The organism is Natranaerobius thermophilus JW/NM-WN-LF (assembly GCF_000020005.1).
Classification (GTDB): domain Bacteria; phylum Bacillota; class Natranaerobiia; order Natranaerobiales; family Natranaerobiaceae; genus Natranaerobius; species Natranaerobius thermophilus.
In genome coordinates this window covers 2,514,385-2,572,055 of the sequence record NC_010718.1, presented here as the reverse complement: position 1 = coordinate 2,572,055, position 57,671 = coordinate 2,514,385, and the positions used below count along the sequence as shown (strand labels likewise).

Sequence of the window (57,671 nt, the reverse complement as noted above, 5' to 3'; positions counted from 1 at the left end):
TAGATACTGTAGAAGATAATATCTGTGAAGACCGTTATGAAAAAGCATTGGAGATAATTGGAACAGCAGTCTTGGATGTTATTAATTAACAATATAAACGTATATTAGATATTTTCTAAGATACTGTGAAAGCCAGCGGAAAACTGCCGCTGGCTTTGTTTTTTAAAGATTCTGAGCTTTTTTGTACTTACATGGCAGATTTTACTGTTTTGGATGAGGAATGTTGTATTGACAATTTCTTTGTGAAACTTGTAGAATAAAAGAAGGTTTAATACCCAAGTAACGCCCTTTACTTTAAAAGGCAAAAGGATTACAGAAAATTAGAAAGATTGAGGGGGTGAGAAGGCCGACTGCAGGATGTTTGGGCGCTTTAAATTACAAAAGCGTTAAAATCGAAACAAGGAGGGGACAATAGTGAAAAAATTTAACAAAAAGCCATTTTGGCTAGCAATTGTGCTATCTGGTCTTTTGGTGTTCACCTTGACAGGCTGTGGAGAGCCTGATGTTGAGGACGAAGCCGAAGCACCAGAAGGAGAAGAAGAGGAAGAAATGGAAGAACGACTTGAAGAAGATCACTTGGTAGTTGCCCAGGGGGCAGATGCACCAACACTAGATCCTATTGGTGAAAACGATCAACCTTCTGCAAGAATTACAGAGCAAATTTTTGACACTCTTGTGGAGCAGGACGAGAATATGGAGGTTCAGCCAGGACTGGCTGAAGACTGGGAACAGATCGATGATACTACTTACGAATTCTATCTTCGCGAAGGCGTTAAATTTCACAATGGTGAAGAGCTAACAGCTGAAGATGTTAAATATTCATATCAAAGATTGTTAGATGAAGACGAAGCTTCCCCGGGAGCTTTTATTTTAGAAATGGTTGATGTTGATAATATTGAAATTGTAGATGATTATACCGTGCAAATTCCTCTAGAAGAACCTTTTGCACCAATTCTTTATCATCTTGGTCACTCAGTAACTGCCATTGTCAATGAAGATGCAGTTGAAGAACATGGCGATGACTTTGGACAGAATCCTGTAGGAACTGGGCCATTTAAATTTGACGATTGGGATATTGGAAACAGAATTGACCTAGTTAGTTTTGATGACCACTGGAGAGGAGAAGCTGGTGTAGAGCAGCTTTCTTTCAGAAACATTGAAGAGGACACAAACAGAACTATTGAATTAGAAACAGGTGGTGCTGATATTATTTACGATGTAGCACCAACAGATCTTGAAAGAGTAGAAGATCATGAAGAATTAACTCTTTTAAGAGAACCTAACTTGTCAACTGAGTATATTGGCTTTAATATTGACAAAGAACCCTTTGATGATGAAAGGGTACGACAAGCAATTAACTATGCATTAGATATGGAACCAATTGTCGAAGGAGTATATTATGGACTGGGAGAACCTGCTAGAAGTCCCCTTGCTCCAGCAGTAGTGCACAATAATCAAGATGTAAAATCTTATGAGCAGGATATGGAGAGAGCTGAAGAACTACTGGCTGAAGCTGGCTATGAAGACGGATTTGAAGCAGAAATCTGGACTAATGACCAGCAGCAGCGTCAGGACATCGCTGAAATGGTACAAGGCCAGTTGTCTCAACTGGGTATTGACCTAAACATCAGCATTCGCGAGTGGGGAACTTATCTTGAAGAAACTGCCCAAGGAGAGCATGATATGTTCATACTTGGCTGGGTTTCAGTAACCGGTGATGCCGATTACGGATTATACTCCCTATTCCATGGTGATGAGCATGGAGCAGCCGGAAACAGAACTTTCTATGATAATGACAGAGTAGACGAACTTCTAGACGAAGGTCGTAGAACTTTCGATGAAGATGAGCGTGCTGAGATCTATGCGGAAATTCAAGAAATAGTTACTGAAGAAGCTCCTTGGATCTTTACTCAAGTGGGTGAAGAAGCAGTTGGTACTAGAGATTTTGTAGAGAACTTTACTATTAATCCTGCAGGCCACCATGACCTGTTTGAGGTAACTATTGCAGATTAATCTGATTGCGTTCTTTTCTGACTAAGGAATTTGTAGGCCATGGATCGTCTCCATGGCCTATTTATAGAAAACATGAAGTATAACAGTTTAAAATAGCATAAAAGCAAAAGCATTACAAAGCTTTAAAATAGTATGTAGTTTTATTTATTTGTTCTATAGGTCTTATTAAAGGGAGGGAAAACTTGTATGCATAAGTATATATTTAATCGACTCCTCCAGTTAATCCCTGTCCTTCTAGGAGTAGTTTTCATAGTTTTCACGATTATGTATATAACTCCTGGAGACCCGGCACTGATTTTGCTGGGTGAACAAGCTCCAGAACATCAGGTAAAACAACTGCGACGGGAAATGGGTCTACATTTACCATTCTTTCAACAGTTTTTGAATTACTTGACGGATGTTATACAGGGAGATTTTGGCTACTCCTTGACAACTGGTAGACCGGTATTGGTTGAGATTATGGCACGGTTTCCAAACACATTAGTTTTATCAACTGGTGCTATCTTTTTGGCAGTAATAATTGGCATCCCTGCAGGGATAATTTCTGCAGTGCGCCAGAACTCTGCTATTGATAACGTGACTATGGTGGGAGCCCTCTTAGGTGTGTCACTTCCTAACTTTTGGCAGGGTATGATGGCAATTCTATTATTTTCAGTGTTGTTTCCCATATTTCCGTCATCAGGATTTGATACCTGGCAGCATGCCGTGCTTCCAATAGTCACTCTTGGGACGAGCAGTGCTGGTCTTATTACTCGTATGACCCGTTCATCCATGCTGGAAGTACTGCGTCAGGATTATATCCGTACTGCCAAGGCTAAGGGGCTAAATGAGCGTACAGTAATTGTAAAGCACGCTCTAAAAAATGCCTTAATACCGGTAGTAACTGTCATTGGACTTCAGTTCGGGTTCCTACTGGGAGGAGCAGTATTGACGGAAACTATTTTCTCTATTCCCGGTTTGGGAAGGCTGATAGTGGACAGTATTCGCGAACAGAACTTTACAGTAGTACAGGGTGGAGTACTGTTCATCGCTATTGTGTTTTCACTAGTCAATTTGTTGGTAGACATTTTCTATGCTTTCTTAGACCCACGTATCAAGGCCCAGTATCAGTAAGAGAAGCAGTTTGACAAGGTCTCTTAACTTTTGTTTTTAAGGAGGTAGATGAGGCATGGCAGAATCAGAAACCCAAAAAAATACCTCTGTCACGGAAAGTACAGATCAACAGAAAACTGAACAGGTTGGTCGTAGTCAATGGGCTGAGGCCTGGCGACGCCTGAAGAGGAATAAATCGGCCATGGTAGGATTGTTTCTCGTGGCCCTACTCTTTGTAACGGCTATTTTTGCCGATGTAATTGCTCCTTATGATTACGCTGAACAAAATTACGATGCAGTGAGGGAATCGCCTTCTTCTGAATTTCTACTAGGTACTGACCACTTGGGTAGATGTATCTTGAGTAGAATTATTCACGGTACTCGCCTGTCTATTCAGGTTGGTTTCATAGCTATAGCTATTTCTCTAGTATCGGGAAGTCTTTTAGGTGCTATAGCGGGTTATTTTGGCCATTTGGTGGACAATGTTGTCATGAGAGTTGTGGATATAATTTTATCTATTCCACCTATTTTGTTGGCCATTGCCATTGTTAGTGCCATTGGCCCCTCGCTGACTAATTTATTTATTGCAGTAGGAATAGGGTTTATACCCCAATTTGCCCGGATCGTCCGGGGTTCTGTACTAACCTTGAAAGAGGAAGAATTCGTAGAAGCTGCCCAGGCCCTGGGAGCTAAAAATAGCAGGATAATAGTTAAGCATATCATCCCCAATGCTCTAGCTCCTATCATTGTACAGGCTACCCTGGGTGTAGCTATGGCTATATTATCAGCTGCAGGACTGTCCTTCATCGGTCTGGGTGCACAGCCGCCGGCTCCTGAATGGGGAGCAATGCTTTCCGATGGTATGAGATTTATCAGGGATTCCTGGTGGATTTCTACATTCCCGGGACTAGCCATTGCCCTAACTATACTGGGGCTAAACCTATTTGGAGACGGCTTGAGAGATGCCTTGGACCCAAGGTTGAAGGACTAATTTGCTAAATTGGTATTGATATTAAGACAGTGAGATCTCTTAATAAACCGAAAAATTTACGTGAAATAGAACCAGCGCGATTAGATTCGCATAGGAGGGAGATGGATGAGCGAAAAGCTCCTGGAAGTAAAAGATCTCAGCATTCACTACGTCACAGAAGATGGTCGCATTAAGGCCTGTGACGGGGTAAATTTTTGGCTGGAAGAAGGAGAAACCCTGGGTCTGGTTGGAGAAACCGGAGCAGGTAAGACAACTACAGCCCTGGGTATTATGAACTTGGTACCTGATCCGCCGGGTGTAATTGAAGGTGGAGAGGTTTATTTTCAAGGAGAGGATCTACTGAAGAAAAAAGAATCCCAGTTGCAAAAAATTCGTGGTAACTCTATTTCTATGATCTTTCAGGATCCTATGACATCCTTAAACCCAGTAATTACAATCGGTGAACAGATTGCCGAGGGAATTCAATTGCATCAGAAACTAAACCGTTCAGATGCTATTGAAAAAGCCAAGGAAATGCTAGAAGTTGTTGGCCTTCCCAAATCAAGGATAGATGATTATCCCCATCAGTTTAGTGGGGGTATGAAACAGCGTGTGGTAATCGCCATTGCCCTGGCCTGTAATCCTCACTTGTTAATTGCCGATGAGCCTACTACGGCTCTTGATGTGACTATTCAGGCCCAGGTTCTTGAAGTTATGAATAATTTAAAACATGAATTTAAGACGGCTATGCTTATGATAACACACGACCTGGGAATTGTAGCTGATGCCTGTGATAAAGTGGCCATTATGTATACAGGTAAAATTGTAGAGTTTGCCGACAAAAAGACACTGTTTACCAATCCCAAGCATCCTTATACTGACGGGTTATTTGGGTCTATTCCCAGCCTGGATGAAGATGAGGACAGATTGACTCCTATTAAAGGTTTAATGCCAGAACCCACAGAGCTTCCGGAAGGTTGTCCTTTCCACCCCAGATGTCCAAAAGCTATAGACATCTGCCGAGAGGAACATCCCGAGGAAATCATCAGCAAAGACGAACAAGGTAAAGAGCACCGGGTTCTCTGTCACATTTATGACAGCAGGTATGAGCACAAATTTTCCGATTCCGCGGTCAAAAGCTAGGAGGGTCATTCATGGCTGAAAAATTGCTGGAAGTAAATGGCTTGAAAAAGTACTTCGATACTAAAGACGGCCAGCTTCATGCCGTAGATGATATTTATTTTAATGTAAACAAGGGAGAAACCCTGGGCCTTGTCGGAGAGTCGGGCTGTGGAAAATCAACTACAGGTCGACTGGTCCTGAGATTGGTCCCCAGAACAGACGGTGAAATTATTTTTGACGGTCAAGACATTAAGAATTTTGATGGTAAGCAAATGCAAGCTTTCCGTCGTGACGCTCAAATTGTGTTTCAGGATCCTTTTTCTTCCTTGAATCCCAGGATGAATGTCAAAAGTATTTTATCCGAGCCCTTTGAGATTCACGGCATTAAAAAAGATAAAAAGAAAAGGATTAGAGAGCTCATGGAAACTGTGGGCTTATCCAGCAGATTGTTAAATGCTTATCCCCACGAGCTGGACGGGGGAAGACGCCAACGTGTCGGAATAGCAAGAGCTCTTGCTTTGAATCCAAAATTCGTAGTTCTTGACGAGCCGGTTTCATCTCTGGACGTGTCTATTCAGGCACAGATTTTAAATCTATTGGATGATCTACAGGATGAGCTGGACTTGACTTATCTCTTTATTGCCCATGACTTGTCCGTTGTTAAGCATATTAGTGACAAGGTGGCAGTAATGTACGTTGGAAAGTTAGTTGAGATGACAGATTACAACAGTATTTTTAGAAATCCCAAACACCCCTATACCAGGGCTTTGATTTCTGCAATTCCTATTCCATCAATTGAAGCTCAGCAGCGTCGAATTATCTTGGAAGGGGATGTACCAAGCCCTGTAAACCCAGGAAAAGGTTGCCGTTTTTACGGTCGTTGTTTCGAGCGCGATGATATTTGCAAGGAACAAGAGCCAGAATTGAAAGAAGTTGAAGGTCACGGATTGGTGGCCTGTCATATGGTGAAGGAATAGTTTATTATATCATCAATATATAGCCTTAAAATAGTTACTGTGACTGGCTATATATTGATATTGTTTCATGAAACAATATTTAGTTAAAATACTAGGCCTATAACGAGCTGTCCCTAAATGTAAAACTGCTACACATTTTAGGGGCAGTTTTTTATGGCTTAATGACAAATTTATCTTGACTCCCTTCATATTTATAATAAAATAATAGTAAATATAGTAATGTTTTAATACTTTAACTGAGAGGAGGAAAATGATGGCTGAAGGTAAAGGAATCTTACGCAAGTATTTTGAAATCCCCTTCATCCAGAGAATGGGGGTAGCCTTTGTACTTGGTATTATCGTAGGCCTAATAGTTGGAGAACCCATAAAAGTAATTGAACCTCTAGGAGATCTATTTCTCAGATTATTGATGATGGTTGTTATTCCAATTATTGTTTTTACTTTAATTACAGCAATGAAGAAATTGACACCATCGCAATTGGGGCGAGTGGGTGGTCAAACTGTCGGAATTTATATTTTAACTACTATTGTAGCAATTATTATCGGTTTAACAATGGCTAATTTGTTCAACCCTGGACTAGGTTTAGAGTTGCCCGGTGAGTACGATATGGATCCAGAAGAAGCACCGAGTATGATTGATGTATTTCTGAATTTATTCCCAGAAAACGTGGTTGAGGCTATGGCCGAGGCCGAAGTTCTTCAGGTATTGATATTTGCAATTATCTTCGGTATAGCTTTGGCTTTTGTCAGGGAATCCAGTGATAATGAAGAAGTAAAAAATGGTGTAGACATAATTTTTAACATTACAGAAACAGCTTCTGAAGCCATGTTCAAAATTGTCAGGGGTGTAATGGAATACGGTGTTATTGGTGTATTTGCATTATTAGCAGTTACTTTTGGGGAAGCTGGCCCCGAAGCCCTGGTGGAATTTGGCCTGGTAATATTAACTTTCGTGTTGGCTGTGGGAATCCACATGTTGATAATTTATGGTGTTATTTTAAATGGAGTTATATTGAGAAAATCGCCTTTGAGATTTATTAAAGGTACTAAAGAAATACTGTTAACAGCTTTTGCAACCAGGTCCAGTGCTGGTGTACTACCTATTTCCATGCGAACTGCCAATGAAAACTTGAAAATCGATGAGAAAATATATTCATTTACTCTTCCTTTAGGAGCCACAATTAATATGGATGGAACTGCCATGTATCAGGGTGTTGCCGCTATTTTTGCAGCTAACCTGGTTGGGGAATCACTGACTCTGGTGGAACAGATTACTATTGTTACTACTACGGTACTGGCCAGTATTGGTACAGCAGGAGTACCTGGTTCAGGTATGATAATGTTGTCTATGGTATTGACTCAGTTGGGCTTACCCCTGGGAGTAGTCGCCTTTGTAGCGGGTGTTGATCCAATATTAGATGCTTTCAGAACCATGAACAATGTCGCCGGTGACTTGTCAGTAACCAGTGTTGTTGCTAAGTACAATGATGGTATTGACCTGAATTCAGGAGCGTGGGTTGACTTTCAAGATGAAGGTGAAAGTACAGACTCTGGAACAAGTTCTGATAGTTAAGAACTAAATAATAATAAAATCAAATATTTAATTAGAAATAAATACTTTAGTAATTACTTGGGGATGCCTTTGGTGTCCCCTTTTTTTGATTTGGTATTTTTTGGTGAACTTATAGAAGGAAGCTATTATCTCAACATAGAAGTATAATATAAGAAGAACGAGTCAGGGGAACGAGTCTAGGGAATAATGAATCTTTTCAGGAGGTGTATTACGTATTGAATAACGAGGAAATGAAGAAACTTGCACTTGAACTACATCAACGATCTCCAGGGAAGCTTGAGGTCAAAAGTAAAGTCACTATTAAGAACAAGGAAGACCTCTCCCTGGCATATAGTCCAGGTGTTGCTGAACCCTGTCGTGAGATCGCTGCAAACTCTGAGAAAGTATGGCAATATACAAATCGAGGGAATAATGTGGCAGTTGTGACAGACGGCTCTGCTGTCCTGGGTTTAGGCAATATCGGTGCCCAAGCTGCCATGCCTGTTATGGAAGGAAAAGCTGTTTTATTCAAGGAATTTGCCAATATAGATGCTTTTCCCTTGTGTGTAAACACGCAAAATGTGGACGAAATTGTCAGGATAGTTAAGGGAACTGAGGCTACCTGGGGTGGTATTAACCTAGAGGATATAAGCTCTCCCAGGTGTATTGAAATTGAGCGTCGGTTAAAAGAAGAAACAGATATACCCATATTCCACGATGACCAACACGGAACAGCCATTGTAGCCACTGCTGCCTTAATCAATTCTTTAAAACTTGTTAATAAGAAAATTGAAGATGTACGAATTGTAGTCAATGGTTCGGGGGCAGGAGGGATTGCCACGGCCAAGCTTCTCATGGATATGAACTGTGGAGATTTAATTTTGTGTGATTCCAGGGGGATTATTCATAAGGGACGCAGACAAGGTATGAATTGGATTAAGGAAGAAATGGCGGAGAGGACTAATCAAGACAATATTACCGGAGATTTAGCCCGAGCCATGGAAGGTGCCGATGTCTTCTTAGGATTGTCTGTTCCTGACAGTGTGACTAAAGAGATGGTAGTGAGCATGAATAGGGATCCGATTATTTTTGCCCTGGCAAATCCAGTTCCGGAGATTTATCCTCATCTAGCTCAGGAGGCAGGTGCTAAAGTAGTAGGAACGGGGCGGAGTGATTTCCCAAATCAAATCAATAATGTTTTGGCTTTTCCCGGGATACTGCGGGGAGCCCTGGATGTGCAAGCAAAAGATATCAACGAGGATATGAAAATTGCAGCTTCGCAAGCTATTGCAGAGTTAATCCCTCCTGCCAATTTAAGACAAGATTATGTGATACCTGATGCCATAGACAAAAAAATTGCCAAAACTGTAGCCAGGGCTGTGGCAAAGGCTGCAATAGATTCTGGGCTAAATCGAAAGGATATCAATTCAATATAGTTCATGCTATTATAAGCCATAAAGCAAACATAAGCTAAGGAGGAATCTCTTTGCGTAAAATCCATGTTTCCGAGATTACCAGGAGTGTAAAAGAGATGTTTATTGAAGCCAATCAGTTCCTGGGTGAAGATGTGTCCCAGGCTTTAAAAGATGGTCTGGCAGGGGAAGAATCTCCTGTAGGTCAAGAAGTATTAAAACAACTTCTTAAAAATGCGGAAATAGCCAAGGAACAAGAGGTTCCGATCTGTCAGGACACTGGTACCAGTGTGGTTTTTATGGATATCGGCCAGGATGTACACTTTACAGGAGGTGAACTAACCGAAGCAGTTAATCAAGGAGTTAGAGAAGCTTATCTGAGAGCTTATTTGAGAACCTCTATGGTAAAGGATCCTTTAAATAGAGAAAACACTGGTGATAATACTCCGGCAATTATTCATACCAGAATTGTTCCTGGAGATAAAGTGAAGCTAGATGTGGCGCCCAAGGGCGGTGGCAGTGAAAATATGAGCACTTTGAAAATGCTGACACCTTCCCAGGGAAAAGAGGGGATTATTGACTTTGTGGTTAGAAGTGTGGAGCAAGCTGGACCCAATGCATGTCCACCTTTTATTATTGGTGTTGGCCTTGGCGGAAACTTTGAAAAAGTGGCTTATCTATCGAAAAAAGCATTGCTCAGGCCTGTGGGCAGTCGTCATCCTGAAGATCAGTATGCCCAGCTGGAGGAAGAACTGTTAGAACAGATTAATAACCTGGGAATTGGTCCTCAAGGCTTTGGAGGCAGGACTACTGCTCTGGATGTGCATATAGAAAAATATCCTGTTCATCTAACAAGCATTCCTGTGGCTGTTAATATAAGTTGTCATGCCACCAGGCATGCTCATAGGGAGATCTAGTATCATAGAAAGAGGTGATGTGATGGATTAAAACTTGTCGATATTTTTATTCTTACATTGCGTTCAACAAAACTAAATAGAGAAGAGGAGAGATTAAGTGGATTAGCAGACTAAAAAAGATTGAAATTTCACAATTGGGAGGAAAATAAAATAATGCGTGATCAGTTTTATAAAAAACTTTCAGCTCCTCTTGCTGAGGAAGAGGTTCAAGAACTCAAGGTGGGAGATCAGGTGCTGCTTTCAGGGTCAGTCTTGACTGCCAGGGATGCATCCCACAAGAGGTTAATAGAGCTGAAGAAAGCCGGGATTGAACTACCAGTATCTTTAGAAGGTGAAATTATTTATTATGTGGGTCCCACTCCTGCCAAACCGGGGCATGTCATAGGTTCGGCTGGTCCAACTACCAGCAGCAGGATGGATAGATATACTACCCAAATGTTGGAACTAGGAGCCAAAGCATTCATAGGCAAGGGTTATCGCTCTCAAACAGTTAAAAATGCGCTGCAAAAACACAAAGGGGTATACTTAGCTGCCGTCGGTGGGGCGGGAGCACTTATAAAGGAAAGTATAGTGGACTATCAAGTGATAGCCTTCGAAGACCTGGGGCCTGAGGCTATCAGGCGTTTAGAAGTTAAAAATTTCCCGGTATTAGTTGCTAATGATATCTATGGCAATGACCTGTACCAACAGGGCAAGAATAGGTATGCCAAGTAGCATGGTTTCATATTTATCACGATAGTGGGAGGTTTGGGATATGAAATTATATGAATATATGGCTAAGAAATTGATGAATCAATGTGGTATTTCCGTACCCAGGGGAGAAGCAGCATTTTCCGCTCAAGAGGTGGAACAAAAATTTACTGGTTTGGACTCTCCTGCGGTAATAAAAAGTCAGGTCCTTGTGGGTGGACGTGGCAAGGCAGGGGGGATTAAATTTGCGGATACCCCCCAGGAAGCCAGAAAAGTTAGTAAGGAATTATTTAATATGCAAATAAAGGGAGAGCAGGTAACAGGAGTTTTAGTGGAAGAACAGCTAGATATATCCAGTGAACTTTATCTTAGTATTACTGTGGATACGGGAACTAAAAAACCACTAATTATGGCTTCTACCCAGGGTGGTGTAGATATTGAAGAGGTCTCTGATGATTTGATTGTAAAGCGTCATATTGAGCCAGACTGGGGCGTCCTTCCTTATCTTTGTAGAGAAATTACAGATCAACTTAATTTACCAGGGGAAGCTAGCAAACAAGTTTCTGCCATCATTTCAAAACTCTATGACACCTTTAAAACTTACGACGCAGAACTGGTTGAAATCAATCCCTTGGTGATTACTGAGGATAATCGTGTAATAGCAGCTGATGGAAAAATGACTATAGATGATGACGCCATGTACAGACAAGATGAATTGCCTCGGGTGTCAGAAAAGACATCCCTAGAACAGCAAGTTGAGAAAATCGGGCTATCCTTTGTAGAACTGGAAGGAGATATAGCGATTATGGCTAATGGCGCTGGAATGGCCATGGCTACAGTAGACGTGATAGAACAGTACGGTGGGAAAGCTGCCAACTTCCTAGATGCCGGGGGAGGAGCCAGTGTAGAACCGACAAAAAAAGCTCTGGAGTTACTTCTCAATACGGATCCCCGGGCTGTAATAATTAATATTTTTGGTGGTATTACCAGATGTGATGATGTGGCCAATGCCCTGGTCCAGGTAAAACAAGATATGGGCATTAAAGTACCCTTGGTAATTCGTTTGATAGGGACTAAAGACGAGGAAGCTGTCAAAATTTTAGGACAACACGGTATTTCCGCCTATCAAGATATGGGAGAGGCGGCCAAAAAAGCTGTTGAATTAGCTGCTGAGGGAGGAGTTGGTGTATAATGGCTATTTTACTGGATAAAAATAGTAAAATTTTGGTGCAGGGCATCACCGGATATCAGGGACGGTTTCACACCAGGCAGATGCTAGAATACGGAAGTAATGTAGTGGCGGGAGTTTCTCCCGGAAAAGGTGGCCAGGAAGTTGAGGGAGTACCAGTTTATAATAGTGCGGCTTCAGCAGTGAGAGAAACTGATGCTAATGTATCAGCTGTAATGGTACCGGCTTCCTTTGGAAAAGATGCAGTTTTTGAGGCTATTGATGCAGGCATGGATTTAGTTGCCATAATCACGGAACATATACCCGTTCAAGATGCCATGGAAATCATGGCCTTTGCCAGGGAAAGAGGGACAACTATTATCGGTCCCAACACTTTTGGGATTATCACTCCAGGTCAAAGTAAGTTGGGGATAATGCCTAACGAAAGTTATCAACCGGGTAGAACTGGTTTGGTTGCCAGAAGCGGTACACTGAGCTATCAAATAGCAGAAGGATTGAGTCGTGTGGGAGTAGGTCAGAGCACGGCAATAGGATTAGGTGGTGACCGAGTTGTAGGTTCAGAATTTATTGATATGTTAGAACATTTTGAACAAGATCCTGGAACTGATCAGGTTGTCATGGTCGGTGAAATTGGGGGTACTGCAGAAGAAGAAGCGGCTGAATTTATAGCAAATAAAATGACCAAACCTGTATATGCTTACATAGCAGGCAAAAGTGCTCCACCGGGAAAACGCATGGGCCATGCTGGAGCTATAATTGAACGTGGAAAAGGGACTTTTGACTCAAAGGTGCAAGCTTTAAGGTCAGCTGGAGTAGAAGTTGCCAGTCTTCCCTGGGAATTAGTTGAAATTTTAAAAAAGAGTGGTGTACAATAAACGAAAGTTAACACGAAAATGGGAATGTTAACTGATTGTTAACTGATAGGGGGAGTGCTAATTGGCAAAAACACTTGCAGAAGTGATTATTAGAGAAATGACCTTGAATGATCACGAAGAGGCGGTAACTATTTGGGAAAATGCCGAAGGCATTTCTGTTACCAAGTCGGATTCCCGAGACAATATATTTCGGTTTTTACAGAGAAACCCTGGTTTGAGCCTGGTGGCTGAAAAGGAAGGCCGGGTCCTCGGCACAGTCATGGGTGGTCATGACGGTCGCAGAGGTTATTTACATCACCTGGCTGTGATACCTGAATTTCGAGGTACTGGCCTGGCCAAATGGTTGGTAGATGAATGTCTGGAAAGATTGAGAGAAGAGGGTATTGAAAAGTGTCATCTGTTCGTTGTCAAAGAAAATGACAGGGCCATGCGATTTTGGAATAAATCTGGTTGGACCAGGCGTGATGAACTAGAGATGTTTTCAAAAGAACTTTGAACCAGTCCGTCACACATTCTCGTGACTTGTCATGAGAGATGCACAATTAAAGTAGATATAAGCGTTGAGATCCGAAAGAGTGAGGAGTGAAGATAATTATGATTGATTTTGAGCTTTATAAGATTTTACAAAATAAGAATGTAGCTAGAGCTTTAAAGTTCATTGAAAAAGATGCTAAAAGAACTTTAGAAGAACAGACACAACTTTGTGAGATACCTGCACCAACTTTTGAAGAAGAAAAACGCGGTAAATATTATTATCAGCTTATGTCCCAGTTAGGCTTAGACGAAGTTAAAATAGACGAATATAATAATGTGATTGGAATTTTAAAAGGAAGACAGGAACAACCTGGAATTATAACTATGGCTCACTTAGACACGGTTTTTCCCCAGGAAACTGATGTATCAGTCAAAAATATAGATGGAATTTTGTATGCTCCAGGAATCTCAGATAATTGTAGAAACCTGGCAGCCCAGTTATCAATTATCAGGGCTTTTAAAGAAGCAGGTATCAGGCCGGAAACAGATATCATATTTGTGGGAAATGTTTGTGAAGAAGGATTAGGAGATTTAAAGGGTTCAAAAGTTATCATGGAATCATATCCCCAGGTCCAGGGTGTGGTGGCCCTAGATGGAACTGGCATGGGTACTGGCAGTATAGTCTATGGAGCCACTGGAAGTAAAAGATATGAGGTGACTTTTATGGGACCTGGGGGGCACAGTTTTGGTGCATTTGGAGAACCTAGTGCCATTCATGCCCTGGGTAGGGCTATTTCAAAAATTTCAAGCTTGGAGGTTCCCCAAGAGCCTAAGACCACTTTTAATGTGGGGACTATCTCAGGTGGCACCTCAGTGAATACTATCGCAGCAGAAGCTTCCATGCTGGTAGATTTGCGGTCCAATGGGGAACAAGAACTGGCCGATTTAGAACGAGAGGTCTTGGAAATAATTCAAAAATCCAAAGAAGAAGAAAATGCCCGCATTAAAAAGGATGACCAAGAAAACCAGTTGAAAGTGGAAAACAAATTGGTCGGTGACCGCCCTGCTGGGATGCAAGATCCCAACATTCTCATTGTTCGAGCAGCTGTGGCGGCAACTAGCGCTCTGGAAATAGAACCACGTCTTACTGGAGCGGGTAGTACTGATGCCAATATTCCAATAAGCATGGGTATCCCCGCTGTTTGTCTTTCAGGAGGCGGACAGGGTGGGAGTGCTCACACCCTGGAAGAGTGGTTTGATCCCACAAATGCTCATATAGGCGTACAGAGGGTATTTTTGCTATTGGTTTATTTGAGTAATGCCACCTAAATGATAATTGTGAAGACAATTCAAAACTGCTAGGTAAATTAATACGAGACGCAAATTGAGAGTTGGGATATATAAAACAACTGGGCTGCCAGAGTGGTTCTAACCACTTCACTGGCGCCCAATTCATTTAGTTTATGATAATCTATAATAATCTTGATAAGTCAATAGTGGATAGCAGATCGAGTTTAGCACAATTTGAAGTTGACTCTCAAGTACTAGGCTTCTGCTAGGTTTTTGCTAGGCGTCTGCGTGAATGCAGGCAGCATAATGACCCTCTCCATCTTGGTTTTCTCCTACCTTAACTAGTTCAGGTTCCCTTTCATGGCACTGATCTTCTGAGTCCGGGCACCGGGGCACGAACCTACAGCCTTGGGGTAAGTTGATTTGATCTGGAATCTCACCTTTGATTTTAGTGCCTTCCCGTTCAATATCAGGATCGGGAATAGGCACTGATGAAATTAAAGCCTGGGTATATGGGTGAACAGATTTATCAATAACTTTTTCTGTAGGGCCGATCTCGACAGCTTTACCAAGATACATGATCATAGTCCTGTCACAAATGTATTTCATGGTGGACAAGTCATGGGAAATATACAACATGGACAGTCCCAGTTCATCTCTAAAATCTTTTAGAAGATTTAAAATCCCTGCCCTGATAGAAACATCTAACATGGATACCGGTTCATCGGCTACTAGAATCCGTGGATCTAACACGATTCCTCGAGCAATGGCTACTCTCTGGCGCTGACCTCCCGATAGTTCATGGGGAAATCTGTTCATATATGCTTCTGGAGGGCGAAGCTCAGCTCTGTAAAGAGCTTCTTTGACTTTATTAAGCCGGGCACTGTCGCTTTTCCAACCATTTATAAGTAAAGGTTCTTCGATGGTTCGTTTAATAGTAAAACGTGGGTTTAAAGTTTCATAGGGGTCCTGGAAAATCATTTGGCAGTATTTTCTGAATTCCTTCAATTCTTTGGGCCCTAATTTGTGTAAACTATTACCTTGATAGATTATGTCTCCCTCCGTGGGATCTTGAAGCTGAGTAATCAGCTCTCCTGTAGTGGTTTTTCCTGAACCGCTTTCCCCGGCAAGTCCTAGGATTTCGCCTTCTTTTAAAGAAAAGGAAATGTTATCTACAGCTTTGACAGACTTTTTTTCTCTTTTTAATAAGGTATCAATTAATCCAGTAGGGAGGGGGAAATATTTTTTTAAATTTTTCACCTCTATAGCTGGTATTTCATTGCTACCAGCAGTTGATTGGTTGATATCAGTTTTGGCTTCTTGTTTCATCAATATACCACCTCACCTTCTATCATCCTCTCTTTAACTTTTTCCCAGGTACTGCGGTGCTTTGCTATATCTCGGAACTGTTGATATTTTTCGGGGAAGTGACAGCTGAGATAATGGTCATCTGTGATGGCTGTGATTCCCGGGTCCTGTTCTAAACAAATATTTTCCATAAAGGGGCAACGCTCTGCAAATCTACAGCCAGTAGGTGGATCCATCAGATCAGGTGGATAACCTGGTATTGAAATCAGTTCCATCTGAGACAAATTAACACTGGGAAATGCATTTCTTAAACCCATGGTATATGGATGACGAGAATCTTTGAAAATAGTTCTGGTAGGCCCGTATTCCATAACTTTACCTGCATACATGACACATACATAATCACAGGTTTCGGCAACTACAGATATATCGTGGGTTATAAAAACCATAGAACTCTTAAGCTCTGCTTGAATTTCGATTATTTTGGCGAGAATTTTATCTTGAACTACCACGTCCAAGGCAGTTGTAGGCTCGTCGGCTAGTATCAGACCTGGATCCAAGGCTAGAGCCATGGCTATAATTGCGCGTTGGCGCATTCCGCCACTCATTTCATGGGGATAAGCTTCTAACCTTTTCTTTTCTAGACCTACTATATCGAAGAGCTCTGCTGCTCTGTTCTTGGCATTTTTCTTACTGATATTTTCATGGGCTCTAATAGCTTCTACGATTTGATCTCCCACACGATAAACCGGGTTTAGGGCATTCATGGCACTCTGGGTAATCAGAGAGATTTCTTGCCAGCGCCATTTACGAATTTCATTTTCATTTAATTGAGCTAGATCCGTCCCCTTATATTTAATTTTTCCTTGGGCAATTCGCCCGTTTTCCGGAAGGAGATTGACTATAGACTTGGCTGCGGTAGTTTTACCACAACCGCTTTCACCGACTAGACCCAAGTTACTTCCCTCGGGAATATTAAATGAAACGTCATCGACGGCACGTAATTCACCATTTTTAAGCTGGTAACTGATGGTCAGATTTTCAATTTCTAATAGTGCCATCTAACTATCGCCTCCTTAATTGAGGATTAGCTACAAATTCCAGGGCTCTGGAACTAAAGAATACCGATACTACTACTATGGCAATAGCTAATCCTGGTGGAATTACCCACCACCAAGCTTCCCGCATAGCTCCAGCGATAAAGCCTTCCTGTAAAATTCTACCCCAGCTAATTACATCCGGGTCTCCGAAACCCAAAAAGCTTACCGTTGATTCTGCAACAATGGCTTGAGCCATTCTTAGTGACATTTCCAGCAAAGCCAGAGGAAGGACATTAGGAAGAATATATAGGAAAATTATCCTGGCATTGCTTGCACCAGCTACTTTAGCCGCTTTCACATAGGGACGTTCTTTTACTGACAACACTTGAGCCCTTAAAACCCTGGCTATTGTCCTCCATGTAAGGACCACAATGGCTAAAATTATATTCCAAATACTAGGTCTTAATAATGTGACCAGGATTATTGTAAAAGGGATAAAAGGTATGGCATAACTGATGTCGACGATTCTCATGAATAGATTATCTATCCAACCACCATAATAACCTGAAATCAATCCTATATTTGAGCCAATTATAGTTACTAGTAGAGCTGCCAGGGCGCCTACCAATAGGGCAACTCTGCTTCCCATAATCACCTGGCTAAAGACACAGCGTCCCCTATTAGTTGTCCCAAAGGGAAATTCGCTAGATGGGGGTTCAGTCCGTACAATCTCCCCATCTCTGCGATGTATTTCCATAGGGTCATGGGGTGCTAGAGTTGGAGCCATGAGGGCGACTATGATAAACAGGATAAAAATAATGGTCCCGATCAAGGCCATTTTGTCCTGACTGAAAATTTCTTTAATGAAATAGGCCAATGAAGATACTTTACTTTTAAAACTAGGAGCATCATGTTCCTGTAATTGAGATTCAATTTCTTTATTCATTAAATTTGAAACCCCCTTTATTCATAGGTGATCCTGGGATCTAGATAGCCATAGAGTATATCTACTAACAGATTCAGTACCATTACTTTAGCTGCTAACATTAGAAAACAAGCCTGGGCTAGGGGATAATCCCTGAGTTGTGCAGCCCTGACCATTTCACGGCCGAGGCCTGGCCATCCAAAAACGTATTCAACGGCTACTGCTGCTCCAATGGCCATTCCCAGGAAGAGAGCTAAATTAGTTATTACAGGTAAAATTGCATTCCTGGCTGCATGAAGGTAGATTACCCGAGATTGTCTGAGCCCCTTGGCTCTTGCTAGTTCAACAAAATCGGCTCCTCTCAATTCCAGCATATTATTTCTCATAATCAGAGTGGGACGAGCTAGATAATATAAACTCGACATGGCTACTGGCAGAATCAAATGATAGAGGAAGTCTAAATTTAAATAAGTTTCTACAAAACCCACTGGATTAGCTCCAGGGGACCTCATACCAGAATGGGGGAGTAATTCAAAATAAAAGCTAAAAACCATTATTCCCACCATTCCCAAGAAAAAAGGTGGTAAAGACCGACAGAATAGTACACCACCACTCAAGAAAGTTTCTAGTCTTGATCCGCGATACCAGGACATTAACCCACCTATTAGGACTCCTCCAATGTAGGCAACTGCAATAGCTGAAAACATTAGCCAAAGGGTGTTCAGAATGTAAGTACCTATAACTTGGCTAACGGGTAGTCTGTAGTGAAAGGATATACCAAAGTCCCCTTGAAGCAAGTTAACCATATATGCTAAATACTGTTCATGAAGAGGGCGGTCAAGACCAAATCTTTCCCGAATCATTTCTTGGGCTTCTGAGGACATTTCGGGCTGCATCATGGCTGCTGTCGGGTCACCGGGTAATAATCGAAAGAGAAAAAATACAATGGTGGCAACAATGAATAAGCTGATGATTACTTGACCGATTCTACGCAAGACAAATCGCCTAAAGCCCAAATTTTTCACCATCCTTTCTCACAACTTACGGTCTAGATAAAAATAAATAAATCATCCTTTTAAAAGTATTAGCAGCTTAAATGGATTGATTATATTGATTAACAGGATAAGAGGGCCAAGTTTGCCCCCTTACCCTGTTATGCTCATGTTTTACTCATGTTGTGCCCATGTTTAGTCTTCGGGATAATAGAGATCTCCATCGTAAAATTCATAACCTGCGTCTTCTAAAATTTCTACTGCTCGGTCTGGGTCAAAGGGGTATTCTGGCACATCGGGATTTCTCCAAAACTCGACTGATGGTGAAATTACTCTACCTGCACCACCGGGTTCTCCGTAACCTCCGTGGACAATATCCAGTAGTTCTTCGGCATCTATTAAGTGGGCAGCTGCTTCTCTAAAGGCGTGGTCTTCAAAAGGTGGTTCGCTGAGATCGAAGGATAAATAGTGGAAACCGATGGATGTGTGTCCGGAATATTCCACATGCTCCATTTCTTCAACTCTATCCACGTAATCGGACATGTAAGCATCTCCTACCAGGTCAATTTCTTCGTGTTCAAGGCCGCCCATAACACCTTCTTCGTGTCCGTAAATTATATAGGAAATCCTTTCTACATCTATTTCATCGGCATCATAGTAATCGGGATGGTCAAAGTAATTTTCATTGCGAACAAGGCTGATTTCTTCACCTCGGTTCCAGTAGTCCAGTTCATAAGGTCCACTTCCGATGGCTTCTTCATTTTCATATTCATCGGGGTGGGATAATCCTTCGCTTTGACTGGGATCATCCATCATTTCTCCCCAAACATGATCCTCTTCTGGTTCAACTAAGTCTCCCCAAATGTGTTTTGGTAAGATGACAATTTGGGTTAAAGTATTTGTCAAGAAGGTTGCATTGGGTTCTTCCAAGTGGAAGCGAATTGTTTCGTCTTCAAGTAGTTCCACTTCGTCTAGAGGATCTAAGAAACCGGCAAAATAACCTACTCCCCAGTCTGTCATGTAATCAAAGGTAAATTTAACGTCTCTTGGTGTAACAGGTTCACCGTCATGAAACTCTAAACCGTCCCGAAGTTCCACATCTATGGTTTGTTCGTCTACGACCTCGTGATCTTCAGCCATCCAGGGCCTCAATTCCATATCAGGGCCAACTCGGAACAATTTGTCGTAATTTAGTCGTAGTAATTTCCACTCAAAAACTGTGGTAGCTGCTAGTGGGTTAAATGTATCCAAATCCTGGGTATAGCCGATTCTAAAATGATCATCATCAGTTAATGGTTCAGCGTAATAGGGGAACCATTCACTGTATTTTCCTTCAGGAGTTTGTATTACATTGTCCCAGCGTTCCACGTTTTGAGCTTGATGTTCAGCCTCGTTGTACAATACAATCATGGGAATATCTTCAGCTAATTTTTCTTGCATTTCATAGACCAGTTCCTGTCTTTCATCTTCATCGAAGGCCATCCTGGCCTGTTCTGCTAGCTCGTCATATTCATCACTTTCATAATTATGATAGTTGTTTCCACCGTCGTAAGCTTGATCGGAATGGAACAAGGTGTGAGTGAACATGTCAGGGTCGGCTCTCTCTATCCGCCCAGACCAACCTAGAGTGATGGCTTGCCATTCAGATTCACCAGGATCCCGACGAGCTGAGTCTACTAAAGTTGTAAACTCTCTAGGTTGAACTTCCACATCAACGCCTAGTTCAGTTTCAAAAGTATCTCCTACCCACCTGGCGACTTCATTTCTAGCCGGGTCGTAATCCATAGTGGTAGTGTTGATTACAATTTCTTCAACTTTTCTGTCGGGGTCAGGAGCTTCTTCTGGTTCTTCTTCGGCAGGATCGGCATCATCGGGGCCACAGCCAGTAAACACTAAGGTAAAACTTAAGACTAACACAGTCACAAAGGTCCACCAATAACCTTTCAAATTAAACCCCCCTGTAAAAATTTGATTAAACTTGTCTTTTGTCTCGGTAATACTTTTTGAAATCCCCCCCCCTTAATAAATTTGATTACTTAAAACTTTACTATTTGTAATATATACATTATTAACTAGTCACCGAAATTAGAAGTTTATCTATCATTAAATTAAATCTGAAAATTAAGAATATTCTGTGTTCTTAGATGGTTCAATATAGAGATAGTTAATACCTGCTAAAAAAATTAATATTTAACAATACATTGATTTAATTTGTTTATTGTGTGATAACTGAAACTTAAATTGTTTACGATAAACAGCAGCAAAAGCCCATGCTTCAGCTGTGGGAGTATCTCAAAGGAGCCGTAATCAAGTTTTAAAGGTTTCTCCGTTTTATTTGATGGTGCTTTATGGTATAATTTAGCTATAAAATTGTCGAATTTAATAGAAAATTAAAAATGGAGGAGTACATATGTCAAAAAAACTTGCCTTAATAATTACTGTTACTGTATTAGGAGCTTTACTTTTGGGACAAGCTGTGTGGGCTGGCGCGGTCAATGTCTCGGAGCCTGGCTCTAAGGATGACCCTCTAGTAACCGAGAGTTATGTGGAAGAAGTATTAAAAGATGAGTTAAAATACGACTTGCAAGATGAATTACTAGAAGAGGTTGATAAAAAGTTACAAGATCAGCTAGCTCAACTAAACGACCTGGAAGACTTGGACATGCCTCAGGGCAATTTAGATAAGTTTGAAGTGGTGCAAGTTGAAGCAGGAGACACTATCATGGCTGGGGATGGTACGGAAATGATCCTGAGAGCTGGCCGTGGTAATGCTATTACTTCTCCTCAAGGAGGAATAGCTGATCTGACCGCTGGTAATGATATCGATGCAGATGAAGATATCCCTAGGAACCATCACTTACTCTTTCCCAGGGACGATGGTCGGGGGATGAGTATTAGGCATAAAGCGTACATAATGGTAAGAGGAGATTACGAGATTCAGCCGGGCAACTAATGCTCCGGCTTTTTTTTTGCCAAAACCGTATAATTCGTTCAATTAAAATAATTTTTGACCCCTCAGGGAATAATATTCTAACTCCAATACATTTTTAAATCCATATAAAGCTATTATTCACCTATGAATCAGGGGGATCGGGATGTGATACAAGTTTCAGATTTAAGCCATACCTTTCCTGTTGGGAATAATACTGGTTTTACAGTCCTCAATAATATCAACTTCGAAATAGAACAGGGGAAAATAGCTGCTATTATGGGTAAAAGTGGCTCGGGTAAATCTACTCTCCTTAATCTTTTATCAGGTTATCTCAAACCCAGAACAGGTAGGATTGTATTAAATGACAAAGATGTCACGGGCTTCAATGAAAATGAATGGGCCAAGTTTAGATTAAATAATTTGGGCTTTGTTTTCCAAAGCTATCAGCTAATTTCATCCATGACAGTCTTTGAAAACGTTCAAATGCCCTTAATGGTTAAAGGCATTTCACCAGGACGACGTACAGAATTGGTCTTTGAAATGTTGGAAAAAGTGGGTTTATATAGCCATACCGAATTCTACCCTGATCAGCTCTCGGGAGGGCAGCAGCAGCGGACTAGTGTGGCCAGAGCTTTAATCAACAATCCGGAAATTTTATTAGCTGATGAGCCCACAGGCAGTTTGGATTCTTATAATGAGAAACTGCTTTTGGAGTTAATTTATCAGCTGAACGATGAACTAGGAATTACAGTCCTTTTGGTCACCCATGATAAAGAAGTAGCTGAAAAGTCCCATGAAATTATTCGGGTGAAAGATGGTCACATTATAGAACAGGATGATGACCGTGACTTTTAGGGATATGAACAATCTGGTCTACAGAAATCTCAAAAATAATAAATCAAGAACTGTCATGACTATCATAGCTGTCGCCATTGCCTGTGGGTATTTAATTCTTCTAGCTTCCTTTGGTTTTGGTATTCAAAAAACTGTGATTCAGGGATTACTCGCCCAGTCTGAATTAAATCAAATTGCAGTTTATGGTGTAACAGGGGATAATACAGAACTCAACAGAGAGCATATCCAAGAGATCGAAGCAATGGAAGACGTGAAGGTTGTCACCCGCAGTGCCCGCCTGGGTCAACTCCCCAAGTTTGAGATAAATTCTCACAGAACAGACTTGTCTGTGGGAATTGTAGATTTTGCTTCTGAAATAAAGGCCGGCCGTGAACTATATCGGGGGAGGATTCCTGAAAATGATCAGGAAGTGGTATTAGATCGGAAGTTCGCCCAGTTGTCTGATCTAGAAACAGAGGCCCAGGAGCTTTTGGGCCGTGAAATTGATATGATCATTCGCCGTGGTGTGGGTGATGCTCAGGTGGAGGAAAATTTTAATTTAGAGGTCGTAGGAATATTTGATTCTTCGGAAATGGCAGGCATGGAATTTGGCCCTCCTAACAATCCCTTCAGCACTAATTACAGTATTTACTTACCAAAAGGTATTTTAGATGAAATACAAGATTTTACAGGTACCCCTATGGGTCAAGTTGTGTCTCCCGAACTGATTGATACAATAATGCAGTTTTTGGGAGGTTCCATGGAAGTTCTTTTGGAACTAACTGGCCAGGAAGTGGGCGATGAATTTGATCAGATGATGGAAATGGCCCCGGGAAGTGGCGGTCTGTATGAAGGGGTTAATGTTTTTGCCCACGAAGTAGAGCGAGTAGAACATGTCTCAGACCAACTGGAAGAAGAAGGGTTTAGAGCCTTTGCCGTAGTTGATATTATTGATAATGTAGCTTTCTATTTTCAATTTTTACATATTGCCATGATATTTGTGGGACTTATTGGAATCGTAATTGCATCTTTAGGAATTTATAATACCATGTCCATGGCAGTATCTGAAAGGTCCCATGAAATTGGCATAATGAAGGCCATTGGCACTCATCCTGGAACTGTACGTAAGATTTTTCTTTTGGAAAGTATCTATATAGGAGTAATAGGGGCGTTTTTAGGTATTGCCATCGCCCTGATTGCTAGTACTGGAATCAATGCTTTACTCCCTTATTTACTGGAGAATACTTTTGAGACGGAATTACCCGATATTGTGCAACTGTCCTACGTGGCACCTGTTCTTGTGATAACGGGTTTTTCATTGTGTTTTTTTGTAGCTGTTGTCTCCGGGATGAAACCAGCGGTAAAAGCTACTAGAATTAATGTATTAGAAGCCCTAAAGCGTGAGCTTTGATGTATTCCCATAGTTAGAGCTGTGGTTTTCTGCTGGTGTTTATCGTACAATTTATTTAAGAAAAGTTTGCTGAAAGTCTTAAAAAAGTTGATATGGAAAAATCTTAAACCTGTCACTGGGCGAGTAAATTATGTTAAAATATAGATGGCATAACTAGGTTCCAAAAAGGGAGAGTTGCTTATGAATGGAAAAAGTACTTCTTACCAATTATTAAATAATGAACGAGGAGAACAAGTTCGTAGCTTAATTTTTACAGGGTTAAGCATCCTTTTGATAATAGTATCACTATTTTCATTGTTTGACTTTTTCTTTAGGAACTTTGGATTACCTACACCATTGGCCAGGGGTTGGAATGATGCCTTAATGCTGGCCGGTTTTTTCATGCTGGTGTACTTATATAAAAGTAGATGGCTATCGGCCTATCATAAAACCGAAACTGACATGCCCTATGTTGTTTTGATGGCTTTTGCCGCTATTACTATCATTGTTAATGGAATTCCCCCCATTGTAGGGATTGACGGCCTTCGAGTGTTGGGACAGGTGGTATTTTGGTACTTAATTGTGTTTTATGCCTTAAAAAACGTAGGTGACAGCAAATTTCTTCAGGAATTGGTTACATACATGCTGATTGCGGCGGCTATTGTGGCTTTGTACGGGGTGCTTCAGTATATCTTTGCCTTTGAAACTCCGGCTAACTGGATCGACAGGGATATGGAAAACATTCGTACTCGTGTGTTTTCAACTATTGGAAATCCTAATGCCTTAGGTGCTTATATGGCTATGTTTATACCTGTGTCTCTAAGCCTGGGCCTTAGGCGGAAATTGTCTTTGAAGTGGCGGATAGTTTATTTGGCTATAGTATTAGTTATGGGCCTGACACTGTTATTCACTTTTTCAAGAGGAGCCTGGATTGGTTGTATGGCGGGTGTCGGGTTATTGATGGTCATGAAGGATAAACGATTTATAATCTTGTTCATGATACTGTTGGTTTTAATGCCTGTGGTACTTCCTGACACCATAACTTCCAGATTATTCCACGCATTTTCACCAGAATACATTGAACGAAGTTCAGAAGCAGGTCGTTTGTTTTACTGGCGTCAGGCCTTTGTGCGAATGATAGATAATCCGGTATTCGGGACAGGCTTGGGTTCCTTTGGGGATACTGTAGCCATGCGCCATGATATGCCGGGTGCAGTGTGGGTAGATAATCATTACTTAAAAACTGGTGCGGAAATGGGAATAGTCGGATTGGGTATCTTCTTGTGGTTAATGGCCAGTGTTTTCTTGAAAGGTTATCGCAATCTCAAAAGGTTATCAGATCCCTACTCCAAGGAACTAACTCGAGGGATTCTTGCCGGTTTATTTGCCGTCCTTATACAGAACGGAACTGCCAGTATTTTTGAAGTCCTGGTGGTAGGAACTTACTTTTGGATTCTGGTAGGTGTACTTCATGCTCTACCTCTGCTTTACGAAAGGGAGGGACAGGCATGAAAGTAATTCATTTAATCAGCGGGAGCGAAGGAGGCGGTTCACGATTTCAGGTATTAAGCCTCCTGGAAGAACTTGTTCAAAATACAGATGATGACCATGATATCGAATTGGTATCTTTAATGGAAGGGCCTTTAACTCAAGACGCACGGGAACGTGGTCTTCCCATCAAAGTTATTCCCATGAAAGGAATGTTGGATTTTAGAGTTATCTCTCCCTTGATTAGATACCTGGCGGAAAGGAAGCCAGATATACTCCATACTCATGGGGTGAGAGCAAACTTTATTGGCAGATTGACTTACAAATTTATGTTATCTGATCTAAAACCCGTAATGTTTACTACAGTTCATTCGTCTATTTATCATGATTACACAAACAGCTGGAAAAGATTTATTTATCCTTTTATGGAAAAGAGCTTGCGAGCAGTTGTTCATCGTTTTATAGCAGTATCTGATGGTTTGTATCAGGAGCTTTTGCAGGACGGTATTGAAGAAGACAGATTGGCTTTGGTGCCAAATGGGATCTACACAGAGAAATTTTCACCTGATACTAACTCCGACAGTGACCCTACTACCTTGAAGGAAGAACTGGGGATTCCGGAAGAGGCGACGGTAATTTTGACTGTAGGTCGGCTTGTTCCGGTTAAGGGTCAAGATTATCTCCTGGAAGCTTTTAAAGACTTATTGGAAGATTTGACAGAAGAAGAGGATATTGGTACTTACTCACAAGAAAAATTGCCTTATCTTGTCATCGTAGGAGATGGTCCCCTAGGTGATAGCTTATCTTCTAAGGCCAAGAGCTTGGGGATTGAAGAAAAAGTTATCTTTACTGGTTTTCGGCGGGATATTCCTGCTTTCTTCCAAATGGCTGATATATTTACCCTGCCATCTTTAATGGAGGGTATGCCTATCATTTTATTGGAAGCTATGGCAGCAAGGTTACCATTGGTGGCTAGTCGGGTAGGGGGAGTATCTGAAGTGGTTAATGAAGGCGAAACTGGCCTCATGGTACCATCAAAAGACCCGAAAACACTAGCGGAAGCTTTAAAGAGACTGTGGCAATCCCCGGATTTATGCCGTAAATTGGGTGGCCAAGCTGGTGAGAGAGTTGAGCGAGACCATCATTTTTCTCGGGTTGTCACTGAAACTTTGAAATTATATCAAAAGACTGTTAACTCAAAAAGGGAACCCGGATGATTGGATGATTAACGGGTATGAGGAAGGAGTCGGTTGGGCATGAGTCGTGAAAATAAGAAAAATAACAACAGCCAGGAAACAGTTTTGATAACAGGAGGAGCCGGATTTATCGGTTCCTATGTGGCTGGACTCTTAATAGATCAAGGATATCGAGTTGTGATTGTGGATGACCTATCTACGGGACAAACTGGTAATATTCCGGAATCAGCCGCGTTTTATTCACTATGTATCACAGAAGATCTTTCAAGTATATTTCTAAAGGAAAAACCCCACTACGTCATTCACATGGCGGCTCAGGTAAGTGTCAGCAAATCCTTGGAAGACCCAGAGGAAGACGCCAAGATAAACCTCATGGGTGGTTTAAACCTACTCCAAGAAGCTAGTAATAACGGAGTAGAAAAGTTCGTATATGCTTCGACAGCTGCTGTTTACGGAGACCCCTCGGAATTACCGTTAAAGGAAGAACACGAAAAAAAGCCGTTATCGCCCTATGGGATTAATAAGTTGGCCTTTGAACAATATCTTGAAAGTTATCGGGTAAACCTTGGGATGGATTACACTGTTCTGAGATATGCCAATGTCTATGGGCCCCGTCAGGTCCCTGGAGCCGATGGAGGCGTTGTGGCGGTATTTATGGATAGAATTAAAAAGGGACTTCCTTTGATAATTCATGGAGATGGCAGCCAGACCAGGGACTTTGTATATGTTGAAGATGCAGCTAGAGCTAATCTTCTGGCCCTTGAGAGGGGAAGTGGTCAAGTTTTTAATGTCGGTTACGGTGAAGAAACTTCCATTAGTGAACTGGTAGACAGTCTAGCTCGCATCCTGGGCAGAGAGTTGCCCTATGAATATACAAATCGACGACCGGGCGATATATATAGAAGTGTATTTAACTCAGAAAAGGCCCGGACTAATCTAGGATTTCAAGCACAACATTCCTTGGAGTCAGGATTAATAAAAACTGTCAAGGAAGAAGATGTTTGATGGAAGGAGGTATCCCTTGTTGCAGTATGACAGTAATAGACATGCTCTAGGTTCTGATTTGGTTTTTAAGTGGATCTTAATAGGGATTTTAGTTGTTGCCATGAGTGGGGCTTTGTTGTTTCAGGGTTGTAACCATGACACACAGGCTCCTTTATCAGAAGATAAAGAAAACCAAGCTCAAGAAGAGTCAGAGCAAGTTAAGGACTCAAAGCAAATTGAGGAATCAGAACAGGATGAGCAATCTGATCAAAATACACATGAGCAATCGGATCAGGATACGAATAAGCCATCTGACCAAGATACTAAAATACCTGTCTTAATGTATCATCATTTTGATGATGACCCCGAGACTAGTGCAACCATTACTCCGGATATGCTGGAAAAACAGATGGAATTTCTAGATAAACACGGATTTTCTGCCATTAGTATGGAAGATTTACTTAGATTTATTGAAGATGGCGATGATAACCACCTTCCTGACCGTCCTGTACTAATCACAATTGATGACGGTTATGCCAGTACTTATGAACAGGCAATACCTATACTGGAGGAGTATGGTTTTAACTCATATATATTTATGATTACCGAGAGAATTGGTAAGCAGGTAGGTGAGTATGACTTTTTGTCCAAAGAAAAGCTCAAAGATCTTGAAGATCAGGGACACTCTATCGAAAGCCATTCAGTTTCCCACGATCCTTTCACTGATCAAAAGGAAGGGGAAAGTACTTCGGAATGGCGGGAGAGAATTGGGTATGAACTGGAAAAATCGAAACAGGTCTTGGAGGACAAGCTGAATAAAGAAATTCGATACTTTGCCTATCCTTTTGGAGACTGGAACAGTCATACAGAGGAGCTAGTAGAAAAAGCAGGTTATGAGGCCACTTTTCTCGTTCGGGAAGATTATGTCACAAAAGAGTCTCATCCTCAACGGCTTTTTCGATTTGGAATTACTAAAGACATGACCATGGAAGAATTTAAAGAGATATTTGAACCTGTTTTGAATGAGGAGGAACCGGACCATGATTAAAAATAAGGACATAATTTACTTTAGTGCTGTAGACTGGGATTACGTATTTGCCAGGCCTCAACAGACTGTTATGCGGTTAGCACAAAATAACCGGGTGATTTATGTTGAACCGCCTTATTCTTTACTAGCGCCTTTAAAAAAACCTCGAGCCATTAAAAAGTGGTTTTCGGGATTGAGAAAACATCCTGAAAAGGACAATTTATACCTGTATGCACCAAAACCCACTTTACCATTTCAAGGTAAGATAAAAGGGATAAATCCCATTAATCAAAAGTCCATGGGTAGGAAGCTGAAAAAAGTCACCAAAAAGCTAAATTTTTCAGATCCGATGATTTTCACTACACTTCCCAATACTGTGGATTTGCTCAAATACTTTCCCGACAGTCAGGTAATTTATGACTGTGTGGATTGTCACGCATCCTTTTCCGGGCATAATGATGAATTGATGAGGGAATTGGAGATTAACTTATTGGAGCGAGCAGATCTGGTGTTTACTACTGCATATGCCCTGTATGAAGATAAAAAGGGCTTTAATTCTAACTGTCATCTGGTGCCCAATGGTGCCCAGGTGGAGCATTTTGCCATAAACAATAAAGAAAGCCAGGATAAAGAAGAGCAAAATAAAATCAGATCTAGAAGCAATAAAGGACCAAAGAAAAACACCTCTGAGATTAAAGGATTAGGTACAGGAGTTTCTTCTTCTGGGCCTGATAAGAAAACACTGACAGACCTGGGGGTTTCCCCAGAAGTGGCTGAAGAACTCGCTTTGGACCAAGTTAAAATTGGGTTTATCGGTGGTATTGGAGATTGGGTGGATTTATCTCTGGTAGATTACATGGCACAGGCCAGGCCCCGGTGGAAATTCTTTATGATTGGTCCCCTGGGAGTTGACCCTGGCCCGCTGGCTCATCGGGAAAATGTTTACTTTCCCGGATTTATGAATTATAAAATACTGCCTCAAATACTCCAGGCTTTTAGTATAGCTATCTGTCCATTTAAAAAGAATCGGCTCACCGAGAGGGTTAATCCAGTAAAAGTCTATGAATATCTAGCTGGAGGGAAACCAGTAGTAGCTACAGACTTACGGGAGTTACAGGAGTTCAAAGAATACTTATATCTGGCTAATAATGGAGAGGAATTTTTATCTCAAATTGAGAAAGCCCTGACTATGGAGGAAAAATATCATCAAGAAGGAATGCTTCCGGGTATAAGAAGGATGCGCAGGGAGTTTGCCGAGGAACATTCCTGGGAAAAACGAGTTCAAAGGATGGAGGAGCTATGGGAAAAAACATTGTAATTCAAGGTTATTATGGTGCGGGTAATACAGGTGATGAGGCAATTCTATCTTCCATTATTCAAAACTTGCAAGAAGAATCGGGCCAAGAACAATTACATTTCACTGTGTTTTCAAGGGAACCGGAAGCAACGAAAAGAGAACATGGAGTGGAATCTGTTTATACGGGAAGAATGTTATCTGGAATGAAACAGGTAGTTTCTACAATAAAAAATTGCCATTTATTTGTCAGCGGGGGTGGTGGTCTGCTTCAAGATGCCCATCCTCGAGTAGTACCTTACTGGTTATCCCGGGTCGTTTTAGCAAAATTGTTTCGCAAACCGGTAGTTTTTTATGCCCAGGGGGTAGGCCCAATTTACAGGCCTTTGAGTAAGCTATTAATCAGGTGGATTTTGCCCGGCTTGGACTTGATAACAGTGAGAGACAATGACTCTAAAGAGCTCCTGGAACATTTAGGAGTTTCTAGTGAGAAAATTCAAGTGACTGCTGATCCGGCTTTCACTTTGGAGTCAGTTTCCCAAGACAAGATTTTATCAATCATGGACAGAGTACTGCCGGATTTTGATACCCGGTCCTGTTTCAATAAAAAAACCAGAACACTTAAACTTGATAATAATGAGTTTGAGGGTGATAGTGTTGAATCTCAAGACCCTAGTGATAAATGGATAGGAGTCAGCTTGCGCTCATGGGGAGAGAATGAGAAACTTATACACGAACTTGCCCAGTATTTAGACGAAATGAGTGATCAGGGTTATAAAATACTATTCATCCCTATGCAGTATCTTCCAGACTTGGAAGTCTCTAAAAAAGTGCGAAAACTTATGTACAATACAGAAAATGTTTATCTTTTTGATTATCAAGGTTCACCCAGGGAAATGCTGACTGTACTCTCTATGATGGATATTAATATTGCCATGAGATTACATGCAGCTATTTTTTCTTTGAAAAGTTGTGTTCCTACTATAGGATTGTCTTATCAGCCCAAGGTAGCAAGTGTATTTGATGAAATGGAGCAATCTTCATTTATGTTAGAACTGGAAGAGATAAACTGCGATCAGTTATTAAAATTAACCGGAAAAATTCAAGATAATTTTATACCTATTCAAGAAAAACTTTTGTTCAATTCCAAACGTCTGCAGGGACTGGCAAGGAATACCGCTAAATTTACACTTGATTGTTTGACTTAATTGTTATATAAAGGATTATGAAGAAAACTTGTCCAAAGGGAGAGACTGATATGAACCCAGTTAATAAAACGGATCAAAATAAAATGGAAGTAAATACTGTCGGTTTAAAGCGAAACAATACCATTGCTGTCTTTGGCCAGGGATATGTAGGATTACCTCTGGCGCTTAGCTTTGCCATGAAAGGATTCAAGGTATTTGGTGTTGATATTAATCAAGCTTTGATTAAAGAGTTAAAGCAGGGGAAGACCAAGCACCTAGAGAGTTACCAGGGCAAATCAATTCAGGAAATCTTACAGGAAGAACTGGATTCGGGAAGATATATACCAGTGGATGATTACCGTCAAGCCCTAACTCAGGCGGGGATTATCGTAGTAACAGTAGGTGCGCCTATCAAGGATGATGGAGAAGTAAATAATAGTCCTCTGAAAGCAGTTGCTCGTGAAATAGGACAATCATTGAAAAAAGATGACCTGGTCCTGGTACGGAGTACAGTAGTTCCTGGTACTACTGAAAGAGTGATTCAGCCAATTTTGGAAAGCGAAAGCGGTTTGGTGTCAGGAGAAGACTTTGATTTGGCTTACTCTTCGGAACGTATAGCTGAAGGAAAAGCTTTTCTTGAATTCAGTGAAATGCCAACTCTGGTTGCCGGAGTCACCGACTCTGGTCGTAAGAGGGCAAGTGAATTACTGGCTTCTTTGTTTGGTGATGGTGGTGAAATTGTTGTCTCCCCTTCTATAGAGGCGGTAGAATTGTCAAAGGTTCTAGAGAACTTGTCCAGGGATATTAATATAGGAATGGTAAATGAATTTGCGGGTTTATGTGAGGAACTTGATTTAGATATTCACCATATTATTGATTTGGCCAATACCCACAAAAGGGTCAACTTATTGCGTCCTGGACCCGGTGTGGGAGGATTTTGTATTCCAAATGCTTACTATTATCTTTTACCCAGGGCTAGAGAAGCCGGTTTAGATTTAGACTTAAGTTCTAGTGCCCGTGAAATCAATGATTATCGTCCCAGGCGTGTAGTTGAGCGTTTAAAAGAGAGGTTACAGGAGCAGGGGAAATCTCTAGATCAGTGCAAAATAGCTATTTTGGGACTGGCTATGAAAGACTATTCTAGTGACCACAGGCAAAGCCCTGCTTTAGATATTGTAGAACTATTGCTACATCAAGGTGGAGAAGTAAACTGTTACGACCCAGAAGTGAGTTCTGGATTGATCGCAGGTCAAGTTAATGACCTGTGGAAGTGTGTGCAGGGAGCCAGTGCCGTGATATTTTTGACTCGACAGGAAGAGTTTGATAATTTGGATTTTGGACAGTTAAAAGGAAAAATGTTAGCAAATCCCCACTCACCTTTGCTGTTAGATCCCAAAAAAGCCCTGTCCAGGGAAGAAGCTACTAAAGAAGGGATTCAATACGTAATCTTGTGATGGTAACTATTTACAGAGTGACACAAAGGAAGGATATCGGTCATTAAAAGCGAATTTGTAAGTTAGTTTAGGAGTGTCTATATATGAGCTTTTTTAAAAAAATAAAATTGCCTGGCTTAATTCTGCTGATCGTTATTTTACTTGCATCAGCATATGCTGGTTATCGTGTGGCTGACTTGTATTACGGAATTTACAATCCAGACCCCGAGAGTGCGGATAATGAGAACAATGGAAATGAAATACCTGTACCTCCAGAAGAAGAAAATATCTTGAATGTATTATTAATCGGTGCTGATGGGGAAAATGGCCGTGGTCGGGCCGATACTATCATGCTGGCTCGATATGATAAAGAAACCAAGGATGTGGGACTAATTTCCATTCCCAGAGATAGCAAAGTAGAGCTGCCTGGCAGAGGTGAAGAAAAAATCAATCATGCCTTTGCTTATGGTGGACACGAGTATTTGATTGATACTGTGGAAAAGTTTTTAGATATTCCCATCCACAATTATGTGACTGTAAATATGAGAGGTTTTAAAAATACCATTGATATACTGGGCGGAGTGGAAATTCATGTAGAACAAGATATGTACCATGAAACATGGAAAGATGGAGAACTAGTCCCTATTATAAACCTGCAGGCAGGAACCCAGATTTTAGACGGCGAAGAAGCCCTGCAATATGTGCGCTGGCGCGGTGATGCCGATGCCGACTTGGGAAGAGTGGAAAGGCAACAGAAATTAGTGAAAGAAGTTATTGATGAGTTGTTGCAGTTCAGCTCTGTGACCAAGATTAACCAGCTACTAGAGCAAGCCAGTGATAATGTAGAGACGAACTTTAGACTTTCAGAGCTAATGAATCATGCTGTTTCGTTTCATAATATAAACTGGGACGATATGGAAACAGCCACATTACCTGGTGAAAGTCAAAAAACTAGTGCTTGGTATTATATGGTTGATAAAGAGGAATGTCGCCAAGCCGTTAAAGATATCATTAAGGACGATGAAGAACAGGAAGATATGGAACAGGAAAATACGGAGCAGGAAGATACAGATAAGGAAGATACTGAACAAGAAGGCTCAGCTGAAGGTAAACAAAAGCTAGATAAGTTAAGAGCCTAAAAATGGCAGAGATAATGCAATAGAAACATCAAAGAAAGGTTTAGAACTGGAGGTTATGACCTATGGAGCTCTACCTTAAAGTTGCGGTAACTTCTGCCGCCTTAAGTTTAATCATGACACCACTATTGAGAAAAATATCATATAAGGTGGGGGCTGTGGACCAGCCAAAGGAAAGCAGAAAAATTCACAACCATGTTATGCCTAGGTTAGGTGGTCCTGCCATATTTTTGAGTTTTTTGATTTCATTAATAATGTACGTACCATTAGAAACTGAATTTTATGGGCTCTTGATGGGCTCAATATTGATTTTAGTTATAGGAATGCTTGACGATATATATGGATTGTCTCCGCTAATAAAACTGGGTGGACAGGTGGCAGCGGTTCTGGTATTTATAGCCTTCGGAAATCAGGTAGAGTTCTTAACCAATCCCTTTGACGGCTTGTTTTATTTGGGAGTTTTAAGTATCCCTGTGACCGTAATGTGGATGGTGGGAGTCACAAATGCTCTCAACTTGATTGACGGTTTAGATGGATTGGCTTCAGGAGTATCAGCTATAGCGTTAACGGCTTTTGCCATTATAGCCGTTCAAAACGAACAAATGTTAGTTGCCTTGACAGCTTTAGCTTTATTGGGTGGTATCCTAGGTTTTTTAAAATACAACTTTTACCCTGCAAAAATTTTCTTAGGTGATTCAGGTTCTCTGTTACTTGGTTATATGATTTCCGCTTTATCAGTTATGGGCCTATTGAAAAGTGTTACTATGGTGACTTTTATCATCCCCATGCTCCTTTTAGGAGTACCTATACTAGACACATTCTTTGCCATATTGAGAAGATACTGGCATAAAAGACCAATTTTTCAGGCTGATAAAGGTCATTTACATCACAGATTATTGAATTTGGGAATGAGTCATAAACAAGCTGTTCTATTTATTTACTTGATAAGTGTCGGTTTTGGAATTGGAGCGGTGCTCTTCTTTCAAAATGGCACAGGATTTTAGAAAATACATAAACCGGCCTCTTAAGAAGAGAGGCTGGTTATTTGTTTGCCCGGCATGCCTGCCGCGCCGATGGGTTGAAAGAAACCCTGTCACCTAACCAGCAGGAAGACAACCATAAGGCAAGGGCGTCACCGGTGACGGTGGAGTCTGAAGGAAGCTGAAGGGGGAATTTGGAACATAGTGAGAACAAACCGAGGATGGCCTTTTAGGTGGGTAACCTTGCAAATTATGGGAAGCCCGAAAGCTGGATAACCTAAAAGGTTAGGACGGATGCGTTCAAATTCAGGCAAGCAGACTTAACCGGGGAGATACCTGTATTGTCTTGTGACGACAAGTAAAGTTAAGACAAGTGGAAACATGAGTTTTAACTAAAGCAGTGCAGGAGGCAGATGAACCCGTAGTAGTGAAGAACTTTCGGCCAAAGAAAGCTGGTAACAGTCTGGAGGATAAAACCGAAAGGACACTACACCTGGTTGTAGTGGTGCATAATGACCGAAAGGGAATTATGTAGTGTGAAGGGGTGAAAGTAGACCAAAGAGTGTAGCAAGAACTCGAGTAGACACTTTAGGTAGGAAGAAAACTGAAGCTGAAATGCTAAAGGGAACGGAAAGTCAGGTGGTGACGAGCTTACTTGCTTTACCGTCCGCCTAGTGGAAGTAGAGCGTACCCTGATAGGTAAGATTGCCAAAGAGCTAGAGACACCGTTAAGCACGTTCAAAGAAACCACAACTAAAAGTGTAGAAAGAGGGAAGGCACACAGCGAAAGAAGGTGCAATTGATGAAGAAATGGTACAGTTTAATAGACAAGATTTATTCCAAAAAAAATCTAGAAGACGCCTACCGCAGGGTCAGAGCTAACAAAGGTAAACCCGGCATAGACCAGGTAACCGTGGAGGCTTATGGCTCCAACCTAGAAGAAAATCTGGAAACCCTTCATCATGACCTTAAAATTGGCGCATACAAACCACAACCTGTGAGGCGAGTTAAGATACCCAAACCAGATGGAAGTACTCGCCCATTAGGGATTCCAACCGTAAAAGACAGGGTAGTCCAACAAGCAACGTTAAATATACTTCAACCGATTTTTGATCCAGACTTCCACCCGTCAAGCTACGGATACAGGCCTAATCGCTCATGTCACAAAGCAATAGCTAAATCAGAACAGTTCATTAATAAATACAATCTAAGACATGTAGTAGATATGGACCTATCTAAATGCTTTGATAAATTAAACCATGAGTTGATTATCGAAGAAGTAGCCAAGAAAGTTAGTGATGGAAGTGTTCTCAAATTAATAAAGAAATTTTTGAAGTCCGGAGTAATGGAAGATGGAGCCATAGAAGACACAGAAATAGGGAGCCCTCAAGGTGGAGTGATTTCACCACTACTAACCAACATTTACCTAGACAGATTTGATAAAGAAATGAAGAGTCGCAATATCCGAATAGTAAGATATGCCGATGATATTTTAATATTCGCCTACACACCAAGACAAGCGAAAAGATATAAAGATATAGCTACTGAAATATTAGAAGACGAATTAAAACTAACAGTTAATAAAGAGAAAACTCACATAACAAATGACCGCAAAGGTGTTCCCTACCTAGGAGTTATCATAAGGAGTCAAAACATATCCATCCAGCCTGAAAAGATACAGAAATTCAAAGAAAAAGTCAGAACTCTTACACCAAGAAATCATGGTAGAAATCTATCCGAAATCATAAAAGAGCTAAATCCAGTATTAAGAGGATGGGCAAATTACTTCCGAATAGCCAATTGTAAGAAACAATTTGAGAACTTAATGAAATGGATTAGAAGAAGACTTAGGATGAAGAAAATGCGAGAATGGAAAAGTTGGAAACAACTACACAAAACTCTTCGCAGAAAAGGCTACAAAGGGGAATTTGAGAAAATCTCCATGAATAAATGGAGAAACTCATCAAGTCCTCTCATAAGTTTAGCACTACCCAATAAGTGGTTTGACGAGATAGGTCTAATTAATATTAGTACCTATCAAGTTGGTATTTTGCATCACTTTAGAAAGTGATCGAGGTCTACTAGGAGCCGTGTACGTGGCCCGTAAGCACGGTTCTGTGAGAGGAACGAAGCCACAGCTAATTACTGTGGCTTCTACCTACTCGATTTAGATCTGGTTAGATCTGGTTGATCTGGTCTATTGGTTCTGGGGCTGTTTCGCCTTGACTATCAAGGCGATAGACTTGTTCAAATTGGATTTGTTCTTTTTGACAGGTATTAATAGCTGTCTTAAGGTCCTGTTCCGACTCTAGCCTGGCACATAGCCCACAGTTGGCACTTAATTCCCTGGGGATTGGAATTAATTTTCCTGTTAATTTATTTTGGAAAACAATTTTTTCAAACTTCATGGCCATGTGTGTACTGGGAAAAGTGATTACATAATACATTTAATAATCAACTCCTCTCTAATAAGTAAAATTTTCTATCGACAACATTTTAAAATTAGCACTTTTATATGCCTGAAATATCTTGTGAATAACCAAAAATCATGACAGTATAACCGTAACTTATGGGCTTCGATTTTCGTCTAATTTATCAGATGCTTAAAGACTGTCCAAAATTTCTAAAATAAACTAAGCGCCATGCAAGATTAAGCCATTAAGATATAACTAAACATTAAATTCTAATTTTACATTTTTAATTATAATTGTTTTAGAAATTATTCACAAACCATAAATAATGAAATTATCATAAAATTGCTGTCTAAAATTAAAACTATAACCCCCTGTATATATGAGGAGGGGTTTCGGAGAAATCGGAGGGTTGACTATGGACTTCAGGCAGCTAGAAGTGTTTGTAACAATTGTGGAAGAGGGGAACTTTTCTAAGGCGGCAAAACGTCTGTACTTGACACAGCCTACTGTAAGTGCTCATGTTGATTCTTTAGAAAGGGAATGTGGTATGAAGTTGTTTGAAAGACGTAATCGGCAGGCTGTCTTAACAGAGGCGGGGCAAAATTTTTATCCCTATGCTGTAGATTTACTTGATATGAAGGAACGTGCCCATGAAAGCTTCGCTAGGTTCAATCAGGAAATTGACGGTAAAATAACAATTAATGCCAGTCAAACTCCTGGGATTTATTTACTACCTAATTTACTGGCTCCATATCAAAAAAAGTATCCCAGGTCTAGTTTTAGGATTACTATTTCGGATACCGACGGGGTTTTTGAAAATATACTAAATTATGAAGCCGATCTGGGTTTTGTAGGTTCACCGAAAACATCGGATAAATTAGTTGCAAAACCTTTAATTAATGATCAACTTGTGTTAATTGCAGACTCTCCATTTAAAGAAAAACTTGACGAACAGCAAAAGAAACAAGGTGTATTATATATGAAAGACCTATTAGACCTTCCTTTTATAATTAGAACTGAGGGTTCTGCAACTAGAAAGGTATTTGAAAAAACCTTAGCGGAACAGGAAAAGTCTATCAAAAATTTACAGATTGCCGGACAGGTGGATAACCTGGAAGGAGTTAAGAGCTTTGTGCATCAGGGTGTTGGAGTCTCTTTTGTTTCCAAGTTCAGCTTAAATCGAGATACAAGCTTAAAGAGTTTTTACATACAAGATCTGATGCCTGAAAGGAAATTTTATCTGATTTATCATAAGGATAGAGTATTTTCCCCTACTTGTGAACGCTTTATAGCTCATGTACAAGACCAAAAAATTTAGCTGAAACAGAGAGGTGTTACGGTGGGTACAACGGATTATAATCAAAATGAATTTAATAATCAAACAGGGGAACGAATATATTCAACAGAGTACGAAAAGTTGATAGTTAAGAGAGAGCAAGTCCTGGGTCAGCCCGTGGACTTGCTAACTTATGATAAAGCGTTGTCCTTGACACAATCATGGTTAAGCAATCCGGTTGAGACCTGTGAAACAAAGTTTATTTTTGCACAAAATCCCGAAAAAGTTCTCAGGAGTATGGATGAACCTGAACTTAGCTCAGTTCTTGAAGAAGCAGATTTACTGATACCAGACGGCAGTGGTGTAGTCTGGGCTTTGAATAGAAAAGGATATGATTTACCAGGTCGGGTAACTGGTATAGATTTAATGCATAGACTGCTGGCTCAGGCAGAAGAACTGGGTGCAGGAGTGTATTTTCTCGGGGGCAAGGAAACGGTTATCAACAAGGCTATCAAAAAAATGAATAAGGAGTTTCCCGGTTTACAAATCAAGGGATTTCATCACGGTTATTTTTCTCAACAGGAGGAAGATAAAATAGTAAAAACAATTAATCAGTCTGATGCCAGTTTACTATTTGTAGCCATGGGAAGCCCTAAGCAGGAGTTGTTTTTGGCTAGAAATAGAGACAAACTGGCAATTAATTTAGGTATGGGAATAGGTGGAAGTCTGGACGTTATTGCCGGTGAAGTTAACCGGGCTCCTGAAATATTTCAAAAATTAAAGCTGGAATGGTTTTACAGGATAGTCACAGATCCCAAACGAATTAGTAGAGGAATGCAAATTCCACGTTTTATTGGCAAGATTATTTTTAGCTCTAAAGAGGAAATTTGAAAAAAAATGTAGAAGTGTTATTATCTAATAATAAATTACATTTTATACATCGCCCATCTACAATTAATATAATTTAGATTTAAATAGTAGTGAGGATTGAGGGGTGAATTGATTTGAGATTATCATGGGCACTTATTATATTGATCATTGTGCCATTATTAATATTCGTACCGGGCCCTGATCAAGATGAGGCCTTGGCTGATGGCTTAAGTCCCGAAGATACCATAGAGTCAAGTCAGATGGTAGCAGGTGGACAGGCCTTGTCCGAATTTAGGGAAGCCATTGGTGTTAGTCTAATGAATCAGTCATACTATAAAAACCATAATGAGGAAGAAGGAGCAAATACTGACAATGATCAAAGTTCTGAATACCAATCCAGACCCACTAATAAAGAAAATCCGGGTAACAACTCGGAGTCGGGCTGGTTAATTTCACAATGGCAAAGCACCGGTGGACCTTATAGTGGAGAAGTACTTGCCATTACCCAGGATCCCCATAAACCTCATCACATGTATGCTGGTACTCCACATGGACTGTTTAAAAGCTTTAATAAAGGTGAAAACTGGTATGATTTGGGTGTGACTAATAGTAGTATTAATGATATTTCAGTTAGTAAAGTTGATGAAGATTTGGTATACATGGCAACAGATGAAGGATTGTATTTATCAAGGGATGGTGGAGCACAATGGGATTATTACCAGGGGTCTCTTGAAGGATTAGAAACTTATTTCGTTACTACTGTAGAGGATCCAATTTTTAATGAAACTACCCTGGTAGGAACGAATGACGGTGCCTATGTTTCCAGAACAAAGGGGAGCTCTTTTACACAGATCGGTTATGAAGGCGAGAAGGTTACTGCCGGGAAAATACATAAATCGGCACCGGAACAGCTTTATCTGGCAGTAGACGATGTTGGTCTGGTCCAAAGTGGTAATCGAGGTAATACCTGGGATGTCATTTCCGATGATTTCGTAGGAGAAGTTTTGACCATATCTATAAACCCCTCTTTTCCGTATATTATGTATTTGGGTACTACTAATGGCATTTATGCTTCTTATGATCGTGGCGCTTCTTGGGAACACGAAGGAGTTTTAGGAACACCTGTTTACGAAATTTGGATGGATCCGGAACTTCCCATTCACATCATGGCTGCTACGGAAGGTGAAGGTATCAAAAGGAGTACTAACGCAGGTGATCACTGGGAATCGGTATGTGAGGAACTTCAGGATATAGATTTTCTGAGCATGATTCTAGATGTGGAAGATGATGAACAGTTTTATTTTGGAACAGGCGAACAGGGGATTGTTTCCCTAGACCTTCGTTCTGGTGATCATGCAGTCTTGAACGAAGGCTTAACTACTTATGTTCATGAACTTTATTCGTCTAGTTTAGACCCCAGTAAACTTGTGGCAGTATCTGACGATAATGTTTATTACTCCGATGATCGAGGAGAAGACTGGATAAATATCTTGAATGAGCGTCCCCGGGCAGTAGCAACCTGGAGTGATCCAGAAATTACTTTAGAAGATTATGATCAGGAGGGCGCTGATAATCGGGAATTTGAATCGGGTTCGGAACAGCTGTATATGGTAGCCGGTGAAAAGCTATTAATCTCGGACTTTGGTGAACAGTATTATGATCGAGTAACTCTCGATGGACTTGATAGACAAATTTATAACTTAAGTGTTCATCCAATGGATAAAGAGGAAGTATGGGCCGGCACTGATCAAGGTGTTTATGTAAGCAGAGATGCTGGTGAGACTTGGGAGCATCTGGGTTTAGAAGATCAATTTGTAGAGTATCTTGATGTATCTTTTGAACGTGAGCGAAATATGACTGTGGTTTATGCCGGTGGTTATGCAGGGGTCTCCCGTTATGTAGAGGGATACGGAGATACTGAACTATCAATTGAAGCAGACCAAGAATTATCTGATGAACAGGATGATAAAGAAGATACAGATGCTGAGGAATCAGAAGAAGATTCGGAAAATGACGTTGATTGGTTGCAAGAGCAAGGTGAGATAGAAGAATTCCAAGAGATTATTACTAGGGAAGATTATGCTCTATCTGAAATAGAAGTTGCAGATTTTAATCCGGAAAAGATTTGGTTGGGAACCTTGGGTAGAGGTTTATACCACTCTCAGAATGCAGGAGAAAGTTTTGAGTCCAGAAATACAGGGCTTCCTGGTAGCCGAGACGCAGAAGATACAGAATACTTGCCTGCCGTTGTATCTCTGGATGTTTATCCAAATAATCCTGAAAAAGTATTGGCTGGCTTAGAAAGTGGTGTATACTTTTCTGGAAATTCCGGACAGGAATGGCAGCTCATTAATGATTTACAGCTCAGGGTAGAGAGTTTTAGTGCTCACTTTGGTCCACCAACAGCATTGTACATGGGTACAGAAGAGGGGGTTTATCGCCATGAAGCTTATGAAATCCCCCATCTGGGTTGGGAAGATGAAGAGCACTATACCCTGGATAATCCCGATGTATATAGATTTGAAGAACATTTTGAGTTAAAGAATACTACTAATGAGACTAAGGAAAATGTAGTTTTCATGGCACCGAAAGTTTTAAATCATGGTATATATCAATTCCGCTATGATTATAATTTAGATTCCGAACCATCCCAGACCCTAACTAAAGAGAATTATGATCAACTGGATGGTAATGCTTATGATGTTGAGGAATCCTGGTTTGAAAAAGGAAATGAAATATTGGTCTTTGAAAAAGATAAATTGGGACCGGAAGAAACTTGGGATATCAAAGTAAATAATGAAGTAGTTGTTTTTGAGACTTACTATGACCTGGATACAATGGATCCAGAGCCCTATGACACAAACAGTGAATTTTACCAGCTTTACACCGGACCTGATGAAATGTCCCCTTCCGACCATGAGGAGATTCAGAATAGAGCCGCTCATGTTGTGGGTGATGCTGAAGAACCTATTGAAAAAGTAGAAAATATCTTTAACTGGGTCAAAGATTATCTAGAATATGTGCCACCGGGTAATGTCGGCGCTTTAGAAGCATATCGTTCTGGAGAAGGAGTGTGTGCTGACTATGCCGACCTATTTGTGGCTCTAGCAAGGGCTGAAGGTATTCCGGCTAGAAGATTGTCAGGTTACTATATTTCCGGACCTGATGAAGGCCAGTATCACGCTTGGTCAGAATTTTACCTGGAAGGATATGGTTGGGTTCCCGTTGAACCTACATTTGATGCATGGTATTCCGACTTTTTCGGAGAATTGCCCGATACAAGTCACATCTTTATGTCCTATGGTGTTGTCCGCCATGAATTTACTGAAGGTCTTGAATTCAAAGAAAGCTTTGACATAGAAAAAGTTTCTCTAGATGAAATGGGTTTTCGCCAAGAAGATATTTTAGATATTTTGGAAGAAGACGAACTTGAATTGGACCAAAATGGGGAACAAGAACAATTAGAAAACGAAGAAAACCATGAAACGGGCGGCCAGGATGAAAATCATGGGGATAACGAGACCATTGAAGACCAAGATTCCGATAATCAGGAAAATACCAGCAATGATAATCAAGATCAAAACTCAGATCGGAATCAGGAAGAAAATTCTAATCATGATCAGGCTGAAGAACAGGAAGAAAATTCATGGGAACGGTTAATTTTGACTAAATTGGGTTCCAATTCTTTAGAAATAAATGATAAAATAACTGGAGAACAGACTTCTAAAGAAATGGATGTAGAGAGCTATGTATCTCAGGGAAGAACTTTAGTTCCATTGAGATTTGTTGCCGACTCACTAGGTGCCAATGTAGATTATCTGCCCGATGAAGGCATTGCACGAGTTATACAAGAAAATCAATCTATTAGCATGTTCGTTTCAGAAGAGACAAAACATGAAACTGCTTTGGTTAATGGAGAAGAAGTGGAGCTTGAAGTTCCTGCTGAAATAAAGAACGGAAGAACTATGGTCCCTCTGCGCTTTGTTAATGAACAAATGGGATCATATGTAACATACGATGAAGATACCAAGGAGATTTCCATATATTACTAGTGGATTTCAGTATATCACATTGCGATACTATTGTATTGCATTGTATTCCATTGTACTGCATTGCGATTCCTGGGTATCGGTTGGTGGGGGTGATATAAATTAACAGGCGTGTTTGCCAAACCCTGGCTGTGGCAGTGGCAGCTATATTAACCTGCAGTACCTTATTATCGCCTGTAACAAGTCCTAGACCGATTGAGGCGGCCAGGGATAAAAATTGGGAATATAATAGTCATGAAGTTGCGGACAAAACTTCGCGTGATATAGAACTAGCTGGTGCAGAAGGAGCAGAAAAAAATACCCCCTTAACAAACCTGGTCGATAGGGAGGGTAAAGGAGCTTCTTCATTAGACGAACTCTTAGAACTATATGAAGTTGAAACTCTAACAGATTTAGATGAAGAATTGATTTTGGTTGCCAAGATAAAACAGGGAGAGGGAAGTGATCATAAAGAAATTATCTTGGAAAAAGGTAATTTGTCCGAAAAGACAAAATCCCATGGAATAAACCTGAAAGTCAATCACGTGTATAGTGAAGTTTTCTCAGGCTTTTCATTCCAAGTAAGCAGAGATCAATTACAAGATTTATTTGAATTATCATGGATCGAGGAAATTCATCCGGTAGGTATGGTAGAAACAAAAGGTCATCGAGTGTATCCCCAGATGGAAGTAGAACGGGGATGGCAACTTCGTCCTGGCTCCTCCTTGAAAGGTGCAGGAGTAAATGTAGCAATTTTAGATACAGGTGTAGATTATACACATTCTGCTTTAGGAGAGGGTTTTGGTGACGGGCATAAGGTAGTTGACGGTTACGATTTTGTAAATCGGCGGCGTTATCCCATGGATGATGAGGGACATGGTACCCACGTGGCAGGTATAATAGCTGCTGACGGAGAATTTCAGGGAATTGCCCCTAAAGCGAATATTTTAGCCTATAAAGTATTAGATGAACATGGAGAAGGTTCTACAGATGATATTTTGGCTGCCCTAGATCAGATTGTTCGTGATAGGCGTCGTGGTAGTGCCAATGCTGCCGATATAATTAATATGAGTTTTGGTTCCAGGCAAGAATATGTGGGTTCATTAATTGCTGATGCCCTGGAATCGGCTGTGGATGAAGGAATTAGTGTAGTCATGGCTGGGGGGAATGAAGGACCGCGTTCGTCCACTCTTGACTTTCCCAATTACTTTCCCCAACATAATGATTCCATCATTACGGTGGGATCATCAGGTGCAGGTGCCCAGGAAGTCAATATTTCAGCTTCGGGAATTAGTGGTTTTATTTATGGTGAACTGATGTTGTACTCACCTGCACCCGATATAGATGGATCTGCCAGGATTGAGTACATCGAAGGTGGGAATAATTACAGTGATTTTACCAATTGGGCTGGTGAAAGTTATGTAGAAGATAAGATTGCTCTGGTAGAACGGGGAGAAGGTACTTATAGAGAGATGGCCGAAAATGCCGCTCGAGCGGGAGCAAAGGCACTGATTATATATAATAACGATCCAGGAATGTTTTATGGTTCCCTGGTAGAACCAAAAGATTATATACCTACTATATCAATTTCCAGAGGAGATGGCTTGGAAATCAGAAACCAGCTGAATGAGGGTAATGTTTGGGTCAGAATGAGTAATAATTCGCGAATCGCCAACTTTAGCTCTCGGGGACCTTCCAGTGAGTCAACTGTGAAGCCTGATCTTGTAGCTCCTGGTAAAAATGTTATGAGTACCTGGACTCAAGACGATTACTCTTGGTCTGAAGGTACTAGCGTGTCAGCAGCCTTTGTATCCGGGACCGTGGCCTTAATGCGCCAGCACAATCCCGGCTGGTCTCCAGATTGGGTGAAATCAGCATTGATGAACTCTGCCGAACCGTTATCTGATTCTGCAGGTAGAAACTATGATCCTACAACTCAGGGAGCTGGTGAATTGAGGGTGCACAGTGCCTTGAGCTCGCAAACGGTGGTACATCCAGGGAGTTTGAGTTTTGATAAAATTGATTATCCGGGCTATCGATATTACGATAGTGAACAATTGACAATCTATAATAATAGTGGAAGTACAAGGCGATATCGAACCAGGGTTAATTTCCTAAACGGCCATGAGGATTTGGATATTGACCCAAAATCAAATACTTTTTTTGTATCAGGGGGTAGCAAGCGTGAGCTGGATTTGGAACTATCTGCTGCTACAGACAGTCTTCCTGCTGGGGAGTACCAAGGTTATGTGGAAATAGATGACTTGACTTCTGCCAGAACATTTAGCATTCCCTTCCTGGTAGTTATGAAAGAAGGTCAAGACCATAATGTAGGCCTAGAAATTTCACCCTATGCTGTTAGCCAGGAACAGCATGCTAATATCAATGTCAGAATATCTGACGCCCTTGATCGCCTTGATATTGAACTCTATGATGAAGACCAGAATTATATCGAGAGATTACATAGCAGAACGAGTACACTAGGACCGGGACGTCATATATTGAGTTGGCGAGGTCAATTGAGTAGTGGTGAACCTTTGGATGATGGATTTTATTATCTCCAGGCTAATGCTCTTCCCCAGGGAAAAGATCCAACCCATGAGGACAATTGGCTTAAAATATCTCGAAAGACCGCTGTAGATAGAACAGCACCTGAAATTGAATTAGATGAACAAGTTGAAGACCTGTACGGAGAACAAGGGGAGGAGACTATTTTGGTTGATACCTCTCCTTATTCTTTAACAGGGCGGGTTGAGGATCTATCACTGGAAATCAGTCCCCAAGAACTAGAATTGAAAATAGATGGCGAGAAAGTCGATTTAGATAGAGATGGTAAGTTTCAGCATCAGGTTAAACTTGATGAAGGATCTAATATGATTGATTTGAGAGCCGAGGATTGGGCCAAAAACTCGACTGAATTGGAGCTTGAAATTATCTACGATCCCCATGATATTGCGGTAAAGCTTCATGATCAAGAGCTGTCTCTGCCTGTACCACCTATCTTGGATGATGGTAGAATACTTTTACCAGCTACATCTATAGTTCAGGCATTGATGGGTGCAGACATGTTATCCAGCTTGGATGCCGAACAGGACCCGGGCGACGACGAATTTGTTGAAATTTCCCGCCAGGGCCAAATTTTGAAATTGATCAGTGGTGAAGATACTATGTACCTTGCAGACAGTTCAGTGGAAATGGAAAGAACGCCTCGGGTGGTTGACGGACATTTCTTTGTCCCATTGAAAGAAATTGCCATACCTCTGGGGATCCAGCTAGCTTGGGATGAAGACGAGCGGGCAGTCTTAATAGAAGATACTACTACCGAGATTAGATACAGACACCACATGGGAAAAGGCAGTTATTCCGTGTCTGATATAAACGTACCTTGGACTGTAGTTATGAGCAGGGGATATCTTCTAGGCAGGTTTTTACAAGATGCCTATAACCTTAGCAGCAATCCGGCTTTAGAAAGTAAATTTAGAAGTCCCTTTGTTGATCAATATTTAGAAAATATAATTATAGAATAAACAAAAACCCCGTCATATATGACGGGGTTTTTATGTTCAATATTGTAGCTTGAACTAATAGCTTTTGAATCTATTCCTGGGAGCTCCGCAGATAGGACAGTAATCAGGTACACCTTCAGTGGTTGTATAGCCACATTTGCCGCAAACACTTACTTCGTCAATGTCAATGTCGTTTCCATTGCTAACTGAGTCTATAGCTCTCTGGAACAACTCAGAATGGGCTTTTTCTGCTTCTAGGGCCCACTTAAAGCTTCGGATGGCACCTTTTTCATTTTGCATCTCAGCTACTCTCAGATAAGCAGGATACATTTCATGAATTTCAAAATCTTCGCCTTCCTTGGCACCTTCCAGGTTTTCTTTAGTATCTCCTAGGCCGAAACCAGCCATTGAAGCCACTAGAAAATCACCTTTTACATCACCCAGTACTTCAAAATGGTTTCCGGCGTGAACTTCTTCAGCATAGGCAATTCCATAAAACAATCTGGCTACGTTCGGATAGCCTTCATCTTCGGCTTTTCTGCCCCAGACTTTATAGCGTTGATAAGCCTGGCTTTCGCCACCAAAAGCAGATCTTACCTTGTTGGCAGTAATATTGTTCTCCACAGACGATCCCTCCTGAATTAATGTTAGCAATTAAGTTTATTAATAATTAAAACTCATTGCGTTTACTAATATTTTACTATAGTTTACTAGTTATTCGCAATGATAACTCCAATAATACTAGCTTTTTTTTAATTTGGAGCTGTCCTATTTCTATCTGGTTGAATTTCCTTGTTAATACAGCTATTTAGTCGTGTCAATTCATAGGTAAATATTTAATTAGTTATGTTCCATATTTAACCCTGCTAGATCTAACAATTGGGGGGTTACGAAGATTTCAATAACCGCTGCTACAGCTAGTAGAATTACAATTCCGGGAAGTAATTTGATACCATGGTTTATATTTGTTTTTAGAGCAGCCAAACGATTCGCTGATGAAGGTGGGAAAAGTAATTGATAACCAATCTTAAGACCCAAGCCACCTGAAATTAATATTGCGGGAATTTCAAAAATTCCATGGGGTAAGATTCCTAGTATGTAAACGGGTATAGGATTGATACCTTGAAATGACATAAATGATGCTAACACACCTAAAGCTCCACCATTTATTGAAAGTGCAAACAATGTCGGTAGGGATAAAATTATTCCGAAGAGGATCATAATCAGAGACGCCATGAGATTGTTCCAAAATAACATGACTGTTCCTATTAAAGGATCTGCTCCGAAAACCTGCTCACCTATTTGTTCAATTTCAGTAAAATAACCATAAAAGATATTTTCCACTAGCTGGGGATACAATGATGCGATCCCCCCAAAAAATAAAGCACTTCCAAAAAACACAATTGTGGAAGCTTTTACCCACAGGGAATTAAGTTTTAAATATTTGAGATTGTTAGATAAGAAATTTTCCATCATTGGCATCACTCCGTATATATTATTCATCATTAGATTGAATATGATACTGGATATTGTTATAATAATATATACTGGGATAAAAGTAAAGATATCGTCGGCCGGGTGCCCTTTCAGGGATAATAGGGAATCGGGTGCAAGTCCCGAACGGTCCCGCCACTGTAACCGTGAGCTTTGTTTGCAATAAAACCACTCGACAACTAAAAGTTTGTCGGGGAAGGTTAGAACGAAGCAATGACCGGAAGTCAGGAGACCTGCCCGGGCCGGAAGCCAGAAACCTTCGGTAGAAAGGGGATGGTAACTATGGCCGTTCTTTTCTTTGACTAAGGGTATGCTTAGACATTTTCGTTATCTGCATAGTCAAAGGCTGTAGTAAGCCAGTGCCTACTCTTCGGGAGAGGCATTTTTTATTGTTTTAAAATTTTTGTAATGGAGGGGTCAAATTGAAATTTACTAGATTAAGTTTGTACAGTATTTTAATTGTAATTATAATCATGGGTTCTGGGATATTAGCAGCCTGTGGCGATGAGGAACCAACCGATAAACAAGCCCAGGAAACTGCCGAGCAAAAGGATGGTGACAAGAAAGATCAAGAAGGGAAAGAACAAGATCAAGACCTAGCAGTAACGGTAACTGATCATATGGACAGGGAAATTGAATTCGAATCTCATCCGGAAACAGTGGTATCACTAATGCCTAATTTAACGGAAACTCTCTTCGCTTTGGATATGTCAGATCAGATACTGGGTATTACGGATTTTTGTAATTATCCCCAAGAAGTAGAAGATAAAACAAGGGTTGGGGATGCCTTTGATTTAAATGTGGAAAAAATCGTCTCACTAGAGCCAGATCTAGTAGTAATGGGCGGTGGAGAAATGATGGGTGAGATCAACGATAAACTGGATGAAATGGGCATTAAAACCCTGGTTTTTGATCCCCAGGATTTAGATGAAGTAGAAGAAATGTTCTTAACCCTGGGCGAAGTATTCGACAGGGAAGAGGCAGCCGAAAATCTACATGAAGAATTTAAACAGGAAAGAGAACAATTACAGTCTGAAGTATCTGATATAGATGAGACTCAAAGTGCTGTAGTTCTCTTAGAACCGGAATCTTTGTATACCGTGGGAGAAGATGTCTTTCTGTCTGAAGTCATAGAGTTGACAGGTGTAGAAAATATTGCATCGGATATCAGCGGTTACGATGAAATTAGTCAGGAAGTTCTACTAGACCAGGATCCTGATGTGATTATTACTACTTATCACGACATCGAGGAATTGAAAGCCATGGGAGCTTTATCAGAATTAACGGCTGTTAAGGAAGGTCGAGTTTATCAGGGACATGACGATAAGCTAAGCAGACCTGGTCCCAGGGTGATTGATGGCGCTCGGGAAGTATTTGAAGAAATTTATTAATTACATTTTTGCGAGACTAAAAAGGAAGGCGGGTGTGGTATGAGGAATAAAAAAAAGATTGCCTTTTTTACAATATTAATACTGGCTTTAATATTCACTTTTGGTACAGTTACAGCCATTGGAGTAGCTGAGATTTCTTATAGAGATACTTATAGGATCATAGCCTCTCGCCTTCCATTTTTATCAAATGTGATTGATGCTAACTGGGCCCAGGGTCATGAAGCTATTATCATGAATTTACGCCTACCCAGGACCCTGTTAAGTATAATGGTAGGAGCTGCCCTGTCTATGGCAGGTACGACTTATCAGGGATTACTTCGCAATCCCCTGGCAGATCCTTTTACAATTGGAGTTTCTAGTGGGGCTGCAGTAGGAGCCAGTCTCTATTTATTAATACAGGAACAGGAATTGTTGGCAGGATTATTTCGAACATTACCGGAATTGATTGGTTTGCCTGGCTTTAGTTTTGCTGGTGGGATTTTGGCCTTGGCTATAGTTTATTCTTTGGCTCGAGTTGGTGGACGAGTTCCTCCGGTAACTTTGTTGCTGGCCGGAGTTGTAGTTAGCTCATTCCTGTCAGCTGTAATTTCTTTTATCATGATCATTTCAGGTGAAAGCATGCAAGGAATCTTTTTTTGGATTTCAGGAGGTTTTAACCTGGCCGGATGGCAGCATGTGACGATTTTATTTCCTTATTTACTGGCAGGGGGAATAGTTATCTATTTTTTTGCCAGGGATTTGAATATTATTTTACTGGGAGAAGAATCTGCTACTTATTTGGGAATTCCTGTTGAGCAGGTTAAAAAAATTTTGCTGGTGACAGCTTCTTTATTGACGGCTGCCTGTGTGTCAGTTAGTGGCATGATAGGTTTTGTTGGCTTGATTGTACCCCATGCAGCCAGGTTGATTCTCGGGCCAGATCATAGGCTCTTACTTCCGGGGGCATTGCTTTTAGGCGGGATAGTCTTAGCATGGATGGATGTTTTGGCCAGGACCATGTTGAGCCCAGCAGAAATTCCTGTAGGAGTGGTGACTGCCTTTGTTGGTGCTCCTTTCTTTTTAATTTTATTAAAGCAAAAGCGAGACGAATTTTATTTTTAAGAAATATAAACTTGAGGTGAGTTTGTACTTATGTCTGTAACATTAAAAGTGAACAATCTATCATTTTGTTATCCATCCAATCAGGTACTGTCTGGGTTGAGCTTTGAAATTGAACCTGGAGCCTTTACCGGCATAGTCGGTCCCAATGGTTCGGGAAAAAGCACTTTGTTGAAAAACTTGACATCTTATTTAGAACCGGAAGAGGGTACAATCTATCTCGATGACAAAAAGTTAGCTGATTACAATATTAGAGACCTTTCTAAAAAACAGGGGGTAGTTTCTCAGGATAACCAGGTGAATTTTAATTTTAGTGTATATGAACTAGTTTCCATGGGGCGAGCACCCTATATGAGTAGATTTTCCCGGATGTCCACTGCCGACAGGGAGATTGTGAAAATGTCTATGGAGGATACCAACTGCTGGCATTTGAAGGATAGACAGGTCTTTCAACTTTCAGGAGGGGAGCGCCAACGGGTCATCGTTGCTAGGGTATTAGCTCAAACCCCTCAACTCTTGCTCCTTGATGAGCCAACTACTTTTTTAGATTTGGGTTATCAAAAAGAGTTAATGGATCTATTAGCTAGGTTAAATCAAGAACGCAATTTGACAGTGATTATGGTCTTACACGATCTCAATCTTGCTTCGGAATACTGCCGTAATTTGATACTGATGGAGCAAGGTGAAATTGTTGACATGGGATCACCGGAACAAGTGATTAATGAAGCCAACCTGGAACGAGTGTATAAAACCAAATTGACTGTAATGGAAAATCCCGTTACTCGATCGCCCATGGTAGCAGTATGGCCTGGTCCTAGATTAGCAGAAATCCAACCTGATAATCCTGATGATCAAACTATTCAGCCCAAAATCACTGGTAAAAGTCCCATATCGGACAAAAAGATTCATGTAATCAGTGGGGGCGGTGAAGGGACTGAATTACTCAAAGAACTATTTTTGTGGGATTGTCAGGTGAGCTTGGGAGTTGTAAACCTGGGAGATTCAGATCACAAAAAGGCCGTAGATCTTGGTTTTTCATCAGTTGTTTGTGAACCTTTTTCACCAATAGATGAAGATAGCTTTCAAAGGGCAAAAAATAAAATCCTGGATTCGGAAGCTGTTATATTGGCTCCAGTTCCCTTCGGTCATGGCAACTTAAAGAACTTGGAATTAGTTCAAGAGGCAGTAAATCAAGGTAAGCCCGTAGCTTTATACAAGATCAGTCCCGATGAAATTAGTGACTACACAGGTGGTGAAGGAAAACAACTACTGACAGAACTGGTGGATAATTACGCCGGTCGGTCACTGGATAGTGCTGGAGAAAATAACCCGGGCTTAGAATTAATCGACAGCAAGGAAGAGTTGTTAAATTGGTTAAAAAACAGCCGGTCTGGGGATTGATTTATCTATATTCAAAGATAAATCCCCACCGGCTGTTAATTTTTTGTGGGTAAATTGTGGAAAACCCTGTGGATATTTCCTGTTTTTTGTGGAAATCCTGGGGATAACTATGTGGAGCAATCAATCAAATGAACATTTTAGCCATTAAATGCTTATAGATTTCAGGATTTTCTTCAGGTGACGTATATGCCATTAAAAGCCTTAATGATGTAGAATTACCCGGAAATAGAGTTTGATTAGAGCTTACTAAGACAATATTCCCATCAAAGGAACCACCGTCCATGAGAGTAATTTTATGACCTGGTGCCAGCATTGCCGCAGAATAAATGGGTCCTTTAACAGTGCAGAAATCCCTGGTTATAAAGTCTTTTGGATATTTCCTGGGAAATATCAGTGGCTTCCCCTGATTTGTAATAAATTCTCCTTCTTCTTCTTTCATGTTATAAGAAGTCATTTTCCCGAAATTAATTCCAGTAACTGTTTTGCTGGTATTCTTTACATGGAAGTTACAGTACAGCAAGTTACTTCCCGGTAGGGTCAGATATTGAATCGAAAGATCCAGGCCAATGGATAGCTGATATTCCAGCATGATGCCTCGGAAATTTTCATTTAAAACTTTCTGTTTTGACTGTTTAGCCTTTGGTTTTTGATATTCCAAAATATGTTTACCGGGAAAATGCTCATCAATTGTGTGTATAAAAGGTGTTATCCCGCCTGTATATGGATAAAAGAAGGAAAAATTAGTGATTTCGGGATAGGTTGACGATAAAATCTTGATTCCCTCGTTTTCTTTTTGAGTATTTGTATTTACTTCTTTAGCCTCAGTAGTCCTTTCTTCGGCAAGGGGATCATGTTTCGTTATTTGAGTAATTGAACCGGAAAAGTTTTGTCGAACTTTCAAATTCAGAGTTTCGTTATCGATAGTAATTGGATCTTTTTTACCAGCAGGTTTATCCACAGTCACTTTATACTTGTTACTTCCCGTCTTGATCATGGGCAAGTCGAATTCATGGATTCTATCTCCTCTGACTTTCAAGGTGTAATTTTCTACTCTTTGTCCTTTGAAATTGACCGGTATTTCAACTTCTGGTTTATCTTCTCGGCGAGAGAGATAGAAATATTTTTCTGTAATCAGGTCACCATCCTGATTTAATACCCGGTAGCTTCCGGAAAAAGGTTTGTTCCTTCTAGTAGTTAGACGGAATTTAGTTTTGTTAACAGGTGACATGGTGGCTTTCACCTGGGGATATAACTGTAACTCTCCACCTTGCACCTCCTGACTGGGGGTGGGCAACTCTTGTTTCTTTTTCCTGTAAAAATGATATTCTACTGGAGAAATTAACTGTTCTTCACCTGCTGATAATCGGAAATCTTCTCGAACTACAGGCATTAAAGTGTTCCCTAGATAAACATCAGCTTTTTGTGAAAACTCACAACTGATGTCTCTTTCTGGAAAACTAATAGTGTATCTAGGTTCGGTAAACAGATCTGCTCCTTGTGGAAAATCGCGTTTAGTAACAGGAAAGGCCCCAGGTAAAATATCTTCAATCAAAGGACCATCTTTTAATGGAGCACTAATTTTCATATTCGGACGTGGTGGTACAAATGCTTCTATCTGGGTCGTTATAGATTTTTTTCTAGAAACGGGATTGCGTACTTTTCCCGATACCGTTAATTTACCCTGAGGGGATAAAGTGAGTCGAGTAATAATTTGCAAGTCTTGGTATTTTTCAGATTTAAACTGGACCTCTGCCGTATTTTGATGAACAGTACAATCAGGGATTTTTCTGCCAAATTCATGATTGTGAAAGGGGGGTCCTGGGATTACAGATTTTCCTTGCAATAACTTTCCACTTTCTTTAGATTGTTTATCCCTTATTAAAAATTTGTCATATAAGGAATAGGCTCCAGAATTTTTGTCTACTTCCAGAAGATAATAGTGGGTTTCAACTTTTAGCTTATTTTCAGTTTGATAACCATAAGTTATAGCAGTCCCTTGATTTTGGCTCCTTGCCTTTTGATATGGTTCGTGACCTTCTCTAATGAATACTGGTATAACTGTGTTGTCTTCTTGCGTTTCGGTAATATATGGTGCAGATCTTAGCTCTTTGCAATTTGAATACAGAGCTAGTTCTCCTAGACCTGATTTTTTGGCTGCTAATTTAATAGGTAATGAAATTTTATCTTCAGCTTCCAATAGTAAACTGAAAGTTAATGCGTGCATTTCAGTATTGCGTAGATTCTCAGTTTCCGTGATTGTTTGAAGTTTTGAACAGCTTTTCGAAAATTGTCGTCTATTAGTCTTGTTGGTAAGGAGAGTTGGTTTGAAATGTTGGCTGCTCCATAGTTGAATATATATCTCCAGGGATTTTGATGTGTTATTGCTGACAGTGATATATGTTAAGTCCTCTTCCCCTGTTGTCAATAATGGTACTGGTTCTTCTTCAAATGAGATACTAAAGGGGTGAACTATCTGTTTGGAAGTAGTCAGTGGTATCTCTCTTTCATCAGAGAATTTGATAATGGATCTTTGAGTCAAAATTATATCTTCAACAGTCTTCCCCGAATTTTTAAGCTTTCCGGGTGTTTTTAAGATAGAACTGTGAGATTCTCTAAGTTGTGTTTCTTGCTTTCCTTGATGGTGTTGGTGTATTTTAGGTGGAAAGACATGGTTTTCTGTTAAATTACTTTCTGTTTGATTATTTTCACCTTTATCCTTTAAAGTACCTTTCTCAGTAATTGAAGTGGAAGTGACTATTTGATCAAAGTTCTCCTCCCAGATGCTGTAAGAATCGGGGTCTTCAGCAGGACGATCTGCATCTAAACCTGGTGTTATAATCAAATTTGCAGAGACTTGATCGGGATTTTCTTTTGGTACAGATAACTCAGTTCTACAGCTCAGCTGGGGTGTTTTAAAAGCTGCTATTTCTTGGGTTCGTCTATCCACAGTGGCCTCCCAATGGATATTACCTTTTTGGAAGCGGTAAGTTAATAGCTCTGTTGTACCTCCTGGGGTAAAGTCTTCCATAAAGGGAGGATTAGGAATGATAGATTTTTGCCAACTATACTTTTTGAAATAGTTAGTCAGGACTGGATAATTTAATAATAACGGGATGTAACTTTCTAATCTAGTGGATCTGCCTTCTTTAATCCAAAAAAAGCCCAGGTCTTTGTACAAAGGTAGAGCTTTGTGATTACCAGGCCAAGTACGAAGGTCTACCCTATGATATCCTAAAAGCGTGGTTTCATAAATAGCTTTTTCAAGCAAAGCCCGTGCCACGCCCTGTCTGTAAAATTTCGGTCGCACATTTAACAAAGCTATGTACCCAACATTGATCTCATGGGGATGGGGACTGTATTCTAAAAGGCCGGCTACTTCTTCAGTAGAATTACATACAGCTAGCCAAATAAAGGTTGAATCACTCTCTTTTAATATTTGACTAATATCTTCAATTCTCAATGGTATACCCTGATTCAAGGATCTGGGCCAATGAAGATCACTTTCCTCTATCATGGTCTTGATGGAGCTGAGATACTTGGAGTCGTAGTCTGTAATTTTAAACTCCATATTGATTCCCCCCTTACTCAGTAATTACAAAATATTCATGTATTGATAATAAGATTCATTTATTTTATTGTAAGACTAAATTAAAAAAAAGAAAAGGTCAACAGGAAAAAATATTCGCCTATCGAAATAATTAGAATTAAAGCGAATCAATAGTAGAGGAGATGGATTACATTGGATTTACCAATAGAAATTACACTTATAGAAATAATTGAAAAACTCCTGGGATTGATCCTCCTTTATGGACTGGGGCTTTTGGGTTGGTACCTGGGCATCAAGATCAAACTGCCTGCAGCTCCAGTTCTAGGAGGTGTTTTGCTAATAGGTAGTCTCCGTGTTATGGGACTTCAGCTTCCCTTTTTACCCCAACCAGTTGTCCTGGGGTTACAAATAATGCTAGGTGTCATGGTAGGTTCCAGACTTGACCGCCAAGCCATGAAATCCCTGAAGACAATTGCTTTACCGGCAGTACTAATTTCTACTTGGGCAGTGACAATAACCCTAGTATTTGGATTTTTGATAGCTGCTATAAGTGGTTTGGAAACTACTACTGCCATATTGGGCTCTAGTATAGGTGGTCTGCCAGAAATGACTGTTTTAGCTGAAGATACAGGTGCGGATACAGTTACTGTAGTAATGTTTCATATTTTAAGAGTTTTGTCTACTATGCTAGTGTTTCCCTTTATACTTTCCCATTTTAGTAGAAAATCTCAAGCACAAGCCAATACAACAACAAGTACAGATACCACCTCGTATGCGAATTATCAACAGATGGGAACATCTCAAAGTCCTGGCGATAATGGTAAAACTCAGAATAAATATCAAAAACTCAATCCAATTAAATTGCTGCTAACTCTGGCTGTTGCCGGAGGCTTTGGAGGCCTGCTTATATTAGTGGGAGTACCAGCCGGTGGCCTGGTTGGTGGAATGGTGTTTATTATTATAGCCAATTATTTTGAATTTCCCGTAGAAGTTCCACCTCGTAAAGCCCTTAATTGGTTTTTAGTGGGTATTGGTCTGATGGTAAGTAATGAAGTATCTCCTGAAACTATGGAACTGATTTTATCCGGAGAACTTGTGATTCCCTTAGTATTATCCGTAACCTTGACTTTAGCGTCTTCCTTTGGGGTGGCATATTTAATAAACAAGCTAACAGGATGGGAGTATACTTTGTGTTTTTTAGCCAGTGCACCAGCTGGATTTACTGTCATGACGGGCTTTGCATTAAATGAAGGTTATGATCCTGTACGAGTTTCTTTACTGCACTTGTCCAGGCTTGTGACATTGAAACTAGTAATTCCATTCTTATTTATGATATTCTATTGATGACAGTACCAAAACTATCAACATTTAACTTCAATACAACTTTTAAATAAAAATTATAGGTGGTGATGGGAAGGTGAATACTTCAAATTATAACAAGAAATTTATAAAATGTTTACTGAATGGCTTGATAGGGATTTTACTTTTAGGTGGCGTCTTTTTTGCAAATTTTGCCATGGTGGTATTTGATTTTTCTCACTATGAACAGCAGTTTGAGGAGCTAGATCGAGTTGAGTTCACTGGTATCGAGCAAGCAGAACTTTATCGGGTAACAGAAGAGATTCTAGATTACTTAAAGTTACAGCGGTCTCATATTGATATAACAGCTGAGATAGAAGGTGAAGAAGAACGGCTGTTCACAGAACGAGAGCTAATTCATATGGAAGATGTCAGGGACCTCTTCAAAGGTGGTTATGTTATCCTTGTAGGGAATATATTCTTATTAATTCTAGGTTTTTATTTTGGTAGTAGTTATTTAACTTATTATCACGGCCAATATTTAAATTCCAGAAGGGAAGCCACTGCCTATCTATTAAAATGGGGAGCTCGGCTTGCATTGGCACTATTTTTGTTGTTAGCTGTTATT

45 protein-coding genes and 1 riboswitch (2 of these 46 only partly in view) are annotated in these 57,671 nt (G+C 40.5%); of the genes, 36 read left to right on the top strand and 9 right to left on the bottom strand.

From position 1 onward, the window contains the following. From NTHER_RS12205 to NTHER_RS12140, 14 genes are all read left to right on the top strand, one after another. Positions 1 to 89: the final stretch of a M28 family peptidase gene (locus NTHER_RS12205; protein ID WP_012448820.1), read on the top strand. Its footprint begins 1,666 nt before the window's first position; 89 of the gene's 1,755 nt are visible here — the last part of the coding sequence; its start codon lies off the left edge, out of view; it ends in the stop codon at positions 87 to 89. Positions 90 to 414: 325 nt separating this feature from the next. Continuing rightward, positions 415 to 2,013, top strand: a complete 1,599-nt coding sequence (locus tag NTHER_RS12200) for a glutathione ABC transporter substrate-binding protein (RefSeq protein ID WP_012448819.1) — start codon at positions 415 to 417, stop codon at positions 2,011 to 2,013. Positions 2,014 to 2,199: 186 nt separating this feature from the next. Continuing rightward, positions 2,200 to 3,126 (top strand): nickel ABC transporter permease, encoded by a 927-nt coding sequence (gene nikB / locus NTHER_RS12195; RefSeq protein WP_012448818.1) that lies wholly within the window; start codon positions 2,200 to 2,202, stop codon positions 3,124 to 3,126. A 55-nt stretch (positions 3,127 to 3,181) separates the two neighbouring features. Then, positions 3,182 to 4,096, top strand: coding sequence for an ABC transporter permease (locus NTHER_RS12190; RefSeq protein ID WP_012448817.1), 915 nt, complete (start codon positions 3,182 to 3,184; stop codon positions 4,094 to 4,096). A gap of 105 nt (positions 4,097 to 4,201) precedes the next feature. Further along, positions 4,202 to 5,218, top strand: a complete 1,017-nt coding sequence (locus tag NTHER_RS12185) for an ABC transporter ATP-binding protein (protein ID WP_012448816.1) — start codon at positions 4,202 to 4,204, stop codon at positions 5,216 to 5,218. Positions 5,219 to 5,229: 11 nt separating this feature from the next. Further along, the gene (locus NTHER_RS12180) at positions 5,230 to 6,174 is read left to right on the top strand and encodes an ABC transporter ATP-binding protein (RefSeq protein ID WP_012448815.1); all 945 of its coding nucleotides are present in this window, start codon (positions 5,230 to 5,232) and stop codon (positions 6,172 to 6,174) included. A 253-nt stretch (positions 6,175 to 6,427) separates the two neighbouring features. Then, on the top strand, positions 6,428 to 7,747 hold the full coding sequence (locus NTHER_RS12175; protein WP_012448814.1) for a dicarboxylate/amino acid:cation symporter: 1,320 nt from the start codon (positions 6,428 to 6,430) through the stop codon (positions 7,745 to 7,747). 230 nt (positions 7,748 to 7,977) lie between these two features. Beyond that, entirely contained in the window at positions 7,978 to 9,162 is a 1,185-nt protein-coding gene (locus tag NTHER_RS12170; protein ID WP_041367878.1) for an NAD(P)-dependent malic enzyme, read from the top strand. A 50-nt stretch (positions 9,163 to 9,212) separates the two neighbouring features. Then, positions 9,213 to 10,055 (top strand): fumarate hydratase, encoded by an 843-nt coding sequence (locus tag NTHER_RS12165; protein WP_012448812.1) that lies wholly within the window; start codon positions 9,213 to 9,215, stop codon positions 10,053 to 10,055. A 153-nt stretch (positions 10,056 to 10,208) separates the two neighbouring features. Beyond that, positions 10,209 to 10,769, top strand: a complete 561-nt coding sequence (locus tag NTHER_RS12160) for a Fe-S-containing hydro-lyase (protein WP_012448811.1) — start codon at positions 10,209 to 10,211, stop codon at positions 10,767 to 10,769. Positions 10,770 to 10,809: 40 nt separating this feature from the next. Continuing rightward, the gene (gene sucC, locus NTHER_RS12155; protein WP_012448810.1) at positions 10,810 to 11,937 is read left to right on the top strand and encodes an ADP-forming succinate--CoA ligase subunit beta; all 1,128 of its coding nucleotides are present in this window, start codon (positions 10,810 to 10,812) and stop codon (positions 11,935 to 11,937) included. Continuing rightward, the gene (gene sucD, locus NTHER_RS12150; protein ID WP_012448809.1) at positions 11,937 to 12,809 is read left to right on the top strand and encodes a succinate--CoA ligase subunit alpha; all 873 of its coding nucleotides are present in this window, start codon (positions 11,937 to 11,939) and stop codon (positions 12,807 to 12,809) included. The genes sucC and sucD overlap by 1 nt, the downstream gene beginning before the upstream one ends. Positions 12,810 to 12,870: 61 nt before the next feature. After that, entirely contained in the window at positions 12,871 to 13,305 is a 435-nt protein-coding gene (locus NTHER_RS12145; protein ID WP_012448808.1) for a GNAT family N-acetyltransferase, read from the top strand. 98 nt (positions 13,306 to 13,403) lie between these two features. After that, positions 13,404 to 14,612: a M20/M25/M40 family metallo-hydrolase gene (locus NTHER_RS12140; protein WP_012448807.1), complete on the top strand. Its 1,209-nt coding sequence runs from the start codon at positions 13,404 to 13,406 to the stop codon at positions 14,610 to 14,612. A gap of 237 nt (positions 14,613 to 14,849) precedes the next feature. On the opposite strand, the gene NTHER_RS12135 is transcribed toward NTHER_RS12140, so the two are convergent. The 5 genes from NTHER_RS12135 to NTHER_RS12115 all read right to left on the bottom strand — a co-directional run bounded on the left by NTHER_RS12135 (position 14,850) and on the right by NTHER_RS12115 (position 20,785). Next, a complete protein-coding gene (locus NTHER_RS12135; protein WP_012448806.1) occupies positions 14,850 to 15,902 on the bottom strand; it encodes an ABC transporter ATP-binding protein in 1,053 nt (350 codons plus the stop codon). Beyond that, positions 15,902 to 16,942, bottom strand: a complete 1,041-nt coding sequence (locus NTHER_RS12130) for an ABC transporter ATP-binding protein (RefSeq protein ID WP_012448805.1) — start codon at positions 16,940 to 16,942, stop codon at positions 15,902 to 15,904. Before NTHER_RS12130 ends, NTHER_RS12135 begins: the two co-directional genes overlap by 1 nt. Positions 16,943 to 16,946: 4 nt before the next feature. Then, positions 16,947 to 17,867 (bottom strand): ABC transporter permease, encoded by a 921-nt coding sequence (locus NTHER_RS12125; protein ID WP_012448804.1) that lies wholly within the window; start codon positions 17,865 to 17,867, stop codon positions 16,947 to 16,949. 17 nt (positions 17,868 to 17,884) lie between these two features. Next, the gene (locus tag NTHER_RS12120) at positions 17,885 to 18,871 is read right to left on the bottom strand and encodes an ABC transporter permease (protein ID WP_414628125.1); all 987 of its coding nucleotides are present in this window, start codon (positions 18,869 to 18,871) and stop codon (positions 17,885 to 17,887) included. Between the two features lie 162 nt (positions 18,872 to 19,033). Then, positions 19,034 to 20,785 (bottom strand): ABC transporter substrate-binding protein, encoded by a 1,752-nt coding sequence (locus NTHER_RS12115; RefSeq protein WP_012448802.1) that lies wholly within the window; start codon positions 20,783 to 20,785, stop codon positions 19,034 to 19,036. A 463-nt stretch (positions 20,786 to 21,248) separates the two neighbouring features. Between NTHER_RS12115 and NTHER_RS12110 the strand changes: the two genes are divergently transcribed. The 13 genes from NTHER_RS12110 (at position 21,249) to ltrA (ending at position 36,790) form a co-directional block, all read left to right on the top strand. Beyond that, positions 21,249 to 21,791, top strand: a complete 543-nt coding sequence (locus tag NTHER_RS12110; protein ID WP_012448801.1) for a hypothetical protein — start codon at positions 21,249 to 21,251, stop codon at positions 21,789 to 21,791. Between the two features lie 144 nt (positions 21,792 to 21,935). Further along, the gene (locus tag NTHER_RS12105) at positions 21,936 to 22,625 is read left to right on the top strand and encodes an ABC transporter ATP-binding protein (protein WP_012448800.1); all 690 of its coding nucleotides are present in this window, start codon (positions 21,936 to 21,938) and stop codon (positions 22,623 to 22,625) included. Further along, positions 22,615 to 24,015, top strand: coding sequence for an ABC transporter permease (locus NTHER_RS12100; protein ID WP_012448799.1), 1,401 nt, complete (start codon positions 22,615 to 22,617; stop codon positions 24,013 to 24,015). The genes NTHER_RS12105 and NTHER_RS12100 overlap by 11 nt, the downstream gene beginning before the upstream one ends. 180 nt (positions 24,016 to 24,195) lie before the next feature. Next, positions 24,196 to 25,506, top strand: coding sequence for an O-antigen ligase family protein (locus tag NTHER_RS12095; RefSeq protein WP_012448798.1), 1,311 nt, complete (start codon positions 24,196 to 24,198; stop codon positions 25,504 to 25,506). Continuing rightward, positions 25,503 to 26,699 (top strand): glycosyltransferase, encoded by a 1,197-nt coding sequence (locus NTHER_RS12090; protein ID WP_012448797.1) that lies wholly within the window; start codon positions 25,503 to 25,505, stop codon positions 26,697 to 26,699. Before NTHER_RS12095 ends, NTHER_RS12090 begins: the two co-directional genes overlap by 4 nt. A gap of 39 nt (positions 26,700 to 26,738) precedes the next feature. Next, on the top strand, positions 26,739 to 27,683 hold the full coding sequence (locus NTHER_RS12085) for an NAD-dependent epimerase/dehydratase family protein (RefSeq protein WP_012448796.1): 945 nt from the start codon (positions 26,739 to 26,741) through the stop codon (positions 27,681 to 27,683). Between the two features lie 16 nt (positions 27,684 to 27,699). Beyond that, positions 27,700 to 28,710, top strand: coding sequence for a polysaccharide deacetylase family protein (locus NTHER_RS12080; protein ID WP_012448795.1), 1,011 nt, complete (start codon positions 27,700 to 27,702; stop codon positions 28,708 to 28,710). After that, positions 28,703 to 30,007 carry a glycosyltransferase gene (locus tag NTHER_RS12075; RefSeq protein WP_012448794.1) on the top strand — a complete coding sequence of 435 codons (1,305 nt, stop codon included), beginning with the start codon at positions 28,703 to 28,705 and terminating at the stop codon, positions 30,005 to 30,007. Before NTHER_RS12080 ends, NTHER_RS12075 begins: the two co-directional genes overlap by 8 nt. Next, positions 29,989 to 31,191, top strand: coding sequence for a polysaccharide pyruvyl transferase CsaB (csaB, locus tag NTHER_RS15375; protein WP_012448793.1), 1,203 nt, complete (start codon positions 29,989 to 29,991; stop codon positions 31,189 to 31,191). The genes NTHER_RS12075 and csaB overlap by 19 nt, the downstream gene beginning before the upstream one ends. Before the next feature lie 50 nt (positions 31,192 to 31,241). Further along, positions 31,242 to 32,624: a nucleotide sugar dehydrogenase gene (locus NTHER_RS12065; protein ID WP_012448792.1), complete on the top strand. Its 1,383-nt coding sequence runs from the start codon at positions 31,242 to 31,244 to the stop codon at positions 32,622 to 32,624. Between the two features lie 83 nt (positions 32,625 to 32,707). Beyond that, positions 32,708 to 33,742, top strand: a complete 1,035-nt coding sequence (locus tag NTHER_RS12060) for an LCP family protein (RefSeq protein ID WP_012448791.1) — start codon at positions 32,708 to 32,710, stop codon at positions 33,740 to 33,742. Between the two features lie 62 nt (positions 33,743 to 33,804). Next, the gene (locus tag NTHER_RS12055) at positions 33,805 to 34,743 is read left to right on the top strand and encodes a glycosyltransferase family 4 protein (protein WP_012448790.1); all 939 of its coding nucleotides are present in this window, start codon (positions 33,805 to 33,807) and stop codon (positions 34,741 to 34,743) included. 778 nt (positions 34,744 to 35,521) lie between these two features. Further along, complete coding sequence (gene ltrA / locus NTHER_RS12050; RefSeq protein WP_012447437.1) at positions 35,522 to 36,790, top strand: group II intron reverse transcriptase/maturase; 1,269 nt, start codon at positions 35,522 to 35,524, stop codon at positions 36,788 to 36,790. 106 nt (positions 36,791 to 36,896) lie between these two features. Here ltrA and NTHER_RS12045 read toward each other — a convergent pair whose 3' ends face one another. Further along, complete coding sequence (locus NTHER_RS12045; protein ID WP_012448789.1) at positions 36,897 to 37,166, bottom strand: putative Se/S carrier protein; 270 nt, start codon at positions 37,164 to 37,166, stop codon at positions 36,897 to 36,899. A 382-nt stretch (positions 37,167 to 37,548) separates the two neighbouring features. Here NTHER_RS12045 and NTHER_RS12040 point away from each other — a divergent pair, with 382 nt between their 5' ends. The 4 genes from NTHER_RS12040 to NTHER_RS16410 all read left to right on the top strand — a co-directional run bounded on the left by NTHER_RS12040 (position 37,549) and on the right by NTHER_RS16410 (position 46,834). Further along, a complete protein-coding gene (locus NTHER_RS12040) occupies positions 37,549 to 38,451 on the top strand; it encodes a selenium metabolism-associated LysR family transcriptional regulator (protein ID WP_012448788.1) in 903 nt (300 codons plus the stop codon). Between the two features lie 21 nt (positions 38,452 to 38,472). After that, positions 38,473 to 39,300: a WecB/TagA/CpsF family glycosyltransferase gene (locus NTHER_RS12035; protein ID WP_012448787.1), complete on the top strand. Its 828-nt coding sequence runs from the start codon at positions 38,473 to 38,475 to the stop codon at positions 39,298 to 39,300. Positions 39,301 to 39,413: 113 nt separating this feature from the next. Next, positions 39,414 to 43,331 (top strand): stalk domain-containing protein, encoded by a 3,918-nt coding sequence (locus NTHER_RS12030; RefSeq protein ID WP_012448786.1) that lies wholly within the window; start codon positions 39,414 to 39,416, stop codon positions 43,329 to 43,331. Between the two features lie 128 nt (positions 43,332 to 43,459). Then, a complete protein-coding gene (locus NTHER_RS16410; RefSeq protein WP_012448785.1) occupies positions 43,460 to 46,834 on the top strand; it encodes a S8 family serine peptidase in 3,375 nt (1,124 codons plus the stop codon). 54 nt (positions 46,835 to 46,888) lie between these two features. Here NTHER_RS16410 and NTHER_RS12020 read toward each other — a convergent pair whose 3' ends face one another. Both NTHER_RS12020 and NTHER_RS12015 read right to left on the bottom strand, forming a co-directional pair. Beyond that, on the bottom strand, positions 46,889 to 47,437 hold the full coding sequence (locus NTHER_RS12020; RefSeq protein WP_012448784.1) for a rubrerythrin family protein: 549 nt from the start codon (positions 47,435 to 47,437) through the stop codon (positions 46,889 to 46,891). Between the two features lie 216 nt (positions 47,438 to 47,653). Further along, positions 47,654 to 48,289 (bottom strand): stage II sporulation protein M, encoded by a 636-nt coding sequence (locus NTHER_RS12015; RefSeq protein ID WP_012448783.1) that lies wholly within the window; start codon positions 48,287 to 48,289, stop codon positions 47,654 to 47,656. 83 nt (positions 48,290 to 48,372) lie between these two features. Continuing rightward, positions 48,373 to 48,562, top strand: a riboswitch (cobalamin riboswitch). A gap of 167 nt (positions 48,563 to 48,729) precedes the next feature. Here NTHER_RS12015 and NTHER_RS12010 point away from each other — a divergent pair. The 3 genes from NTHER_RS12010 to NTHER_RS12000 are packed head-to-tail and all read left to right on the top strand — an operon-like array spanning position 48,730 to position 52,197. Further along, positions 48,730 to 49,698, top strand: coding sequence for an ABC transporter substrate-binding protein (locus NTHER_RS12010; protein WP_012448782.1), 969 nt, complete (start codon positions 48,730 to 48,732; stop codon positions 49,696 to 49,698). Between the two features lie 39 nt (positions 49,699 to 49,737). Continuing rightward, positions 49,738 to 50,799, top strand: a complete 1,062-nt coding sequence (locus NTHER_RS12005) for a FecCD family ABC transporter permease (RefSeq protein ID WP_012448781.1) — start codon at positions 49,738 to 49,740, stop codon at positions 50,797 to 50,799. A 30-nt stretch (positions 50,800 to 50,829) separates the two neighbouring features. Then, entirely contained in the window at positions 50,830 to 52,197 is a 1,368-nt protein-coding gene (locus NTHER_RS12000; RefSeq protein ID WP_012448780.1) for a heme ABC transporter ATP-binding protein, read from the top strand. A 124-nt stretch (positions 52,198 to 52,321) separates the two neighbouring features. Here NTHER_RS12000 and NTHER_RS11995 read toward each other — a convergent pair whose 3' ends face one another. Next, entirely contained in the window at positions 52,322 to 55,765 is a 3,444-nt protein-coding gene (locus NTHER_RS11995; protein ID WP_012448779.1) for a GNAT family N-acetyltransferase, read from the bottom strand. Positions 55,766 to 55,936: 171 nt separating this feature from the next. Here NTHER_RS11995 and NTHER_RS11990 point away from each other — a divergent pair, with 171 nt between their 5' ends. Together NTHER_RS11990 and NTHER_RS11985 are read left to right on the top strand one after the other, a co-directional pair. Beyond that, on the top strand, positions 55,937 to 57,088 hold the full coding sequence (locus NTHER_RS11990; protein ID WP_012448778.1) for an AbrB family transcriptional regulator: 1,152 nt from the start codon (positions 55,937 to 55,939) through the stop codon (positions 57,086 to 57,088). A 73-nt stretch (positions 57,089 to 57,161) separates the two neighbouring features. Then, positions 57,162 to 57,671 carry the 5' portion of a DUF1461 domain-containing protein gene (locus NTHER_RS11985; protein ID WP_012448777.1) on the top strand. The gene runs 231 nt beyond the window's last position, so the window shows 510 of its 741 coding nt (coding positions 1-510); the start codon lies at positions 57,162 to 57,164; its stop codon lies off the right edge, out of view.

Excerpts from the sequence above, each read along its gene's own strand:
- NTHER_RS12170 (WP_041367878.1), top strand. The coding sequence starts at position 7,978 with ATGAAGAAACTTGCACTTGAACTACATCAACGATCTCCAGGGAAGCTT.
- NTHER_RS12055 (WP_012448790.1), top strand. The coding sequence starts at position 33,805 with ATGGAGCTCTACCTTAAAGTTGCGGTAACTTCTGCCGCCTTAAGTTTA.
- NTHER_RS12125 (WP_012448804.1), bottom strand. The coding sequence starts at position 17,867 with ATGAATAAAGAAATTGAATCTCAATTACAGGAACATGATGCTCCTAGT.
- NTHER_RS12160 (WP_012448811.1), top strand. The coding sequence starts at position 10,209 with ATGCGTGATCAGTTTTATAAAAAACTTTCAGCTCCTCTTGCTGAGGAA.
- NTHER_RS12135 (WP_012448806.1), bottom strand. The coding sequence starts at position 15,902 with ATGAAACAAGAAGCCAAAACTGATATCAACCAATCAACTGCTGGTAGC.
- NTHER_RS12065 (WP_012448792.1), top strand. The coding sequence starts at position 31,242 with ATGAACCCAGTTAATAAAACGGATCAAAATAAAATGGAAGTAAATACT.
- NTHER_RS12060 (WP_012448791.1), top strand. The coding sequence starts at position 32,708 with ATGAGCTTTTTTAAAAAAATAAAATTGCCTGGCTTAATTCTGCTGATC.
- NTHER_RS12110 (WP_012448801.1), top strand. The coding sequence starts at position 21,249 with ATGTCAAAAAAACTTGCCTTAATAATTACTGTTACTGTATTAGGAGCT.
- nikB (WP_012448818.1), top strand. The coding sequence starts at position 2,200 with ATGCATAAGTATATATTTAATCGACTCCTCCAGTTAATCCCTGTCCTT.
- csaB (WP_012448793.1), top strand. The coding sequence starts at position 29,989 with ATGGGAAAAAACATTGTAATTCAAGGTTATTATGGTGCGGGTAATACA.
- NTHER_RS12015 (WP_012448783.1), bottom strand. The coding sequence starts at position 48,289 with ATGATGGAAAATTTCTTATCTAACAATCTCAAATATTTAAAACTTAAT.
- NTHER_RS12095 (WP_012448798.1), top strand. The coding sequence starts at position 24,196 with ATGAATGGAAAAAGTACTTCTTACCAATTATTAAATAATGAACGAGGA.
- NTHER_RS12045 (WP_012448789.1), bottom strand. The coding sequence starts at position 37,166 with ATGTATTATGTAATCACTTTTCCCAGTACACACATGGCCATGAAGTTT.
- NTHER_RS12005 (WP_012448781.1), top strand. The coding sequence starts at position 49,738 with ATGAGGAATAAAAAAAAGATTGCCTTTTTTACAATATTAATACTGGCT.
- ltrA (WP_012447437.1), top strand. The coding sequence starts at position 35,522 with ATGAAGAAATGGTACAGTTTAATAGACAAGATTTATTCCAAAAAAAAT.
- NTHER_RS12075 (WP_012448794.1), top strand. The coding sequence starts at position 28,703 with ATGATTAAAAATAAGGACATAATTTACTTTAGTGCTGTAGACTGGGAT.
- sucC (WP_012448810.1), top strand. The coding sequence starts at position 10,810 with ATGAAATTATATGAATATATGGCTAAGAAATTGATGAATCAATGTGGT.
- sucD (WP_012448809.1), top strand. The coding sequence starts at position 11,937 with ATGGCTATTTTACTGGATAAAAATAGTAAAATTTTGGTGCAGGGCATC.
- NTHER_RS11995 (WP_012448779.1), bottom strand. The coding sequence starts at position 55,765 with ATGGAGTTTAAAATTACAGACTACGACTCCAAGTATCTCAGCTCCATC.
- NTHER_RS12000 (WP_012448780.1), top strand. The coding sequence starts at position 50,830 with ATGTCTGTAACATTAAAAGTGAACAATCTATCATTTTGTTATCCATCC.
- NTHER_RS12140 (WP_012448807.1), top strand. The coding sequence starts at position 13,404 with ATGATTGATTTTGAGCTTTATAAGATTTTACAAAATAAGAATGTAGCT.
- NTHER_RS12190 (WP_012448817.1), top strand. The coding sequence starts at position 3,182 with ATGGCAGAATCAGAAACCCAAAAAAATACCTCTGTCACGGAAAGTACA.
- NTHER_RS12175 (WP_012448814.1), top strand. The coding sequence starts at position 6,428 with ATGGCTGAAGGTAAAGGAATCTTACGCAAGTATTTTGAAATCCCCTTC.
- NTHER_RS12185 (WP_012448816.1), top strand. The coding sequence starts at position 4,202 with ATGAGCGAAAAGCTCCTGGAAGTAAAAGATCTCAGCATTCACTACGTC.
- NTHER_RS12130 (WP_012448805.1), bottom strand. The coding sequence starts at position 16,942 with ATGGCACTATTAGAAATTGAAAATCTGACCATCAGTTACCAGCTTAAA.
- NTHER_RS12090 (WP_012448797.1), top strand. The coding sequence starts at position 25,503 with ATGAAAGTAATTCATTTAATCAGCGGGAGCGAAGGAGGCGGTTCACGA.
- NTHER_RS12040 (WP_012448788.1), top strand. The coding sequence starts at position 37,549 with ATGGACTTCAGGCAGCTAGAAGTGTTTGTAACAATTGTGGAAGAGGGG.
- NTHER_RS12085 (WP_012448796.1), top strand. The coding sequence starts at position 26,739 with ATGAGTCGTGAAAATAAGAAAAATAACAACAGCCAGGAAACAGTTTTG.
- NTHER_RS12180 (WP_012448815.1), top strand. The coding sequence starts at position 5,230 with ATGGCTGAAAAATTGCTGGAAGTAAATGGCTTGAAAAAGTACTTCGAT.